This is a genomic window from Paenarthrobacter sp. RAF54_2 (assembly GCF_052113945.1).
Classification (GTDB): Bacteria; Actinomycetota; Actinomycetes; order Actinomycetales; family Micrococcaceae; genus Arthrobacter.
In genome coordinates this window covers 114,673-171,265 of sequence record NZ_JBFRDV010000005.1, presented here as the reverse complement: position 1 = coordinate 171,265, position 56,593 = coordinate 114,673, and the positions used below count along the sequence as shown (strand labels likewise).

Annotated in this window: 55 protein-coding genes (2 of these 55 running past the window's edge); 27 read left to right on the top strand and 28 right to left on the bottom strand. The window is 62.2% G+C overall.

Features of this window, described 5'->3' with window-relative positions; all coding sequences use genetic code 11:
• Positions 1–910 carry the 5' portion of a 1,2-phenylacetyl-CoA epoxidase subunit PaaA gene (gene paaA / locus AB4Y87_RS06215; protein WP_442003541.1) on the bottom strand. The gene continues 86 nt to the left of window position 1, outside the view, so 910 of the gene's 996 nt are visible here — the first part of the coding sequence; its start codon is at positions 908–910; its stop codon lies off the left edge, out of view.
• Positions 911–1,156: 246 nt separating this feature from the next.
• Between paaA and AB4Y87_RS06210 the strand changes: the two genes are divergently transcribed.
• From AB4Y87_RS06210 to AB4Y87_RS06195, 4 genes are all read left to right on the top strand, one after another.
• Complete coding sequence (locus tag AB4Y87_RS06210) at positions 1,157–2,821, top strand: alkaline phosphatase D family protein (protein WP_442003540.1); 1,665 nt, start codon at positions 1,157–1,159, stop codon at positions 2,819–2,821.
• Positions 2,822–3,033: 212 nt separating this feature from the next.
• A complete protein-coding gene (locus AB4Y87_RS06205; RefSeq protein WP_442003539.1) occupies positions 3,034–6,480 on the top strand; it encodes a response regulator in 3,447 nt (1,148 codons plus the stop codon).
• Positions 6,477–7,406 carry a GGDEF domain-containing protein gene (locus AB4Y87_RS06200; RefSeq protein ID WP_442003538.1) on the top strand — a complete coding sequence of 310 codons (930 nt, stop codon included), beginning with the start codon at positions 6,477–6,479 and terminating at the stop codon, positions 7,404–7,406. Before AB4Y87_RS06205 ends, AB4Y87_RS06200 begins: the two co-directional genes overlap by 4 nt.
• A gap of 63 nt (positions 7,407–7,469) precedes the next feature.
• Entirely contained in the window at positions 7,470–9,695 is a 2,226-nt protein-coding gene (locus tag AB4Y87_RS06195; RefSeq protein WP_442003537.1) for a S9 family peptidase, read from the top strand.
• A gap of 188 nt (positions 9,696–9,883) precedes the next feature.
• Here the strand turns inward: AB4Y87_RS06195 and AB4Y87_RS06190 are convergent, their stop codons facing one another.
• The 3 genes from AB4Y87_RS06190 to AB4Y87_RS06180 all read right to left on the bottom strand — a co-directional run bounded on the left by AB4Y87_RS06190 (position 9,884) and on the right by AB4Y87_RS06180 (position 11,661).
• On the bottom strand, positions 9,884–10,438 hold the full coding sequence (locus AB4Y87_RS06190; RefSeq protein WP_442003536.1) for a nucleotidyl transferase AbiEii/AbiGii toxin family protein: 555 nt from the start codon (positions 10,436–10,438) through the stop codon (positions 9,884–9,886).
• A complete protein-coding gene (locus tag AB4Y87_RS06185; protein WP_442003535.1) occupies positions 10,417–10,911 on the bottom strand; it encodes a hypothetical protein in 495 nt (164 codons plus the stop codon). The genes AB4Y87_RS06190 and AB4Y87_RS06185 overlap by 22 nt, the downstream gene beginning before the upstream one ends.
• 111 nt (positions 10,912–11,022) lie before the next feature.
• Positions 11,023–11,661 carry a TetR/AcrR family transcriptional regulator gene (locus tag AB4Y87_RS06180; protein ID WP_442003534.1) on the bottom strand — a complete coding sequence of 213 codons (639 nt, stop codon included), beginning with the start codon at positions 11,659–11,661 and terminating at the stop codon, positions 11,023–11,025.
• Positions 11,662–11,712: 51 nt separating this feature from the next.
• Here AB4Y87_RS06180 and AB4Y87_RS06175 point away from each other — a divergent pair, with 51 nt between their 5' ends.
• Positions 11,713–12,585, top strand: coding sequence for a nuclear transport factor 2 family protein (locus tag AB4Y87_RS06175; RefSeq protein ID WP_442003533.1), 873 nt, complete (start codon positions 11,713–11,715; stop codon positions 12,583–12,585).
• Positions 12,586–12,621: 36 nt separating this feature from the next.
• Here the strand turns inward: AB4Y87_RS06175 and AB4Y87_RS06170 are convergent, their stop codons facing one another.
• Complete coding sequence (locus AB4Y87_RS06170) at positions 12,622–13,431, bottom strand: class I SAM-dependent methyltransferase (RefSeq protein ID WP_442003532.1); 810 nt, start codon at positions 13,429–13,431, stop codon at positions 12,622–12,624.
• A 19-nt stretch (positions 13,432–13,450) separates the two neighbouring features.
• Positions 13,451–13,834 carry a DUF7793 family protein gene (locus AB4Y87_RS06165; protein ID WP_442003531.1) on the bottom strand — a complete coding sequence of 128 codons (384 nt, stop codon included), beginning with the start codon at positions 13,832–13,834 and terminating at the stop codon, positions 13,451–13,453.
• A gap of 240 nt (positions 13,835–14,074) precedes the next feature.
• Between AB4Y87_RS06165 and AB4Y87_RS06160 the strand changes: the two genes are divergently transcribed.
• The gene (locus AB4Y87_RS06160) at positions 14,075–15,718 is read left to right on the top strand and encodes an ATP-binding protein (protein WP_442003530.1); all 1,644 of its coding nucleotides are present in this window, start codon (positions 14,075–14,077) and stop codon (positions 15,716–15,718) included.
• A 269-nt stretch (positions 15,719–15,987) separates the two neighbouring features.
• Here the strand turns inward: AB4Y87_RS06160 and AB4Y87_RS06155 are convergent, their stop codons facing one another.
• Positions 15,988–16,161, bottom strand: a complete 174-nt coding sequence (locus AB4Y87_RS06155; RefSeq protein ID WP_224088709.1) for a hypothetical protein — start codon at positions 16,159–16,161, stop codon at positions 15,988–15,990.
• A 105-nt stretch (positions 16,162–16,266) separates the two neighbouring features.
• Here AB4Y87_RS06155 and AB4Y87_RS06150 point away from each other — a divergent pair, with 105 nt between their 5' ends.
• Together AB4Y87_RS06150 and AB4Y87_RS06145 are read left to right on the top strand one after the other, a co-directional pair.
• Positions 16,267–17,319 (top strand): hypothetical protein, encoded by a 1,053-nt coding sequence (locus AB4Y87_RS06150; RefSeq protein WP_442003529.1) that lies wholly within the window; start codon positions 16,267–16,269, stop codon positions 17,317–17,319.
• A gap of 2 nt (positions 17,320–17,321) precedes the next feature.
• Complete coding sequence (locus AB4Y87_RS06145; RefSeq protein WP_442003528.1) at positions 17,322–18,878, top strand: putative bifunctional diguanylate cyclase/phosphodiesterase; 1,557 nt, start codon at positions 17,322–17,324, stop codon at positions 18,876–18,878.
• Positions 18,879–18,931: 53 nt separating this feature from the next.
• Here AB4Y87_RS06145 and AB4Y87_RS06140 read toward each other — a convergent pair whose 3' ends face one another.
• Complete coding sequence (locus tag AB4Y87_RS06140; RefSeq protein WP_442003527.1) at positions 18,932–19,495, bottom strand: GNAT family N-acetyltransferase; 564 nt, start codon at positions 19,493–19,495, stop codon at positions 18,932–18,934.
• A gap of 119 nt (positions 19,496–19,614) precedes the next feature.
• Here AB4Y87_RS06140 and AB4Y87_RS06135 point away from each other — a divergent pair, with 119 nt between their 5' ends.
• The 3 genes from AB4Y87_RS06135 to AB4Y87_RS06125 are packed head-to-tail and all read left to right on the top strand — an operon-like array spanning position 19,615 to position 22,097.
• Entirely contained in the window at positions 19,615–20,082 is a 468-nt protein-coding gene (locus AB4Y87_RS06135; protein ID WP_224088717.1) for a hotdog fold thioesterase, read from the top strand.
• Positions 20,083–20,091: 9 nt separating this feature from the next.
• Entirely contained in the window at positions 20,092–21,441 is a 1,350-nt protein-coding gene (gene paaK / locus AB4Y87_RS06130; RefSeq protein ID WP_442003526.1) for a phenylacetate--CoA ligase PaaK, read from the top strand.
• A 53-nt stretch (positions 21,442–21,494) separates the two neighbouring features.
• Positions 21,495–22,097: a TetR/AcrR family transcriptional regulator gene (locus AB4Y87_RS06125; RefSeq protein WP_442003525.1), complete on the top strand. Its 603-nt coding sequence runs from the start codon at positions 21,495–21,497 to the stop codon at positions 22,095–22,097.
• A gap of 39 nt (positions 22,098–22,136) precedes the next feature.
• Here the strand turns inward: AB4Y87_RS06125 and AB4Y87_RS06120 are convergent, their stop codons facing one another.
• On the bottom strand, positions 22,137–23,147 hold the full coding sequence (locus AB4Y87_RS06120; RefSeq protein WP_442003524.1) for a transporter: 1,011 nt from the start codon (positions 23,145–23,147) through the stop codon (positions 22,137–22,139).
• 113 nt (positions 23,148–23,260) lie between these two features.
• On the opposite strand from AB4Y87_RS06120, the gene AB4Y87_RS06115 reads away from it, so the two are divergent.
• Positions 23,261–23,830 carry a TetR/AcrR family transcriptional regulator gene (locus AB4Y87_RS06115; RefSeq protein ID WP_442003523.1) on the top strand — a complete coding sequence of 190 codons (570 nt, stop codon included), beginning with the start codon at positions 23,261–23,263 and terminating at the stop codon, positions 23,828–23,830.
• Between the two features lie 31 nt (positions 23,831–23,861).
• Here AB4Y87_RS06115 and AB4Y87_RS06110 read toward each other — a convergent pair whose 3' ends face one another.
• Entirely contained in the window at positions 23,862–24,389 is a 528-nt protein-coding gene (locus tag AB4Y87_RS06110; RefSeq protein ID WP_442003522.1) for a mismatch-specific DNA-glycosylase, read from the bottom strand.
• A gap of 132 nt (positions 24,390–24,521) precedes the next feature.
• Here AB4Y87_RS06110 and AB4Y87_RS06105 point away from each other — a divergent pair, with 132 nt between their 5' ends.
• Positions 24,522–24,929: a VOC family protein gene (locus tag AB4Y87_RS06105; protein WP_442003521.1), complete on the top strand. Its 408-nt coding sequence runs from the start codon at positions 24,522–24,524 to the stop codon at positions 24,927–24,929.
• Positions 24,930–25,058: 129 nt separating this feature from the next.
• On the opposite strand, the gene paaZ is transcribed toward AB4Y87_RS06105, so the two are convergent.
• Together paaZ and AB4Y87_RS06095 are read right to left on the bottom strand one after the other, a co-directional pair.
• The gene (gene paaZ, locus AB4Y87_RS06100) at positions 25,059–27,158 is read right to left on the bottom strand and encodes a phenylacetic acid degradation bifunctional protein PaaZ (RefSeq protein ID WP_442003520.1); all 2,100 of its coding nucleotides are present in this window, start codon (positions 27,156–27,158) and stop codon (positions 25,059–25,061) included.
• A 211-nt stretch (positions 27,159–27,369) separates the two neighbouring features.
• Positions 27,370–28,074 (bottom strand): tyrosine-protein phosphatase, encoded by a 705-nt coding sequence (locus AB4Y87_RS06095; RefSeq protein WP_442003519.1) that lies wholly within the window; start codon positions 28,072–28,074, stop codon positions 27,370–27,372.
• 248 nt (positions 28,075–28,322) lie between these two features.
• Between AB4Y87_RS06095 and AB4Y87_RS06090 the strand changes: the two genes are divergently transcribed.
• The 7 genes from AB4Y87_RS06090 (at position 28,323) to AB4Y87_RS06060 (ending at position 35,779) form a co-directional block, all read left to right on the top strand.
• The gene (locus tag AB4Y87_RS06090) at positions 28,323–29,345 is read left to right on the top strand and encodes a LacI family DNA-binding transcriptional regulator (protein ID WP_442003518.1); all 1,023 of its coding nucleotides are present in this window, start codon (positions 28,323–28,325) and stop codon (positions 29,343–29,345) included.
• A gap of 117 nt (positions 29,346–29,462) precedes the next feature.
• Complete coding sequence (locus AB4Y87_RS06085; protein ID WP_442003517.1) at positions 29,463–30,701, top strand: sugar ABC transporter substrate-binding protein; 1,239 nt, start codon at positions 29,463–29,465, stop codon at positions 30,699–30,701.
• Positions 30,702–30,711: 10 nt separating this feature from the next.
• Positions 30,712–31,725, top strand: a complete 1,014-nt coding sequence (locus tag AB4Y87_RS06080) for a carbohydrate ABC transporter permease (RefSeq protein WP_442003516.1) — start codon at positions 30,712–30,714, stop codon at positions 31,723–31,725.
• A 7-nt stretch (positions 31,726–31,732) separates the two neighbouring features.
• Entirely contained in the window at positions 31,733–32,596 is an 864-nt protein-coding gene (locus tag AB4Y87_RS06075; protein ID WP_442003515.1) for a carbohydrate ABC transporter permease, read from the top strand.
• Positions 32,597–32,622: 26 nt separating this feature from the next.
• The gene (locus tag AB4Y87_RS06070; protein WP_442003514.1) at positions 32,623–33,399 is read left to right on the top strand and encodes a ThuA domain-containing protein; all 777 of its coding nucleotides are present in this window, start codon (positions 32,623–32,625) and stop codon (positions 33,397–33,399) included.
• Positions 33,396–34,547, top strand: coding sequence for a Gfo/Idh/MocA family protein (locus AB4Y87_RS06065; RefSeq protein ID WP_442003513.1), 1,152 nt, complete (start codon positions 33,396–33,398; stop codon positions 34,545–34,547). The genes AB4Y87_RS06070 and AB4Y87_RS06065 overlap by 4 nt, the downstream gene beginning before the upstream one ends.
• Before the next feature lie 20 nt (positions 34,548–34,567).
• Positions 34,568–35,779, top strand: a complete 1,212-nt coding sequence (locus tag AB4Y87_RS06060) for a Gfo/Idh/MocA family protein (protein ID WP_442003608.1) — start codon at positions 34,568–34,570, stop codon at positions 35,777–35,779.
• A 77-nt stretch (positions 35,780–35,856) separates the two neighbouring features.
• Here the strand turns inward: AB4Y87_RS06060 and AB4Y87_RS06055 are convergent, their stop codons facing one another.
• The 8 genes from AB4Y87_RS06055 to AB4Y87_RS06020 all read right to left on the bottom strand — a co-directional run bounded on the left by AB4Y87_RS06055 (position 35,857) and on the right by AB4Y87_RS06020 (position 41,691).
• Entirely contained in the window at positions 35,857–36,381 is a 525-nt protein-coding gene (locus AB4Y87_RS06055) for a GDSL-type esterase/lipase family protein (protein WP_442003512.1), read from the bottom strand.
• Entirely contained in the window at positions 36,378–36,752 is a 375-nt protein-coding gene (locus AB4Y87_RS06050) for a hypothetical protein (protein WP_442003511.1), read from the bottom strand. Before AB4Y87_RS06050 ends, AB4Y87_RS06055 begins: the two co-directional genes overlap by 4 nt.
• 180 nt (positions 36,753–36,932) lie before the next feature.
• Entirely contained in the window at positions 36,933–37,529 is a 597-nt protein-coding gene (locus AB4Y87_RS06045) for a GNAT family N-acetyltransferase (protein WP_442003510.1), read from the bottom strand.
• 27 nt (positions 37,530–37,556) lie between these two features.
• A complete protein-coding gene (locus tag AB4Y87_RS06040; RefSeq protein WP_442003509.1) occupies positions 37,557–38,420 on the bottom strand; it encodes a 3-hydroxyacyl-CoA dehydrogenase family protein in 864 nt (287 codons plus the stop codon).
• Entirely contained in the window at positions 38,417–39,220 is an 804-nt protein-coding gene (locus tag AB4Y87_RS06035) for an enoyl-CoA hydratase/isomerase family protein (RefSeq protein WP_442003508.1), read from the bottom strand. Before AB4Y87_RS06035 ends, AB4Y87_RS06040 begins: the two co-directional genes overlap by 4 nt.
• On the bottom strand, positions 39,221–40,447 hold the full coding sequence (locus AB4Y87_RS06030) for a thiolase family protein (protein ID WP_442003507.1): 1,227 nt from the start codon (positions 40,445–40,447) through the stop codon (positions 39,221–39,223).
• 129 nt (positions 40,448–40,576) lie between these two features.
• Positions 40,577–41,233, bottom strand: a complete 657-nt coding sequence (locus tag AB4Y87_RS06025; RefSeq protein ID WP_442003506.1) for a pentapeptide repeat-containing protein — start codon at positions 41,231–41,233, stop codon at positions 40,577–40,579.
• Positions 41,233–41,691: an SRPBCC family protein gene (locus AB4Y87_RS06020; RefSeq protein ID WP_442003505.1), complete on the bottom strand. Its 459-nt coding sequence runs from the start codon at positions 41,689–41,691 to the stop codon at positions 41,233–41,235. Before AB4Y87_RS06020 ends, AB4Y87_RS06025 begins: the two co-directional genes overlap by 1 nt.
• A 159-nt stretch (positions 41,692–41,850) precedes the next feature.
• On the opposite strand from AB4Y87_RS06020, the gene AB4Y87_RS06015 reads away from it, so the two are divergent.
• A complete protein-coding gene (locus AB4Y87_RS06015; protein ID WP_442003504.1) occupies positions 41,851–42,786 on the top strand; it encodes a hypothetical protein in 936 nt (311 codons plus the stop codon).
• A 67-nt stretch (positions 42,787–42,853) separates the two neighbouring features.
• Here AB4Y87_RS06015 and AB4Y87_RS06010 read toward each other — a convergent pair whose 3' ends face one another.
• The 5 genes from AB4Y87_RS06010 to AB4Y87_RS05990 all read right to left on the bottom strand — a co-directional run bounded on the left by AB4Y87_RS06010 (position 42,854) and on the right by AB4Y87_RS05990 (position 49,498).
• On the bottom strand, positions 42,854–44,317 hold the full coding sequence (locus AB4Y87_RS06010; protein ID WP_442003503.1) for an amino acid permease: 1,464 nt from the start codon (positions 44,315–44,317) through the stop codon (positions 42,854–42,856).
• A gap of 279 nt (positions 44,318–44,596) precedes the next feature.
• Positions 44,597–44,905 carry a Rieske (2Fe-2S) protein gene (locus tag AB4Y87_RS06005; RefSeq protein ID WP_442003502.1) on the bottom strand — a complete coding sequence of 103 codons (309 nt, stop codon included), beginning with the start codon at positions 44,903–44,905 and terminating at the stop codon, positions 44,597–44,599.
• Entirely contained in the window at positions 44,902–47,370 is a 2,469-nt protein-coding gene (gene nirB / locus AB4Y87_RS06000) for a nitrite reductase large subunit NirB (protein WP_442003501.1), read from the bottom strand. The genes AB4Y87_RS06005 and nirB overlap by 4 nt, the downstream gene beginning before the upstream one ends.
• A complete protein-coding gene (locus AB4Y87_RS05995; RefSeq protein WP_431116373.1) occupies positions 47,370–47,717 on the bottom strand; it encodes a molybdopterin oxidoreductase in 348 nt (115 codons plus the stop codon). Before AB4Y87_RS05995 ends, nirB begins: the two co-directional genes overlap by 1 nt.
• Before the next feature lie 131 nt (positions 47,718–47,848).
• A complete protein-coding gene (locus AB4Y87_RS05990) occupies positions 47,849–49,498 on the bottom strand; it encodes an ABC-F family ATP-binding cassette domain-containing protein (protein WP_442003500.1) in 1,650 nt (549 codons plus the stop codon).
• A 225-nt stretch (positions 49,499–49,723) separates the two neighbouring features.
• Here AB4Y87_RS05990 and AB4Y87_RS05985 point away from each other — a divergent pair, with 225 nt between their 5' ends.
• From AB4Y87_RS05985 to AB4Y87_RS05970, 4 genes are all read left to right on the top strand, one after another.
• Entirely contained in the window at positions 49,724–50,452 is a 729-nt protein-coding gene (locus AB4Y87_RS05985) for a CPBP family intramembrane glutamic endopeptidase (protein WP_442003499.1), read from the top strand.
• Positions 50,453–50,513: 61 nt separating this feature from the next.
• The gene (locus AB4Y87_RS05980) at positions 50,514–51,464 is read left to right on the top strand and encodes a 1,4-dihydroxy-2-naphthoyl-CoA synthase (RefSeq protein WP_442003498.1); all 951 of its coding nucleotides are present in this window, start codon (positions 50,514–50,516) and stop codon (positions 51,462–51,464) included.
• Positions 51,465–51,473: 9 nt separating this feature from the next.
• Complete coding sequence (locus tag AB4Y87_RS05975) at positions 51,474–52,613, top strand: AMP-binding protein (protein WP_442003497.1); 1,140 nt, start codon at positions 51,474–51,476, stop codon at positions 52,611–52,613.
• A 60-nt stretch (positions 52,614–52,673) separates the two neighbouring features.
• Positions 52,674–53,555, top strand: coding sequence for a 1,4-dihydroxy-2-naphthoate polyprenyltransferase (locus AB4Y87_RS05970; RefSeq protein ID WP_431120303.1), 882 nt, complete (start codon positions 52,674–52,676; stop codon positions 53,553–53,555).
• Positions 53,556–53,578: 23 nt separating this feature from the next.
• On the opposite strand, the gene AB4Y87_RS05965 is transcribed toward AB4Y87_RS05970, so the two are convergent.
• Complete coding sequence (locus AB4Y87_RS05965) at positions 53,579–53,890, bottom strand: DUF4229 domain-containing protein (RefSeq protein WP_442003607.1); 312 nt, start codon at positions 53,888–53,890, stop codon at positions 53,579–53,581.
• Positions 53,891–53,977: 87 nt separating this feature from the next.
• On the opposite strand from AB4Y87_RS05965, the gene AB4Y87_RS05960 reads away from it, so the two are divergent.
• Both AB4Y87_RS05960 and AB4Y87_RS05955 read left to right on the top strand, forming a co-directional pair.
• A complete protein-coding gene (locus tag AB4Y87_RS05960) occupies positions 53,978–54,421 on the top strand; it encodes a PLD nuclease N-terminal domain-containing protein (RefSeq protein ID WP_442003496.1) in 444 nt (147 codons plus the stop codon).
• A gap of 5 nt (positions 54,422–54,426) precedes the next feature.
• Positions 54,427–55,005 carry a hypothetical protein gene (locus tag AB4Y87_RS05955; protein ID WP_442003495.1) on the top strand — a complete coding sequence of 193 codons (579 nt, stop codon included), beginning with the start codon at positions 54,427–54,429 and terminating at the stop codon, positions 55,003–55,005.
• A gap of 55 nt (positions 55,006–55,060) precedes the next feature.
• Here the strand turns inward: AB4Y87_RS05955 and ccsB are convergent, their stop codons facing one another.
• Together ccsB and resB are read right to left on the bottom strand one after the other, a co-directional pair.
• A complete protein-coding gene (gene ccsB / locus AB4Y87_RS05950) occupies positions 55,061–56,128 on the bottom strand; it encodes a c-type cytochrome biogenesis protein CcsB (protein WP_442003494.1) in 1,068 nt (355 codons plus the stop codon).
• Positions 56,128–56,593: the final stretch of a cytochrome c biogenesis protein ResB gene (gene resB, locus AB4Y87_RS05945; RefSeq protein ID WP_442003493.1), read on the bottom strand. The gene runs 1,244 nt beyond the window's last position; the window shows 466 of its 1,710 coding nt (coding positions 1,245–1,710); its start codon lies off the right edge, out of view — the gene reads right to left on this strand; the stop codon is at positions 56,128–56,130. Before resB ends, ccsB begins: the two co-directional genes overlap by 1 nt.

Below are 56,593 nucleotides of genomic sequence, written 5' to 3'. Positions count from 1 at the left end.
GGCGGCGCTCGACGCGCTGCGAGTTGCAGGGGCCGCGGCCGGCCAGGACTTCCTTGAACTCGTTCCAGTCCAGGGGTCCGTGCTCCCACTTCTTGGTTTCTTCGTTGAAACGGATGTCCTTGTCAGGCAGGGTCAGGCCGAGGACCTTGACCTGCTCCACCATCATGCCGACGAACCGGCTGCGCAGTTCATCGTTGCTGAACCGCTTGATGTTCCAGGCCATGGACTGCTTGGAGTTGGGTGAGTCATCATCCGGCGGGCCAAACATCATCAGCGACGGCGCGTACCACCGGTTCACTGCTTCCTGGGCCATCTGCTTCTGCGCAGGCGTGCCGTTGGAAAGTTCCAGCAGGATCTCGAAACCCTGGCGCTGGTGGAAGGACTCTTCCTTGCAGATGCGCACCATTGCGCGGCCGTAAGGACCGTAGGAGGCGCGGCACAGGGGCACCTGGTTGCAAATGGCGGCGCCATCCACAAGCCAACCGATGGCTCCCATGTCCGCCCAGGAAATCGCCGGGTAGTTGAAGATCGACGAGTACCGGGCTTTGCCGGCAATGAGGTCTTCCATCATCTTGTCCCGGGTCTGCCCCAGGGTCTCAGCTGCCGAGTAGAGATACAGGCCGTGGCCTGCCTCGTCCTGGACCTTGGCCATGAGGATGGACTTGCGCTTCAGGCTCGGAGCGCGGGTGATCCAGTTGGCTTCCGGCTGCATGCCGATGATTTCCGAGTGCGCGTGCTGCGAGATCTGACGCAGCAAAGTCTTGCGGTAAGCCTCCGGCATCCAGTCGCGCGGTTCGATGCGCGAGTCTTCCGAGATGATGCGATCAAAGTACGCTTTCCCGGCTGCCTCCCGCTCCTGCTCTTCCGGGGACAGCTCAGCGGGCACTGATTGCAGATTCTGCGATGCCATGGTTGCTCCTAATAAATTACCGACCGTTCGTTCAGAATATGCGGAGCGGGCGTTTTCAGTCAAGCGTTCGGCTGTGGTTGGAGGTGACCTGGGGCGGCCGCTCACATCCTGCTGGATCATTCGAGCGATGAGCAGTGACAGTCCGGGCAGGGACCCGGCTCGGGTTGCGTGCCACTCGGAATGATCCAGCAGAATCCTTCACCCCAGGCTTACCCGCTGTTCACGGCGGCCCGAAACAGTGGAACCATGACTGATCTCTCACGCCGCGCCCTCGTCAAAACATCCTTAACCGGCTTGGCTTTGGCTGGCCTCGCAACCGGTACCGCCGCACCTGCTCCCGCAGCCATCCCCCTGATCCGCAAACGCCTCACGCTCCCCACGGGAATCGCCACTGGGGATGTCACCACCGATTCCGCTGTCCTCTGGTCACGCGCCTCGGGCCAGGGCCGATTGAGCGCCAGGCTGCAAGCAGTGGATAGCGCAGGCGAAGTTCTTCGCGGACGCTACGGATTCAGCCGCACCATCCAAGGCCCCCTCGCTACCGAAGCCAGCGACTTCACCGCCAAGATCCACGCCAAAGGACTTCCTGCGGGAACCCGCTTCGCCCTTGAACTTAACTTCGAGGACGAGAACGGACTCGGCGAGGCAGTCATGGGGACGTTCACCACAGCCCCCGGCTCATCGGTAAACAACGGTGCCGGGAACGGCGGCCCTGAAGACGAGCGCGAAGGCCGCAAGCCGTCGTCGTCCTCGCAGTCCTTTGTGTGGACCGGCGACACCGCCGGGCAGGGCTGGGGCATCAATGAGGAAATCGGCGGCATGCGGGGCTACAAAGCAATGCACGCAACGCGCCCGGACTTCTTTATCCACTCGGGGGACACCATCTACGCCGACGGCCCCATCGCCACCACGGTCACCGAGAAGGACGGTCAGGTATGGCGGAATATCGTAACTGAGGAAGTCTCCAAGGTTGCCGAAACCCTTAAGGAATACCGGGGACGGCACCGCTACAACTCGCTGGACGCCAACATGCGGGCCATGTTCGCCGAGGTCCCTGTGATAGCCCAATGGGATGACCACGAGACACACAACAACTGGTACCCCGGCCAGATCCTGGACGATGACCGCTACACGGAACGCAACGTGAATGTCCTGGCCGCCCGCGGCCGGCAGGCCTGGCAGGAGAACATGCCGATCGCAGACTCCGCGGCGTTATGGCGCCCGGGAACGTTCGACGCCGGCCAGTACCAACCTGCGCGCATCTACCGGAAGATTTCGCGCGGCCCGCAGCTGGACATCTTCTGCCTGGACATGAGGACCTACAAGTCCCCCAACACCGACGGCAAAGAACCGTACGCCACCAACATCCTCGGCCAGGAGCAGGTGGATTGGCTGATCAAGGAAGTACGCCAGTCAAAGGCAACGTGGAAGGTGATCGCAGCTGACCTGCCGCTGGGCATCATCGTGCCCGATGGTCCGGTGAACCAAGAGAGCCTCTCCAACCGGGATAACGGTGCTCCGCTGGGACGCGAACTGGAAATCGCCGGCGTGCTGAGCGCTTTCAAGCGGGACGGCGTCAAGAACACTGTGTGGCTGACGGCGGACGTGCACTACTGCGCAGCCCATCACTACTCCCCCGAACGAGCGTCTTTCACCGATTTCGATCCCTTCTGGGAGTTCGTGGCTGGCCCCATCAACGCTGGCTCGTTCGGACCCAACGACATGGATGGAACTTTTGGGCCGGAAGTGGTGTTCGCCAAGGCTGGTCGCTTCCCGGGCGAATCTCCACGCGATGGCGAGAACCAATATTTCGGGCACGTGGATCTTGCCGCCGACAGCACCTTCACCGTAAGCCTCCGCAACGCCAATGGGGCTGTGCTGTTCTCGAAGACCCTCATCCCGCAGCGCTAGCCCAACTGAGCCGCAGCAGAGCGCGTTCTGAGCTCTCAAAACGCGCTCAGCTGCGACTTAGATGGGGTCTCACAGGACGATAGAGTCTCACGGGACGTTACCTTTGTGTGTTGCCGGTCACTTAAGCACACTTTCGGCGTATGCTCTCCTCAGCGCAAAGGCAAGATGCGTTGTTCGCTTTTGGTGGGGCCACTTTCGAAGGCAGGGGTTCAGTGGCAGGAGTGAAGCACGAGGTTCTTCCGGTGCGCTCGTGGTCGCGGCAGGGTATACCGCTTTTCCTTGTAGCAGTGGGAGTGTGCGCAGTCTTTTTGGCCGTAGGGCTCGGAAGCGGTATCGGCACACCCACAGCTCAGCTGGCAGGCGACTTTGCGATCCTTATCGCCGCCCTGACTGCGCTGATGACACACACACGCGCGGCTCTACATGGACACGGCAATACAAAAGCCCGTTGGTTCGTGGTTGCCGGTTTGGCTCTCTGGTCCTGCGGCCAAGCACTCTGGACATTCAACGGCATAGTGCTGGACCACGCCTACCCCTTCCCTTCGGCTTCGGACATCGGATTCGTCGGCTATGCGCTGCCGGTCGCCGTCGGACTTGTCCTGCTTTCCAAGGGCGGCAGCGTCCGCATGTCGGTTCTCCGCACTGTCCTGGACGTCGGAACGGTAGCCAGCGCGGTTCTCTTCATCGCGTGGGGCGCAGTGCTGGGCCCGCTGATCGCGGCAGGAAACGTTGACATCCTGGCCTTTCTGACCACGCTGGCCTACCCCTTYGTTGACGTGGTTATGGTTTCGCTGGTGATCGTGCTGACCATGCGCGCCGCCCGTGGCCGGCGCCTTCCGTGGCTGTGCCTGGGCCTGGGCTTCCTGGTGCTCGCGTTGACTGACCTGACCTACGTCCGGCTTACCGCCGAAGGCGTCACAGGTGTGACCGGATCCCCCTTGGCGCTTGGCTGGGTAGCAGCTTTCCTGCTCATCGGGTTCAGCCCCCTGGCTCCAGAGGCCAGCAGCAGCAAGAAAGACGGGCGCACGTATGCTGCGGCCTTGGAACTCCTTCCGTACATTCCCGTTTTTGGTGCAGTCCTTTTCAACCGCAGCCGGGCCATCAACCTGGGAGACCCGATCCTGCTGATCACGGGCCTCCTGGTCTTGGTGTTCGTCATCGTGCGGCAGGTGCTGATCGTCGTCGAGAATGTGAGCCTTACGCGGGACCTGGAGTCAAAGGTGGCTGCCCGTACAGCCGAGCTTGAGGGCTTGGGAGCGATCGTGAACTCCTCCGGTGACGCCATCATTGGCAAGACGCCTGAGGGCGAGATCCTCAGTTGGAACCCGGGGGCTGAGCGGATTTTCGGCTACACGGCAGAGCAGGCCATAGGCAAGAACAGCGACTTCTTTATCCCCGGGGAATTGCGGGAAGCAGAACACGAGGCCCTTCGGACAACTGCCGAAAGCGGTGCCGTTCAAAACTTTGAGACCCTTCGCCAACGCGGAGATGGCGTCATCATTCCAGTTTCCGTAACTCTTTCCCCTGTCCGCGGCGAATCAGGCTTCAGGGGTGTCGCCACAATTTCCCGGGACATCACGGACCGCAAAGCTTCCGAAGCCGAACTCCTGGCTGCCCGGGAAGCCGCCTTGGAATCGAGCAGGCTCAAGTCGGAGTTCCTGGCCACCATGAGCCACGAGATCAGGACTCCCCTGAACGCCGTGATCGGCCTGACATCGCTCATGATGGACACCCGCCTGAACGAGGTCCAACGGCAGTACGCCCAGGGAGTTAAAGGCGCCGGAGAGGTTCTCCTGACTCTGATCAACGACATCCTGGACTTCTCCAAGCTGGAAGCCGGGAAGGTGGACCTGGACATCACGGCGTTCGATCCCCGCGCGCTGGTGGAGGAGGTTGCAGGGCTGGTTGCCGAACAAGCCCAAAGCAAGGATCTTGAGCTGATCTCCTACTGCCACCCCAACGTGCCGGAACGGCTCATGGGCGACTCCGGGCGGATCCGCCAGATCCTGCTGAATCTGTCATCCAATGCAGTCAAGTTCACCCCATCCGGCGAGGTGGAGATCCAGGTCTCCGTGGTCAACCAGGATTCAAACAAAGCCTCCCTGCGGTTTGAGGTCCGCGACACGGGAATCGGCATCAGCGCCGAAGACCACCACCGGTTGTTCGAATCCTTCGCCCAGGCAGATGCCTCCACCACCCGCCGTTACGGCGGCACGGGCCTCGGCCTGGCCATCTCGCGGCGACTGACCGAAGTCATGGGCGGCGAAATCGGCCTCGACAGCGAAATGGGAGTAGGCAGCAAATTCTGGTTTGTCCTGGAACTGCCTGTGGGCCCACCCGCCACGGACACCGGGCTCCTGCCTGCCTCGCTCGCGGGCCAAAAGGTCCTGGTGGTGGACGACAACGCCACCAACCGCTTGGTACTGGAGACACAGCTTGCAAGCTGGGGCATGCAGCCGGTGGCAGTCGCAGATGCGCGCACCGCTATGGACGAATACCGGCTGGCCGTTTCGAACCACCACCCTTACGACATCGCCGTGGTGGACATGTGCATGCCCGACGTCGACGGCCTGGAGCTGGCCCGCCAAATCAAGGAAGAAAGCAACGGCTCGGGCGGCCCGGGGATCATTCTCCTGACCTCCACCATGCAAGTGAACAAGGCCGATCTTACGTCCGCGGGAATCCGCGAGTACCTCACCAAGCCCGTACGGAGCTCCGAGTTCTACAACCGGCTCCTGCGGCTCCTGGCCACGAAAACAATGGGCAAGCCAGCGCCCCTTGGAACGCAGCCCGAGCTGCCGCCCCGGGACCCGGAACTCCGCCTCGGCAAACTTCTGGTGGCTGAAGACAATGAGGTCAATCAGCTGGTGGCCCGCGGGATGGCGAACAGGCTCGGCTACGAAGTAGACATCGTCGACGACGGCGCGCAAGCCGTTGCTGCGACACTCACCGGAAACTATGCTGCCGTTCTTATGGACTGTCACATGCCGGTGATGGATGGCTTTGAGGCGACAAAGACGATTCGTTCCCGGGATGCCAAGACCGTGAGGATTCCCATCATTGCCATGACGGCCGGGGCCCTGAATGAGGACCGCGAGCGCTGTTTCGCCGCCGGCATGGACGATTACATCAGTAAACCTGTGGATCTGGACAAGCTCCGCGACATCCTGGCCCGGTGGGTGCCGCAGGAGCGGTTGGAGCCCCAGCTGCAGCTGGCGGAAGCACCGCCGTCGAGCGCTGTTGTTTTGGACGCTTCCGAGTCCGGCCACGCTGCCGAGCCTGACGACGCCGGCAGTACCGTCCTGGACGAGGACAGGCTGCAGATTCTGCGTGAACTTGGGCCGGCGGACGGTATGGGCCTGCTGCCCGAAGCCATCAGGGCCTTCCGTGAGGAAGCCCAGCGTGCACAGGAGAAATTGCGTTCGGCCCTTGAAAGCGGGCAGGCCAACGCGGTGGAGGCCGCCGCCCACAAACTCGCGGGGGCCGCGGCCAACATCGGCGCTACAGGCGCCGCCACCTTGGCCAAGGACTTGGAACGGCTCGGCCGTGAGGCGGGCCCGGATGTTGCAGCAGATGGAACGCCTGTACTTGATCAACTGAATTCGGAACTCGCACGGGTGGATGGGGCACTCGCGCGCACATTATTGGGAGCCCCATGAAAGTATTAATCGCCGACGACGACCAGATTTCCCGGATGATCACCAAGGCCGCCGTCGAGCAATCCGGTCATGACTGCATCGTGGCAGTGGATGGCGACTCGGCCTGGGACCTTTACCAGGCACATGCTCCGGCGGCCGTGGTGACGGACCTGATGATGCCGGGTTTGAACGGCTTGGATCTTTGCCGGGCGATCCGCGAGCGCGAGCAGGACACCTACACCTACGTGATCCTGGTGACCTCCCACGGTTCGCGAAAGGACGTCCTGGCAGGCATGGAGGCCGGCGCGGACGATTACGTCACCAAACCGTTGGACCCCTTCAACCTGCACATTCGCCTGCTTGCCGCACAACGCATCACCTCGCTGCACGCAGACCTCGCAAAGTATCGAACGGCGCTGACAAAACAGGCCCGGACCGACCCCCTGACCAAGCTGAACAACAGGCTCAAGCTGACCGAAGACCTGGGACAACTGCACGGCAGAAGTGACCGCTACTCGCGGGACTATTGTCTGGCGATGGTGGATGTGGACAACTTCAAGAGCTACAACGATATTTACGGCCACCAGGCGGGAGACGCCGCATTGGTGGCCATCGCTTCGACACTTGCCGGCGAGGTCCGCCAGTCCGACGGCGTGTACAGGTTCGGCGGCGAGGAGTTCCTCTTGGTCCTTCGGGAGCAGACGGCCACTGGCGCCGAAGTGGTCATGGAGCGGATTCGGGCAGCTGTTCATGCGCTGCAGATCGAGCACTCCGGGGACCCCGACGGCATACTCACCATCAGCGCCGGTGTCTCGGCATTCGCTGATGGGCACCGCGCCGGGACGGAGCAGTTGCTGCGCGAAGCGGACCTTGCTCTGTACGCGGCAAAGGCATCGGGCCGGAACCGCGTCACGTTGGCCAGCACGCTTTCGCAGGGCGTGGACTAAGCATCTGGGCGCTCTGAGCGAAATCGCTGGTTCCTTGTCAGAGGCCGTCTATAGAGTTGCCGTATGAGCCACACTTCCTCCGCGCCTGCCGCTGTCCCTGCCAACGGTTCAGCGCCGCAGCCGCCTGTTGCCAAACGTGTCCCCAGCCGCCGCGAACACCACGGTGACGTCTTTGTGGACAACTACGAATGGCTCCGGGACAAGGAATCCGCAGAGGTAGTGGAGCACCTCAAGGCAGAGAACGCCTATCAGGAGGCTGTCACCGCGCATCAGGCACCGCTCCGGGAAGCAATATTCCAGGAGATCAAGGGCCGCACCCAGGAAACTGATCTGTCCGTACCCAGCCGTAAGGATGGCTGGTGGTATTACAGCCGTTCAGTGGAGGGCAAGGAATACAGCATCCATTGCCGGGTGGTGGCGCGGAACACTGGTGACCCCGTAACTGACTGGACTCCGCCATCCGTTGAGCCGGGCGTGGAGATCCCGGGCGAGCAGGTGCTTTTGGACGGAAACGTGGAAGCCGAGGGCCAGCCTTTCTTCAGCATCGGTGGCGCTGCCGTGACCATCGACGGCAACCTTTACGCGTACGCGGTGGATAACTCCGGCGACGAACGATTCACACTGCGGATCAAGGACCTCCGGACGCGCGAACTCCTGCCGGACGTCATCGAGAACATCTTCTATGGCGTGGCGTTCTCCCCCGACGGCACCCGTATCTTCTACACCGTGGTGGACGATTCCTGGCGCCCCTACCAGGTCAAGTCACACGTCTTGGGCACGCCGGTTGCCGAAGATGAGGTTCTTTACCAGGAGGACGACGCCGCCATGTGGTTGGGCTTCGATCTCGCCTCTGACCGCCGCCACCTTGTGCTCAGCATCGGCTGCTCCGAGTTCAGCGAGACCCGGCTGCTCCGTTTTGATGATTACGACGCCGGGCTCAGCACGGTCATTCCCCGCGAGGAACACATTCTTTATGAGGCCGAGCCCTTCCTCCTGGCTGGCAAGGAGACCCTGCTCCTGACCCACAACAAGGACGCCATCAACTCGATGGTGAGCCTGGTTGACCCGTTCGAGCTCACCAAGCCGCTGGCAGAGCAGCACTGGCGGACAGTCGTCGAGCATTCCGACGACGTCCGCGTCAACGGCGCGGGCGTCACGTCCACGCACCTCGTGCTGTCCATCCGGAAGGACACCATTGAGCGTGTTCAGGTGCTGCCACTCGCAGGCCTGGGCACCCCGGAGCAGGCCGCGCCCGTGGAGCCGGCCTTCGACGAAGAGCTCTATACGGCCGGCGTTTCCAGCTCCGACTATGAGGCCCCCGTGATTCGCATGGGCTACACGTCCTACTTCACACCGTCGCGCGTCTACGACTTCGTTCTGCCCACTCCTGAGCTGCCATCAGGCCAGCTGCTGCTGCGCAAGGAAAGTCCGGTCCTGGGCGGTTACTCCGGCGAGGATTATGTGGCAACCCGTGAGTGGGCAACCGCCGACGACGGCACCCGGATTCCGCTGTCAGTGCTGCGCCACATTTCGGTACAGCAGGACGGCACGGCAGCTGGCTTGGTGTACGGCTATGGCTCGTACGAGATGAGCATGGACCCGGGCTTCGGCGTTGCCCGCTTGTCGCTGTTGGACCGCGGGATCGTCATGGTCATTGCGCACATCCGCGGCGGTGGTGAGCTGGGCCGTCACTGGTACGACGACGGGAAGAAGTTCAGCAAGAAGAACACTTTCACGGACTTCATCGCGGCCACCGACTGGCTGGCTGGTTCCGGCTGGGTGGACCCCTCCCGGGTTGCTGCCATGGGTGGTTCCGCTGGTGGCCTGCTCATGGGTGCCATCGCCAACATGGCTCCTGAAAAGTACGCGGCAGTGGTGGCTCAGGTGCCGTTCGTGGATCCATTGACCAGCATCCTGGATCCCGAGCTTCCCTTGTCGGCCTTGGAATGGGAAGAGTGGGGCAACCCCATCACCGATCCCGCGGCCTATGCCTACATGAAGTCCTACACTCCATACGAGAACGTACGGAGCGTGCCCTACCCCAAGATCGCAGCCGTGACTTCCTTCAACGACACCCGGGTTCTGTACGTGGAACCGGCCAAGTGGGTGCAGGCACTGCGTTCGGCAACCACGGGCTCCGAACCGATCGTCATGAAGATCGAGATGGACGGCGGCCACGGCGGAGCGTCCGGTCGGTACGTGCAGTGGCGCGAGCGGGCTTGGGACTACGCGTTTGTTGCCGACTCGCTGCGTGCCACGGAACTGCTTCCTGGAGCGGGGCTCAAGTAGCGGTGGAACGGGAACATGAGGCGCTGCGCTTGGCCGCGAGCCTCGTTGCCGCCTCGCTTGCTCCTGGCGCTTTGAGTTTCGCTGAAAAGCTCCTCGTTCCGTTCCCTTGGCTGGGTTTCCTTCCGCATAGCCAGCGGGAGCAATTTGCAGCTGAGTCCCTCGCCCACTGCGCCGCTCCGAACAAGAAATCATCTTTGGAACGACAAACGCCCGAAGGGCTGGATTGACGTTCTCGCTGTGCAACGAAACATCGTCGCACAGGCTTGGGAACGGCTTACTTCCGACCGCGTGAATCGTTTGCTGCTGAGGATGGAGTAGGCGTCGAGGTAGTCACGGGCGTAGCCGCGGGAGTAGACGGCGAGCAGTTTCGATGCGACTGAATCTTTCAGTGACAGCACGGGTCCGACGTCCACGATTGCGGGTTTGTTCTCCCACCAGTCCAAACCGAGATCAATCACGACCGTCGCATCGTCCTTGGCCACCGTCAGGCTGGCGAACTCCTCGTATTGGCGGGTGATCTCCACTGAGTATCCAGCACCGACAAGTGCGTAGGTGATTTTGTCCACGGCGGCCGCGAAGGTCTCGGGAGTATGCCAGCGGTGCTGGGCGAACAGGTCAATGTCCTCAGACATTCTGTCGATCACGCCGTGTTCGGCAAGTGCCTGTCCACCGGCGAGGATGAACCCGTCCGTGGCAAGAACAGAGAGGGCTATTTCCGTTGCTACGCGTTGAGCGTCGTCCATCCAGGATGTTCCTTGCTTTCGCGGTGTATGGGCAGCTGGGGAAAGGCGTCATTCCATAGCTGCCGGCACCGAGCGGGCAATCGCATGGAAGGCCACAAAGCAACCAGCCTGTCGGGGTTGATGATCCGGGCCATCTCTTCAGCGGATCCTGAGTTCTGCAGTGTCAGCTGGTAGAGCGTCCTGCAGCTGGCGTCATCGCCGACGTCATAGCGACGCTCTGGGCCCCAGTCCAAGTGGATGGGCAGTACCACATCACCGGATGCTGGCCCTTTCAGGTCTTCCAGTGAATCAGGGACGAGGTAGACCAGGGAGTCGGCGATGGTGTGTCTGACCTCCGGCCCATATACGTACTCTCGCAGTCCGGCACGGACACGTTCAGCGACTGTGGTCCCTTCCCGGGCCGCTTTGGCGTGTGCCTGGTTCCATAGCTCGTCCTCAACACGGACCGAACGCCTGGGCGTGCCTGCCGACATTGTTGACCTTCTTCCAAGGGGCTTCCGTCCCATCTTACAAGGTGTCATGACACCTTGTAAGCCCATGAGCCCTGCAGATAGCTGGGATAGTTGGCCGGGCTCAAGTAGCGGTTAGTGCCGGACGAGCATGCTGATCCACATCGCGGCAAGCCAGTCCGAGAACCGTTCGTCGCTCCATCCGCGCTGGCCCACGAACCGGGTCCAGAGTGTGCCGTCCATGGTCGCGAACAGCACGTCGCGACATTCCTCCTCCGTGACGCCAAGCTGCCCGGTGGCCGCCGCAGCGTGTGCGTAGCGCGTTGCCACATCCAGGCGGCGGTCCGCCCATTCGGTGAGCATGGCGACGGCGTCGGGCTCGCTCGCTGCTGCTCCCGTGAGGGCCTCAAGGAGAGGGGCAATCCGCCGATTGCTCGCGCTCACGAATGCGGCGTGGCGTCGGATCCTGGCTGGCAGGTCCGGTTCGGTCAGGATGGCCTGCATTTCGGCCCTGTCATAGAGGGTCACGTCCGCCTCGTCGCCGCGGAAATCGACATACCAAACGTGCCGGAGCAGCGCGGCTTTCGTGCGGTACGTCGCGTAGACAGTTTCGACGGCGACGCCGGCCCGTTCAGCGACCTGCTTGACCGTGGTCTGCCCGTATCCCTGCGAGATAAACAGCTCGTTCGCCGCCGTGATGATGCTTCGTCGTGTTTCCGCAGCCTGCTGTTGGCGGCGGGTGGAATCGTACGACCTCTTGATTTTTGCGCCCATTGGGTACAGTATAACAGTATTCAAAACAGTCTCACTGTAATGGAGTTGGTCATGTCTACTGAGACCGATGCTTTCCTCACTGAAATAGTTCCCCAACAACAGGCCGCGGACAGTGCAATCCACGACGGCGACGCCGGCCCCCGCCTCGCGCTGTGGTCCAAGAACGACCCGCTGACGCTCTTCGGTGCGAGCCTAAGTGGCAGCGGCCGGGCGGAGCTTGAGCCCATGTTCCACAACGTCGCCTCGTGGTTTTCGCACTCGGATTCGTTCGATCTTGAGATCATCGCGGCCGGTGTAAGCGGGGACCTCGCCTACACGGTCGGCTACGAGCACAGCACCACCACCGTTGAGGGCACTCCCAGGAAATACAGCTTGCGGGTGACCCACGCCTACCGTCGTGAAGACGGCGCCTGGCGGATAGTGCATCGTCACGCGGATTTTCCAACGGCAGAGGCCAGCGTTCCGTTGCCCCCTGGTCGGGCTGATCCAATGACGGGCGAGCAACCGGTCATGGGTAAGGAGACCGAGGCCTTCCTCGCCGAGATCCTGCCGAAGCAGCGGGACATGACTGTGGCCCTGCACAAGGGCGACGTCACAGCACGCATCGCCTTGTGGTCGCACGCTGACCCCACCACCCTGTTCGGTGCGCACATCTCCGGAGCGGGCTGGAACGATCTGGAGCCCAAGTTCCGCCAGGAAGCCCGACGATTCGAAGGCGCCACCGGGTTCGAGTTCGAGGTTGTCGCGGCCGCTGCCAGCGGAAGCCTCGCATACATCGTTGGGTTGGAGCACAGCCACGCCGTTGTTGATGGGGTCCCGGCCGACTACACGATGCGAACAACGCACGTCTACCGCCGCGAGGACGGCGCCTGGCGGATCGTTCACCGGCACTCGGACCTTATTCCAGTTCAACGGTCCCGGTGACCACAGTGCCACCCTTTGTGGTGGCGGGCGTGGACCTTAGTCCTGGCGGGCCCGGAGCAAGGCGAAGTACCCCGGAATGAGATCCGGATCTGACGGGTTGCTCAGCGGCCGGGTCTCGATACTCGTCGCACCCTCCTCCAAAAGATTCCACTCCGCCGTCGGGAACGCCTTGGCGCGCTGGGCGGCGCCGAAGCGGCCCGGCATCGGCAAGCCCTTGATGGCCCACTCCAAGGGGGCAGGAATGGAGTCGCGGGTGGCTCCCAGGTGGCTGACGTAATCCACGGGGGTGCCTGGAAAGTTGGTTTCGGCCAGGAAAACGCTGCCGCGGGTCCCAACGACGGGCAGCAGGTTTGCGGCCAGAGCTGCCCTTCCTTTGGAATCGAGGACGTGCAGTACGCCCCGGATGAACACGTTGGCATCGCCTGCCCAGCCCGCAGCTTCAAGGGCCGTCACGACAGTCCGCGCAGCGTCAGGTGCCGTCATATCGCACACGGCGAATGACGCCGTCGTGACGTCCGCTGACTCTTGCCGGGCGCGATCTACGGCGTTCGCGGAGTAATCGAGCCCAAGGGCGTGCGGGAAATGATCGGCCAGCAGACGCGTGAAGCTGCCGTTGCCACACCCCACATCCACCACGGGAAGGGACTGATCCATCCGGGCGAATTTGGGCAGGTAGCCCTCAAGTTCATGAGAGCTGCCCGAATCCCACAACACATCCCCGGCGGCCCCGGTGGTCCGGACGCTGCCCCAGTAGCGATCCCACGCAGTGAGCGGGTCCTTGGGCGCCGCCGAGGAAAGCCTGATCAGGCGGGGAATCAGCAGGTATTTCCGGAGCGCGGAGAGCATGCTCCAAATATATGTGGCGCTATTGCTCTTTCAGCCAAAGCAGGGCTTCTGTTTCTGAAGTAAAGAACCTCGTGGGGCACGGGGGTTTCATGATGCCAATGAAGAAGTTGGCGATGACCCGGTCCACGGGGGACGAACCCCAGAGGGCGATACTTGAGGCCTGGCAGGGTTTGGCGAACACTGAACGGGCGCCCCGGGTGACGTCAGCCGTGGTAGCCATATCCACGATCATCGGGTGGCGCGCTTCGCCGCAGATCTCGTTGACCCGATCCATCGCCCTTTGCGCGTCCGCCTCCTGGATCCTGGATCCGCGCGGCCACGTTAGCCGCAGGATTCCCGTGTCTTCGAGTTCCAGCTCGAACGTCACCTCTTGGTGGTCCTGCGGTGTGGCTGGCTGGTTCACAGATCTCCTTGGAATTTCCTTACGGACGGCAGGAGGACCAAGCCTCCCCCTGGGCTTTCACCCTCTAGGCTGTCGAATCGGGCGCCGAATGTAAAGGCTATCTTCCCCGACGCAATGCCTTCCCCGGCGACGCAAATGAGCATCAAATGCCTCTGCAGGGCCGAAGCCCGCGGTGGCGCTGATAGTGTGTTGCCAAATCTGGAATTACGGTGGAACGAACGTTGTAACGGAGGGGGCTCAGTGGGTAAGAACGGGGCCGATGTGCAGCACGTTTCCCGCTCCGCCTTCGTGGCGGATTCAGACGCTGATCGTTTGGCCTTAACAAAGGCTGCGCTCAAGGCCGCAGGGTTCGAAGTTTTCGCCGCTGCAGACACCGCTTCCATGGCCGCGCGGCTGGAAGCCGGTATTCCCGCTGTAGTGGTGTTGGAAAACTCCCTGGCACATGGTCTTCGCAGTCCCGGTGTTCCTGTGCTGCTGCTCCTCAACGCCGGCGAATCGGTGGACCTCGAAGAAGCCCAAGCGTGGGGCGTCGTGGACTATGTGATCAACCCGGTGCGTGCCGATGAACTTGTTTACCGCGTTGAAACCTTGATCGGCAGGTCCCGGGAGCGTGCACGGTCCCGGGGAGAGGTAGAAGCCCTCAGGGAGAGCCTTCGGAACGTCTCATCCGCCATCCGGCAAACCAACGATCCCCAACTGATTGCCGACCACGTGGTGAGAGGTTTCGGCGAAGCCCTCGGCATGGACCACGTTTGGTTTGCTACCTTCCGGGACGAACGCGTTCCCTCAATCCGTGCCCAATGGAACCGCCCGGGCACGCCGATGCTTCCCGCCAGGTTGGGCGAGAGCGAGAACCTGATCGTAGAGGCAGCCAACAGGCTATGGGCCGAAGCTGACGTTCTTGCTGTGACCGATCACCGAACGCAACCGGAATCCAGGATTACCCAAGCGCTGAAGGACTGGTCCTGCGAGCTCAACCCGGTCTCGTCAGTTTTGCTGCCTGTCGGCGAAGGTGGTGCGGCCTTAGGCATCATCCTCCTCAGCACGGTGGAGGAACGGCACGATTGGACCCGGCCTGAGATCGCATTGATGCAGCACGTGGCCGGCAATGTGGCGCACGGACTCATTCAGGGCCACCTCATCAGCGCCCAGCAACGGGTACTGCACCAGCTCAGGCAGTTGGACAAGGCCAAGACTGACTTCCTGGCAACCGTCAACCATGAACTCCGGACCCCCCTGACCTCGATCACGGCCTACCTGGACATGATCAGGGATGGTTCGGGCGGCCCGGTTCCTGAGGGCATCAGCAAGATGCTGGACGTGATCGCAAGGAACTCCGACAGGCTCCGCCGGCTCATCGAGGACATGTTGACGGTGTCCATGCAGGACGGAAGCAACCTGGACCTCAAACCTGTGGACATCGCCAAGCTTCTCCAAGTAGTGGTGGCCACGCTGCGGCCTTTGGCCGAGTCACGGCACGTCGCTGTGTCCTTCACAGAGGGAACCGAGGACGTGGAGGTCACCGCCGATGAAGCCAAGCTGGAACAGGTCTTCACCAACATCGTGGCCAATGCCATCAAGTTCACCCCGGCAGGTGGACGGGTGGGCATCACGAGTTCGATGTTCGCATCGGCAGACGGTGGCCGTGCAGCATTGGTCAAAGTGGCGGACACAGGCTTGGGCATCCCCGAACACGATCTTCCCCACATCTTCACGCGGTTCTACCGTGCCTCCAACGCCACGGCAGCTGCTGTTCCCGGAAGCGGCCTGGGGCTGGCGATCGCCCAGGACATCATCAGCCGCCATATGGGACGGATGATCTTCGACTCCAAGCTGGGCTCCGGGACTACGGTGTCCGTTGAATTGCCGGTTGGTGGTCCATAAGGGCGGCTTTGGTGACCCCGAAGGGCCCCGTTTAGTGCCCCGTACCAGCCAGTTGACCGCCCGCAATTATCAGTTGACTGCCCCCTCCTTGGCACTTGACGCCCTCATGGCGTCCTGTCCCCCTCCATGACACACTGGTCAACGGCTGCCCTGAAAGCTGACCCGCAAAGTCACTAATCTGCGACACAATCCGCAACAAAACTGATGCCCCGAGCAAAAGCCCAGGGCATCAGTTTGAGTCATCTGGCCTTGAGAGGCGCTCCCCCAATTTAGTTCGGCCACCAACCTATGGTGGTGGTATTCGTTTTGGTGGTTGTGCTGTTCGGCCACCAGCCGATTGCCGTACTGTTGCTATCCTGCGAAGGCTCGGCGTTAGCCGGAGCAGCCAGCCCCGTTACTGCCAGAACTGCTGCCATGAGCAGTGTTGCCGCAAATTTCTTCATCCGCTGTGCCCTTTCATACTGATGCGAATTACCGGTGTGACTTGAAAAAGGTCACGAGGCAAACTATACGAGCTTTTCTTCGCTATGGACATGGATAATGGGCACATGCAGAGTCCACAATTAACGCCTCATCTTGTAGCCGGACTCAATGCGCGCGCCAAATGGAAAGAACGTCACTTTGAAGAGGCCTTTCGCTTAGCCGGTGAAGCTGCACATCTTGCCATTGATGCCGGCGATGAACTGTCTTGGTGGAACATGCGTTACTTGCAGGCGGAATGCCTCCGGGACCAAGGCCGGATCGAGGAATATCTGGCATTGGCACTGGAACTGAATGATCACGAACTCACGGCCTCCTCGCCTGAGCTTGGCGCCAAAGCCGGGACCATGGTTGCCGTTGCCCTCCAAGGTCTGGGGCGTCTGGCCGAGGCCGCCGCCATGGCTGCGGATGCCGCCAAACTGGCTGCCCGCGACGCGGACTTGGTGTATGTGCAGATCCTGGCGCAGCGTGCGCTCATTGCCTCCCTTGCCGAAAGCCGGCTGCTGGACGATGCCTGGCGTGAATGCTTGGAGCTGGAATCCCTGCTGACCGAAGACATCGACGAAGACACAGCGGGCAAGGGCTATTGGGTGATCGGGAACGTTGCCTTCCTGGCAAACCGGGTTGAAGATGGCAGCCGGTACCACGATCTTGCTTCCGAACGGCTGTCCCCATCCAAGGACGTGGACTTGTGGGCACGCTTCAATCGCGCCTCGGCGGAAATGCGGCTTCAGGCCCGGCTGAGTGATGCCGCTACCCTGCGATGCATCGAGAGGGCCGAGCTCGCCACAGACATCGTGGGCGGTTCCGAGAGGGACCATTTGGAAATGTCCTTGGTCCGCGCCCACTGGAACTATCTCAACGGCGATATGCAGGAAGCCCTCACCATCCTTGAGCCCTTGTGTGCCCGGTCTTCCATCCTGGCCACCCAAACCTCTGCAGAGTCGCACTTCCTCTTGGCCAGGACTTTGCTCGCACTGGGCCGGCGGGAAGAAGCCGTCGCGACTTTCAGCGAAACCGCAAACCTTTTCGACCAGGCCGCCCTCCCTGATCGCAGCTCGGCCGTTCGTGCGTACCTCCGGGATATGGTTGATCAGCGAGGCGAACCGCACGGGGAGTGACCATGTCCGAGGAAAACTCGAATGCCGCACCAGATCCACGTCTGGGATTGCTGCTGGATGGCATCGTCAGGCTTGCCGCGGGAGACCTGAACACCAGGATTGAAATCTCAGATGCCCGCGACGAGATCGACGCCGTGATCATGGGCACCAACCTCCTTGCCGAGGACCTCCAGATTATCTATGAAGAGCTGGAGCAGCGGGTGGCAGACCGCACCCGGCAGCTGCACGAGGCCCACCGCGAAATGCAGCACATGGCCATGACGGATCCCCTCACAGGCCTTCACAACCGCTCTGCCTTCTCCACCGCGCTCGCGGAATCCCAGGCCAGAGGCCCCAATGGCAATCAACGGCCGGCCATCCTGCTGATGGACATGAACGGCTTCAAGGGCGTCAATGATTCCCTGGGCCACACCATTGGAGACAAAGTGCTGGAAACGGTGGCAGCCCGCATCAGTGCTGCCGTCCGCGAGGAGGACATGGTTGCCCGCATGGGCGGCGACGAATTCGCAATCCTGCTGCAGGACGTTACCCCGGCGAAGGCGGCGTCCATCGGTAATCGGATCCTGGCTGCATTGGACGGGACCATGGAGATCGACGGCCAACACGTACGGTGCGGCGCCAGCATGGGCCTTCGGATGGCAGATCCCGGCAAGAGTGCCGAGGAACTGATGATGGAAGCGGACATCGCCATGTACGAATCCAAGGCTGATGGTCGCGGCAAATTGAAGGTCTTTGATACCGACATGCTCCTTGCCCGGCAACTGCGCAACCAACTCGTGGGTGAGCTCAAAGAAGCGATCGCCGGTTCGCAGCTGGTGCTCTACTACCAGCCCATCATCCGCTTGGACACCCGCGGAATTGAAGGCGTCGAGGCCCTGGTCCGTTGGAAACACCCCACCCGCGGCATGATCATGCCGGATGAGTTCATTCCCATTGCCGAGGAAACGGGAATGATCTCCGATCTGGGCGGGTGGGTGCTGCGCACCGCCGTCGAGCAGTTGCAGCGGTGGCGCAGCGACCCCTTGACGGGGCGCCACGACTTCAACATGCRCATCAACGTGTCCGCCGCTGACCTCCAGCGTTTGGAGTTCGTGGAGGACGTACGCGAAGCCCTGACTTCGGCCGGGCTGGACCCGTCGCTGCTGGTTCTGGAGCTGACCGAGAGCGCCGTCATTCAAGGGAACGACCTTGACCGGTACACGCTGAACAGTCTTCGGCGGCTGGGTGTCGAGATGGAGATCGACGATTTCGGCACCGGATACTCCTCCATCGATTACCTCCGCCGTTTGCCCGTGCACGCCGTCAAGGTGGACAGAACGCTCCTCACGGCCCTCGGCAGCGATCCCGCGCAGCCCGCCCTCCTCGCGGCAGTCCTGCAGCTCATACGTGCGTGCGGCCTCGGTGCTGTGTGGGAGGGAATCGAAACAGCGGAGCAGGCAGACTTCCTGCTCAGCATTGGGTGCACCAGCGGGCAGGGCTACTACTTCAGCCGGCCACTGCCGGAGGCACAACTGACCGAACAGCTGAAGCACCACAAGACCTGGCCGATCCAGGATTAAACGCGCGACGGCGGTGGGCTGGCTTTAGGCTGCACCACGAGTTGGCCGGGACGTCAGGATCCCTTTTGGCGCGCGCGCCATTCGGAGTCGAGGATGGCATAGATATTTTCAGTGGCCCACTGGCCTTTGTAGTGCCAGTTGTCCACCAGGGTAGCCTCCAAGCGCATGCCTAAGCGTTTGCATATACCGGCGGAGCCAGTGTTGAGCGCATCGAGTTTCGCGTCTATGCGGTGGAAGTTCAAGTGGCCGAATGCCAATTTCATGACAGCTTCAGCCGCCTCCGTCGCTATTCCCTGACCCCTGCCCTCGGGGTGGAGGATCCAGCCAAGCTCAGCCTGGCCTGTTCCCTCCAGCCATTTCAGGACGATCTCACCCATAAGTCCCGGACGGTCCTGGCGTTCAATGGCGAGGCAGGCCCAGTCGCCTTCATGCTTGAACTGTGCATTGGCGTAGCGGCCCAGAACCTCCATGGACTGCGTCTTGGTCAGTTCATTGCGGAACAGGTATCGGGCGGTCTCCGGCAGCGACTGATAGGCGTGGAACCGTTCAAGATCCTCAGCCTGGAAGCGCCGCAGTATGAGTCGTTCGGTCATGATCGGAAGCTCAATTTCGGGCATGTCTTCGAGGCTACTAGGCGCCTCCAAATCCTCGCCCAAGCTTTGTCCAGTCTTGACAGTTGGCCGGATCTGGGATTACCTAATGAACATTCGGTAAATAAAGCTGGAGGCAATGACGCATGGTTGAAACAACCCTCTCCGGTGCAACGCACCACATCCTGACGAACGACTACGCGTCTGAATGGATGGGCATTGAGGTCCTTAAGATCGACGACGGCCATGCCACCATCCGCATGCACCTCCGCCAGGAAATGCTCAACGGATTTGGAATGGCCCATGGCGGAATGATCTTCGCCTTCGCGGACACCGCCTTCGCACTGGCCTGCAACCCGGCAAACCCCACGCCAAAGCAAGCTGCCAACATCACGGTGGCGTCCGGCGTCGACATCAACTTCATCAAGCCGGCGTTCGAAGGCCAGGTGATTACCGCCGTCGCAAACCGTCGCGCGAGTACCGGCCGCAGCGGCCTCTACGACATCCAGATCTACGCGGCTTCACCAGGCGCCGCGGGCGCCACACCCGATCCAGATCCCGGAGAACTCATTGCAGAGTTCCGGGGCCGCAGCCGCACCATCTCCAAGAAGTAGGAACTCCAGATGACCCAGAACACCGTCGCCGCGCCCGCGTCGTCCACCTCCGAGGCAACCGCGCCCGTCCTGGACCGTGAAGAAACGATGTCCCGCGACGAGCTCGAAGCACTCCAGCTCAACCGCCTGCAGCACACCGTGGCTTATGCCTACGATCGCGTGCCGCTGTACAAGCGCAAGTTCGATGAAGCAGGCGTGCACCCGACCGACCTCCGCGAGTTGAGCGACCTCGGCAAGTTCCCGTACACCACCAAGGAAGACCTCCGACTGGAGTATCCGTTTGGCATGTTCGCGGTCCCGCAGCACGAGGTTGCCCGCATCCACGCGAGCTCCGGCACCACCGGCCGCCCCACCGTGGTGGGCTACACCAAGAACGACCTCGCCAACTGGGCAACGCTGGTGGCCCGTTGCCTGCGCGCCTCCGGCGTCCGCCCTGGAATGAAGGTCCACAACGCCTATGGTTACGGCCTCTTCACCGGCGGCCTCGGTGCACACGCCGGCGCCGAAGCGCTGGGCTGCACGGTCATCCCGATGTCCGGCGGCCAGACCGAACGCCAGATCCAGCTCATCCAGGACTTCAAGCCGGACGCCATCCTGGCCACCCCCACATACCTGCTGACGATCGCCGACGCCATGGCGCATCAAGGCATCGACCCCACCTCCACGTCACTGAAGTACGCCGTGCTGGGCGCCGAGCCGTGGACCGAAGAGATGCGCCACGAACTCGAAACCACCATGAACATCAAGGCCTGCGACATCTACGGGCTCTCCGAAGTCATGGGCCCGGGCGTCGCTGGCGAGTCTGTTGAAACGCAAGATGGCTGCCACATCTGGGAGGATCATTTCCGGCCCGAAATCATCGATCCGTTTGATCACTCGACAGTCCTCGGCGACGGCGAACCCGGCGAACTGGTCTTCACGTCGCTGACCAAGGAAGCACTGCCGATCATCCGCTACCGCACCAAGGACCTCACCCGCCTGCTCCCCGGCACCGCCCGCCCCGCGCACCGCCGCATGGGCCGCATCACCGGCCGCAGCGACGACATGATCATCCTGCGCGGCGTGAACCTTTTCCCCTCCCAGATCGAGGAAATCGCCCTGCGCATCCCCGAGCTCAGCCCGCACTTCCAGCTCGAAATCACCCGCCCCGAGGGCAAGCGCATGGATTCTCTGACCGTGAAGATCGAACGGCGCGAAAACGTCCCCGCAGAGTCAAGCACGACGGCGGCCCGTACCTTGCGCGAGCAGATCAAGATTCACGTGGGGTCTTCTTGCGTAGTTGACGTTGTAGAGCCCGGCTCCCTTGAGCGTTCCAATGGGAAGCTCCGCCGGATCTACGACCTTCGGCCGAAGGGCTGACATGCGGCGTCGCTGAACGGCAGCCCGTCTAGAGATCGTGAGAAAATGCCACCATGCCTACTGAGACAACCACCAAGCGCGGACGGCCCGGTTACGACCAGCAGTCGGTGCTCCGCATCGCCGTCGACGTCTTCAATCGCCACGGGTACGATGCTACGTCCATGGGCATCCTGGCCGAGAACCTCGGGATCTCCAAGTCAGCCATCTACCACCACGTGCCGTCCAAGGGCGATCTTCTGAAGCTCGCCCTGGACCATGCCCTCGGCGGCTTGGAGGCCATCCTGGACGAGCCTGCCGCCACCTCCGGGGCGGCAGATGCTCGGCTGGAGTTCGTGCTTCGGCAGACCATTGCGGTGCTGGTGGACAGGCTGCCATTCGTCACGTTGCTGCTGCGCCTGCGCGGAAATACCGAGATCGAACGCGACGCGCTGGAACGTCGCCGCGCCTTCGACCACAAGGTTGCCGCGCTCATCGCCGCTGCCCGGCAGGACGGCTCCCTGCGACAGGACATCGATCCCCGCACGGTCACCCGGCTCCTGTTCGGCACTATCAATTCGATCGTGGAGTGGTACAAGCCAGGCGGCTCCCTCTCCCCCGAGAAACTTGCCGACGACGTCATCACCATGGCCTTCGACGGCCTCCACACCGCCGCCTGATCCTCTCTCACATCCGGACGCGTTTCCCCGGATGCTCTCTCACATCCGGACCGGTTTCCCCGTTTCCTCTCTCACCCTTTGTCGCCGGGCCGTGGCGGCGAGGCGGAAAAACATTGCGATCGATTTTGCCCCAACCAGCACAACGGCAGTCGTCACGATCGCGAGCACTCCAATCGTCATGGCCTCCCAGGCAGCCGGTTTGCCCAGGTGCAACCACGTGATGGCAAGTGCGGCGACGCTCGCCAAGGGGAACGTAAACGACCAGAAGCCCAGGGAGAACGGCAAGGCCCGATAGCGCCGCAACAGGGTTAGCTGGATCAAAACCATCAACACCGTTATCGCCGTCAATCCCTCGAACATATAGTCTGGTCGACCCCCCGAAATGGCAAGCCATGCGGCCGCCGCAACCGCCGGCGGAGCGATCATGATTGCCAAGGTCGGAGTAAGCGAGTCCGGCATCGTAGGCCGAAGCGCGAGTCGCAGGAAGAAAAACACAGAGATCACGAGCCAGAAGAAGAGGCCGACGGCGAAACTTCCGACGGCGAGCCAGTCAAGTCCCGTCTGTCTTGCGGTGAGCGCACCCACAAAACCTGCCGCGCTGGTAGGGAGGAAGTAGCCGCCATGTACGGATTCAAGTGGCAACTCGCCGCGCATCCAGAAGTTCAAAATCCATGCGGCGAACGCGGCTGCAACGGCAATGAAAACACCGGTCACAACGGTTCCGGCTAAAGGAATGGTGCGGTGCAGCCCCGCCCCAATCAACATGGCTGCAATCGGAAGCAAGGCGGCGAGCGGGCCCTGCGCGAAGTGCTTGAGCTGATCAGAGAGCGACTGTTCCGTGCGCCTCCCGCGATGGACGTGCACCGCGATGGTCCAAAGCCAGGCAATGGCCGCGATCAGCCAGAATGCTTGCGCAAGTTCGATCGGGGCTTGGAAGGACGAGGTCGCCGCCGACCAAACTTGTGCAAGGCCCGCCAAACCAAGCGGTATAGCGAGCGTATTCAGAGGGACACGGGTACGAGGGGAAGGCGCTGAGGCGGTCTTCTCCAAGGGCGGATGTATAGACAATGGGTTCCCGTTTCTAACAACGTAGAGGGTCGGACAAGTGCTCAACAGCGATTTTTGACCTAGAAGTACAATATCATGGGCGCTACGCTGTTCCCATGGGTAGACCGATGCAATTTGAGGCTGGTGAGGCTGTCAACAGAGCGATGGACTTGTTCTGGCGCCAAGGGTATGCCGGCACAACGCCGCAGGAGTTGGCCACCGAGCTGGGAATCGGCAAGGGCAGCCTGTACAACACGTTTGAGAGCAAACATGCCTTGTTTCTGCGTGCCCTTCGGCGCTACAGCGAGGCCAGAGTCGAGTACCTAACGGGCATGTTTGTAGCTCCCGGACTAATCCGACCGCGTCTCAAACAGGCACTCATGGCACTGGCGGGCGTGGGCGAGCATCAACGCGGTTGTGTCATGGTCAATGCTGCGGCGGAGCTCGGCGCAGCCGACGCCGGGGTGAATCAGATTGCGAACGAGATGTTCTCTCAGATCGAAGCCGTGTTCCGGCAAGCAATTGTGCAAGGACAAGAGTCTGGAGAATTCCGCGCCGATCAGGTCCCCGAAACTGTTGCCAGCCAACTCGTTGCTTCCGTCATCGGGCTAAGCGTCTTGGTCAAAACAGGCGGGCCCGCCGAGAGGTTCAGCAACATTATCGACGGACTCATTGACGGACTGTGACGACTACCGGAAGGTTTCCGGCTGGCGTTTGCTATGCCGGATCTGCAAGGGGTTCGATGCCAGCCGCAACAGCGACTTCACGGTAGGCGTCGGCGAGATCAGCAAGGCTCGCATGCCTGTTCAAGCCACTTGGATTCGGGAGCACCCAAACCGGGGCACCTCCAAGCGAATCGGGCTGTCGTCCCCAGGCCGCCCGCGGCCGGGCGAAAGCAGTCCGGTAGGCGCTGATTCCCAAAACTGCCACTATTGCTGGGGCGATAAGTTCAACTCGCGCAGATAGTGCCTTGGCTCCGGCAAGGAGTTGCTCGGGCGTGAGTTCATCCGCGCGCGCCGAAGCTCCCGCAACTATGGACGTGATTCCAACGCCCCGGTCCAGCAGATGGTTGAGATCTTCGCGACGGAAACCTGCCGAGGCATCTATCCGGCGATCGACAATGCCGGCACGGAATAGCGCTGGATAGAAGCGATTGCTGCCGCCACCGAAATGCGCCTGTACTGCAACAGCACGCAGGCCAGGATTGATGCCGACGAACAGGAGCCTCGTCTGGTCCGAAACCAAATCGGGCAGGGTTCGGCCCCGAAACGCATCTAGCGCAGACCTGCTAAATCCCATCGTTCAACCTTAGGACATGATTCGTAGGATCCTTCCGGAGCCGCCGAGCGTAAAATTTTCAGCGTAGGAGGTGGCCAAATGCATCTAGCCCTTAACACAGCCACAACCGTCCTGCCTGTCGATGACCTGAGCCGCGCACGAGAGTTCTACGCTGAAAAGCTCGGCCTTCCGCATCGCGGCAGGACCTGGGATGGAAATGATCTATTTGGCAACGACGGCGGCCCCATGCTGCAGTTGTTGCCGGTCACGGACGGTAAGCACTCTGGTCATACCGCCCTGAGCTTTGAGGTCGAGAACATCGAGCGAACTGTTGCGGAGATGGAGGCCCAAGGCGTCAAGTTCCAGGATTACGACGAGCCTGATCTCAAGACCGATAACCACATTTGCACCACGGACGCCGAGAAGTGCGCTTGGTTCATGGATACCGAAAACAATGTTCTGTGCATCCACGAGACCCTTGGCCAACAGGCCGAATACCAGCTGTAACCGGCCCCTTAAGGCAAAGCGCGTCCCCTACGTGGGGACGCGCTTCGTCGTTATGTGAGAGAACAACCGGCCCAGGGCACGATTATCTGAGAGAAGATCCGGTAAAAAGCGTCGGGATGTGAGAGAAGGTTACTTCTCCACGAGGGTCAGGACATCGTAGGTGGCTACGATTTCGTCGTTCTGGTTGGTGAGCACGGCGTCCCACGCAACCTCGCCGTATTCGTCAGTCTCACGCGGGGTGATCTTCTTGGCGGTCAACGTGACGCGGATGGAGTCCCCGGCTGCCACAGGCGTGATGAAGCGCAGGTTCTCCAAGCCATAGTTTGCCAGGACGGGACCTGGCGCGGGCTCCACGAACAACCCGGCAGCCCAGCTCAGGAGCAGGTAGCCGTGGGCAACGATGCCGGGGAAGAACGGGTTGGCCTCGGCTGCTTCCTGGTTGGTGTGTGCATAGAACGTATCGCCCGTGGAGTTGGCGAAGGCCGTGATGTCCTCGAGGGACACCTGGCGCAGATCGGAGCGAACGGCGTCGCCGATCCTCAGCGTCGAGAGGTGCTTCCGGAAGGGGTGCTCGCCTTCGGTTTCCACGGTGAAGTTGCGGTCGGCGCCCGTGTGCCACTGACCGGTAACGGCGGTGAGCATGTTCGGCGAGCCCTGGATGGCGGTGCGCTGCATGTGGTGCAGGACCGAGCGGATACCGCCCAGCTCCTCGCCGCCACCTGCGCGGCCAGGACCACCGTGGACCAGGTGAGGTACGGGTGAGCCGTGTCCGGTGGAGGACCGCGCGTCCTCGCGGTTGAGTATGTGGACGCGGCCGTGATGCGCTGCGATTCCGAGCACCAGCTCCTGCGCCACCGAAGGATCGTTGGTGCACACGGACGCCACCAATGAACCCGAGCCGCGGGCTGCGAGGCGGATGGCATCGGCAAGATCCGAGTATCCGATCACCGAGGAGACGGGGCCGAAAGCTTCAAGGGAGTGGACTTCTTCGGCTTCCGCGTCGGCCCAGTTGAGGAGTACTGGAGACATGAAAGCCCCGTCTTCCACGACACCCACGGTGCCCCCGACTGAGGTGACCGACGGCGAATCGAGGGATCCGTACGCAAGCTCACCACCGGCGTCGAGCATTGACTGGACTGCCGCGCGGACGTCGGCGAGCTGCTCCAGCGAAGCCAGGGCGCCCATGGTGACGCCTTCGGCGCGAGGATCGCCTACGACCACACGCTCGTTAATGCGCGCACCAATGGCCGCGGAGACGTCGGAAATCAGCTCCTGCGGGACGATCACACGGCGGATGGCGGTGCACTTCTGGCCGGCTTTGACAGTCATTTCGGTGACGACGGCCCGGATAAACGCGTCGAATTCCGGAGTGCCGGGAACGGAGTCGGGACCAAGGATCGCGGCGTTCAGGGAGTCGGTCTCACAGGTGAAGCGAACGCCACCCTGGACCACATTACGGTGGGCCTTCAGCGAATTCGCGGTAGACGCCGAACCCGTGAAGGAGACGAGGTCGCGGAAATCCAGTTCGTCCAGGATGGTCCGGGCGGAGCCGGATATCAGCTGAAGGGATCCCGCGGGCAGGATGCCGGACTCGACGATCGCCTTGACCGCGGCCGCCGCAACGTAGCCCGTGGGCGTGGCCGGCTTGACGATGGTGGGAACGCCGGCGAGGAATGCGGGCGCGAACTTCTCCAGCATGCCCCAGACCGGGAAATTGAAGGCGTTGATCTGCACCGCGACGCCGGGGATGCGTGTGTAGATGTGCTCACCGGCGAACGAACCATCCTTGGACAGCACCTCCATCGGCCCATCCACCACAACCTGCGAGTTGGGCAGTTCACGGCGACCCTTGGACCCAAACGTGAAGAGAACGCCGATGCCGCCATCGATGTCGATCATGTTGTCGATCTTGGTAGCGCCGGACTGCGACGAGGACTCGTACAGCTCTTCACGCCGGCCATTGAGGTACATGGCAAGCTCTTTGAGCTTGAGCGCACGCTGGTGGAAGGTCAGCTTTCCAAGTTCCGTTTGGCCGGTGGTGCGGCCGTAATTTACGACGGCGGCAAGGTCCAGCCCGTCGGTGCTGACGTTGGCCAGGACTTCTCCGGTGCTGGCATCACGGACCGGGACGGTTTTGGCGTCAGGAGCCGGCGTCCACCAGGCATCCTGGACGTAGCTGGGGACGGTTGCAACGGCTGTGGTTTCCGGGGCGACTGCGGTAGTGGTCATCGTCGACGGGTCCTTCCAAGGCACGTGAAATCGGCTCGGTCATTGGGTCTGCGGGACCGCAAACATTACTGACCGGCCGTTCGGTAATATATACAGGGTACATGAATGCCCGGAGGAGTGCAGCAGCAATTTCGTCGTTCTCTCACATCCCACCCGATTCCAGCCGATCCTCTCTCACATCCCGCCCGATTCCAGGCATCGTTCTCTCACATCACCGCAGCTTGGCGCGGATCGCCTCCACTTCCTGGCCCGTGACGCCATTCCGCGCCAGGAAGGACTCGACGTCCAGGGAACCAAGGAACACCTTCACGCCTGCCCACTTCTGCTCCAGCCAGGCCTCAAACTCCGCGTCGGAAAGGTAGGGATCATGCGCATGCGGTGCCCCGTGGGTGCGGTGCCGCTCATTGATCCCCCGCGCCGCAAGTTCGTAGCCGTGCAGGATTTCGTCGTCGCCAAGATCGGCCAAGCGTTGCAACATGAGTGCGATCACCCCGCTCCGATCGCGGCCCGCCGAGCAGTGAATCACAACCTTGCCTGGCGAGGCGGCAATAGCCTTGAAGACGGCCGCAATCTTCTCCCCAAATAGACTCACATAGTCGCCGTACCGCGACGGGTCCTTCAGGTACGGGCCGAACAGCTCGCCGAAATCGCTATGGTCGGGGTCCTCCGTGGGGCAATGTACGACGTCGATCCTGGCCTTCACTTCGTCCGGCACCTTGGGATCGGTGTCGCGTTGCCGCCGCTCGCCCGAGGCGCGCAAATCAATGATAGTGCGGATGCCGTCGTCGTACATTTGGTGCCAACCGACTTCGGTAACCCACTCGTGGCGACCCATCCTGTACACGTCCCCCGCGATTCGCCAGGCGTTCACAGCGCCATCCCAGTGGACGCCTAACTGCGGTGCTGTCCCGTCCATAGGAGCCAGCTAAGCACATTCGCCGGCAGTCATGTGAGAGAACATCTGCCAAAAAGCGAGAGGAAAGGAGAGAGCATCGGTCTAAAGGGCGGTGGATGTGAGAGAGGATCGGAAGGGGTATTGCGCGGGGCGAGTGACTCATGTCATACTCGTTCTCGATACGCATCAACGATACGTATCGATGAACACGAAACGCAAACAACAACCACAAGCAAACCGTTCAGCAGAGAGCGCGAGGAGGCCAGGGCATGCCAACCAGCAAGGACGTTGCCCAGGCCGCCGGCGTTGCACAGAGCACGGTTTCCTATGTTCTTAGTGGCAAGCGACCCATCTCCGAGAAAACGCGGAAAAAGGTGGAGGACGCCATCCAGCAGCTGACCTACCAGCCAAATGCCGGAGCCCGAGCGCTTGCCAGCCGCAGGACCCGCGTGATCGGCCTGGTCATCCCTTTCATCCCTGAGTTGCACATGGCTTCGATCATGGAGTTTGTGTCCGTGATCGCCAACACCGCCCGCCTCTATGACCACGACATCCTGCTGGTCACCGAGGACGAGGGGGCAGCCGGACTGCAGCGTGTGGTGGGCCAGCAGATCTGCGACGGCCTGATCCTGATGCAGGTGGAAGGCGACGACGAACGGCTCCCGGTAGTCCGCAGCCTCCACGTCCCCGTGGTGCTGATCGGCATCCCGCATGATCCTTCCGGATTGGTTTGCATTGATGCCGACTTTGAAATGGCCGGCGAACAATGCGTCCAGGATCTTGCGGCAGCAGGCCACACCGCAATCTCCGTCATCGGTTGGCAGCCCGAGGTAGTTGACCGCCACGTGAACTACGTGGAACGCTTCATGTCCGGCACCAACAAGGCCGCGGGAAGCCTTGGGGTCAAGGTGCTGCACCTGCCCGGCGGAACGGATCGCGACGTGATCGCGGACTCCGTGGACAAAGCCCTGGCGGAGACCACAGGAGTACCTGCGTTTATCGCTCCTGACGGAACCGTTCAGGACGTTCTCCGACGAGTATTGACCAGCCGGGGCCTGACTCCTGGCATGGATGTCTCCGTCATCGGCAGCGCCTCCCCCACCCTTGCTGAACTTCAGCCCATTCCACTTTCCACGATTGACCTCCGTCCGGCCGAAGTATCCCGCCGTGCGGTGAAGATTATTTGCGATCTCCTCGAAGCCGAAAACCAGGGACCAACCGAATCCCTGGAATTGGTACCCACGGTCATTACGCACCGTGCCAGCACGCTCCGTCCACCCCACGGCAGCTAAACCCTCTCCACAGCACCCTGCATCTCATCCGTTTCCAAATTCATCGATACGCATCGTCGATACGTATCGACAACCTCGTCCCCGATAAAAGCCATCCCCAGAAAAAAGGAACAGACAATGAAGTCAGCACAAAGGACAACCCGTCGTCCTCTTGCCCTCGCCGTCGCTGCGTTGGTCGGCCTGCCCCTGGCCCTCTCAGCCTGCGGGACCTCCCCCGCAGCTTCGTCGTCGGAGGCCGTCAAAGAAATCTCCGTGATGGACTACTACAACAACGAGCCGGACAAGTCCTTCATCGGCGACGCCCTGACCAAGTGCGGCACCCAGGCAGGTGTGACCATCAAGCGGGAGACCGTCCCGGGCAAGTCCCTGATCTCCAAGGTCCTCCAACAGTCCTCCTCCAAAACGCTGCCGGACGTGCTCATGCTGGATAATCCGGACCTGCAGCAGATTGCCGCCACGGGCGCTTTGGCTCCCTTGTCAGACTTCAAGATCAGCACGGATAACTTCGCAGAGGGTGTCCTGAGCGCAGGCACCTACAAGGACAAGGTCTATGGCCTGGCTCCCACCGTGAACACCATTGCCCTGTTCTACAACAAGGACATCCTGGACAAGGCTGGAGTAACCCCGCCCACCACCTGGGATGAGCTGAAGGCAGCCTCCGCCAAGCTCACCGCCGGCGACCAGTACGGGCTCGCCTTCAACGCCAACCCCACTTACGAAGGCACCTGGCAGTTCCTCCCGGTCATGTGGTCCAACGGCGGTGACGAGAAGAAGATCGACACCAAGGAGACCGAGCAGGCACTCCAGCTCTGGACGGACCTGGTCAAGAGCGGCTCCGTCTCTTCCTCCGCCCTGAACTGGACCCAGGCCGATGTAAAGGACCAGTTCATGGCCGGCAAAGCAGCCATGATGGTCAACGGCCCCTGGCAGATCCCGGCCCTGGATAAGCAGCCCACTCTGCAGTACGGCGTGGTAAAGATCCCCGTCCGTGAAGCCGGCCAGACGTCCGTTGCGCCGCTGGGTGGCGAAGTTTGGACGGTCCCCCAGACCGGCAACAAGGCACGCCAGGCCAAGGCCGCTGAAGTGGTTGCCTGCCTGAACAGTGACGAGAACCAGATGGCGATGGCCAAGGTCCGCAACACCATTCCTTCCAAAACCACGTTGGCGGAGAAGTTCGCCACCGAAAACCCCAAGCTCGCTACGTTCACTGAGCTGATCAAGACCGCCCGCGCCCGCACCGGCGAGCTCGGTGCAGACTGGCCGGCACAGGCAACCAAGATCTACACCGCCATCCAGACAGCCCTGACCGGTAACGCCTCTCCGGCCGATGCCCTCAAGCAAGCGCAAGGCCAGTAAGCAGCCAGCCATGTCATTGACAACAGATTTGTCGCAAACAGCGGCGGGTTCCACCGGCAAGGCCGCGGGAAAGGCCACGCGCAAGCATGGCCGCCCGGCAGGCTCGCCTACAGAAGCGCAGACACCACGACGGCGCACCCGCCAACGCCGCGAGCGCATCTTCCAGTGGCTCTTCCTGGTACCTGCCGTGGTCTACATGGCACTGTTCTTCGGCTACCCCGTGGTCAAGAACGTCGTCATGAGTTTCCAGGACTACACCACGGCTACCTTCTTCACCGGAGAAGCCCCGTGGGTAGGGCTGGCCAACTACGTAACTGTATTGTCGTCGTCGTTGTTTTCCACCTCACTGCTGAACACCGCGCTGTTCACGGTGGGTTCCATCCTGGGCCAGTTCGTGATCGGGCTGGCGTTCGCGATCTTCTTCCAACGCAAGTTCCCGCTCAACGGAATCCTGCGCTCGCTGCTCCTGCTTCCTTGGCTACTGCCGCTGATCGTCTCGAGTGCCGTGTGGCGGTGGATCCTGGACAAGGACAGCGGAGCCCTCAACCGTTTCCTGGGCGATCTGGGCGTCATCAACACTGGCGTTCCGTGGCTGACCAGTACCTCGTTGGCTTTGATCGCTGTGGTGGGAGTGAACATCTGGATTGGCATCCCGTTCAATCTGACCATCCTCTACGGGGGCCTGCAGGAGATCCCGGACGAGCTTTACGAGGCCGGGTCCCTGGATGGCGCCACGGGTTGGAAGGCGTTCCGGCATATCACCTGGCCAATGCTCCGTCCCGTGGTGAGCGTGGTGCTGGTGCTCGGCGTCGTTTACACGCTGAAGGTGCTGGACATCATCCTGGGCCTGACCAACGGTGGCCCGGCGAACTCGACCCAGACCATCGCCACCCAGTCCTACGACCTCTCCTTCCACGAATTCAAATTCGGCGAAGGCGCGGCCCTGGGCAACGTGTTGGTGATCATTTCCCTGGTGTTCGCGGTCCTCTACCTGCGGGCAAGCCGACGCGCTGTGGATGAGTGAGGAAACCATGACAACCGTACTGAAAGCACCCACGCTCCGACCCAGCAGGGCAAAAGCACCGGCAGGAAACCGCAAGAACTGGGGCTACACGGCACTGGCCATCTTTTTCCTGGCCATCATGCTGTTCCCGGTCTACTGGATGATCAACGCCTCCCTGCAGCCCAACGGCACTACCTTGGAAACCTCTTGGCTGCCCTTGAAGCCCGATTTCACCGGCTATGCCACAGCCATCAGTGAGCAAGCCGGGAACCTCGGCACGAGCCTGATCATCTCCCTGGGCAGCGTGGCGTTGAGCCTGGCAATCGCAGCCCCGGCGGCCTACGCCCTGGCTTACTTCAAGGTCCGCGGCGCAGGAGTTGTCCTCTTCGCTATCTTGATCAGCCAGATGATCCCGGGCATCGTGGTGGCCAACGCCCTGTACACGGCCTACAACGATCTTGGGCTGCTCAACTCCATTCCAGGCCTGATCCTCGCGGACTCGGCCCACGGAATTCCGTTCGCCATCCTCATCATCCGTGCTTTCATGAACGGCATGCCGTCGTCCGTGATCGAGGCAGCGCGGGTGGACGGTGCGGGGCACGTCCGGGCGTTCTGGTCGATCGTGATTCCGCTGAGTCGGAACTCGCTGATCACCGCGGGCCTCTTTACGTTCCTGTTCGCCTGGAGCGACTTCCTGTTCGCCCTGACCCTGACCACCACGGAAGCGGTCCGCCCTGTCACCCTGGGCATCTTCCAGTACATCGGGGCCTACGTGAACGACTGGAGTTCAGTGATGGCGACGGCGGTACTCGCCTCCATCCCGGCCATCGTCTTGTTGGTCGCGGCCCAAAAATACATCGCCGCGGGCACCACCGGCGGCGCGGTCAAGTAGACCCTCACTCATCAGAAGGAAGAATCATGCCTGAAACAAGCAAGCCCATCCGCGTCACCGTTTGGAGCGAAAACCGTCACGAGAAGCGGGACGAACTCGTGGCACGCCTGTACCCGGAAGGAATGCACGGCGCCGTCAAGGCGGGCATCGAGGAGAACCTGGGTTCCGACGTCGAGGTCCGCACCGCAACGCTGGACGAGCCCGAGCATGGACTCACTGAGGAAGTCCTCGCCAACACCGACGTCCTCACCTGGTGGGGACACATGTCCCACGCCGACGTTGAGGACGAAATCGTGGAGCGCGTCCACCGCCACGTGCTCGCGGGCATGGGCCTGATTGTGCTGCACTCCGGGCACTGGTCCAAGATCTTCACCAAGCTCATGGGCACTAGCTGCACCCTGCGCTGGCGCTCCGAACACGACCGCGAACTCGTCTGGACTGTGGACCCGACCCACCCCATCGCCAAGGGCGTGCCGCACCCCATCGTGATCCCTGAGCAGGAGATGTACGGCGAATTCTTCGATATCCCCACGCCGGAGGAACTCGTATTCATCAGCTCGTTCAGCGGTGGCGAAGTCTTCCGTTCCGGCTGCACGTTCCGTCGCGGACACGGCAAGATCTTCTTCTTCAGCCCGGGCGACCAGGACTACCCCGTCTATCACCACAAAGACATCCGCCGGGTCATCGCCAACGCCGTCGAATGGGCCGTCACGGACCGTCCCGAGCGCGCCGTCCCTGAGCTGCTTCGCTACGAAACCAACGACTTCTTCAACGGCAAGAGCTACCAAGGAGCAAACGCGTGAGCACGCCTTTCGCCATAATCCCCGACGACGGCACTCCCCTTCGCGTCGTAGTGGTCGGCGCCGGGGGCATGGGCCGCGCCTGGCTTCGAACCGTTGAGTCGTCACCGTTGGTGGAACTTGTGGGCATCGTGGATCTGGATCTCGCCACCGCCGCCGAGGCTGCGGCTTCCCTGGGCCGTCCGGACCTTCCGGTAGGTGCCGGCACAGCGGCGCTGGCGTCCGACGTCGGAGCCCAAGCGATCATCAACGTCACCGTTCCTGCCGCGCATCATCCGGTCACTACCGAGGCACTCGCTGCGGGCCTGCCGGTCCTTGGCGAAAAGCCTGTGGCCTCCACGGTGTCGCAAGGGCTTTCCCTGGCAGCCGCGGCTGAGCTTCACGGCCAGCTGTTCATGGTCAGCCAGTCCAGGCGCTACAACCGGCAGCTCTTCGAAGCCAAGCGGCTATCTTCAGCGGTGGGTGCTGTTGGCATCGTCTCTGCCGAGTTCTTCAAGGCGCCGCACTTTGGCGGATTCCGCGATGCCATGGACCATCCCCTGCTGCTGGACATGGCGATCCATCAATTCGACATGGCCCGATTCCTGCTCGACGCCGATCCCGTCTCTGTTTTCTGCGAGGAGTACAACCCCTCGTGGAGTTGGTACCGCGGTGATGCCGGGGCCACGGCCGTTTTCGAAATGACCGGCGGCGAGCGCTTCGTGTTCAACGGAAGCTGGTGCAGCCCGGGCCAGGAAACCTCGTGGAACGCCTCGTGGCGGATCAGCGGCGAGCACGGCACCGTCTTGTGGGATGGCGACAATGAGCCTGTTTCCTCTGTTCCTGTTTCCGGCGATGCTGGCAGTTCTGAGGATCCTGGCCAGGAAATTGCTGGTTCCCTGCGCGACTTTGTATCTGCAGTCCGCACGGGAAGCACCCCGATGGGGCAGGTGCACCAAAACATCATGAGCCTGGCCATGGTGGAGGCGGCCATCCTGAGTGCGGCCAACGGCACCCGGGTTTCCGTGGACACGCTGCTTGAGGACTCGTACCAACAGGCACTCCTTGCCGAGCGGGACCCGGCCGTGTTGGAAGTTTTGAAGTCCTGGACCTCGGTTCGCAGTGCGCTTGCGGGAGGCAGTGCGCTTACGGGGGAAGGCATTCGGCTGTGACTCGGAAGCTGCGGGTGGGCATGGTGGGCTACTCCTTCATGGGTGCCGTCCACTCGCATGCCTGGCGGACGGCGCCACGCTTCTTCGATCTCCCACTTGCGCCCGAGCTGACGGCGCTGGCCGGCAGAAATGCTGCTGCTGCTCAGGCGGCCGTGGCCAAGCTCGGTTGGGATTCCGTGGAGAGCGATTGGCGTCGCCTGATCGAGCGCGATGACATTGACCTGATCGATATCTGTTCCCCGGGCAACACGCACGCCGAGATTGCGATTGCTGCCCTGGAAGCCGGCAAACACGTGCTGTGCGAGAAACCCTTGGCCAATAGTGTGGCTGAGGCTGAGAAGATGACTGCTGTCGCATCCTCGGCCGCTGAGCGGGGCGTGTACTCGATGTGCGGGTTCACGTATCGGCGAACTCCCGCATTGGCCCTTGCTAAGCGGATGGTGGACGAAGGCCGGTTGGGAGATCTCCGGCACGTCAGGGCCCAGTATCTCCAGGATTGGTTGTCGGATGCGGACGCGCCCCTGACATGGCGGCTGGACAAGTCAAAGTCCGGCTCTGGCTCACTGGGTGATATCGGCGCCCACAGTATCGACGCCGCTCAGTGGATCACCGGGTCCAACATCACAGGGGTTTCAGCCCTTATGGAGACGTTCGTGAAGGAACGGCCAATCGGCGGTGACTTCGTTGGGCTCGGCGGGCACGGTGGTGCGGACGGTCCGCGCGGTCCGGTAACTGTGGACGACGCCGCGATCTTTACGGCCCGTTTCGGCGGAAAGACGCGCGACGGCGGTGACCCAGCCATAGCGGGTGGCGGCACGACCGCCGTCGGGCGTTCCACCCTCGGCGGCCCGATCGGCGTCTTTGAGGCGACTCGGTTTGCCCTGGGCAGGAAGAACGCCATGCGGCTGGAACTCAATGGCACGCTCGGCTCGTTGGCCTTCGACTTCGAGGACATGAACGTCTTGTCCTTCTACGATGCTTCGGCCGAGGACGCGGGCTTCCGGCGGATCATCGTGACGGAACCATCGCACCCCTACGTCGGGAACTGGTGGCCCACCGGGCATGGACTGGGCTATGAGCACGGATTCACGCATCAGGTGGTGGACCTCGTGAACGCCATCGCTGAAGATCGCCAGCCGGAGCCATCATTCGCAGATGCTTTGCAGGTCCAGAAGGTGCTGGCCGCAGTGGAGGCCAGCGCGGAGGCCGAGAGCCGCTGGCGGAAGGTTTGAGATTGCGTGAACGTTGCGAACCCGCTGTTTCGTTGTTGGGCAACAACGAAACAGCGGGTTCGCAACGTCCTAGCGGTCTAACGCTTGGCGAGCTGAGCGGGTTTGACGGCGGACAGCAGGGCTGCAGCGTATGCCCGATGCCCTGCTACGTTCGGATGGAAGTTGGCGTCGGGCAGCCGATCAAACGGGGGCACGGGAGCCAGGACCATCACAAGCCACGGATCTGCAGAATTCGCTGCATGCCCGAGGAACTTCTTGGTGACATCGATGAACACGGCGTTGGTTTGGCTCTCGGCGGCCGCCTTGGCAATAGTCGCGTTGAGCGCATCAATGGCCCTGTTCACTTGGACTTGGTTCGCCGGTGGGATCACTGGGAGGCCGTTGACGGGATCAAAGAGCCGTGGATAGCCCAAGACAGCGATGGTCGCCCCCGGAGCCGAGCCTCGGATGCTTTGGTAGATGGTCTCAAGTCCGAACTCGATCACAGGAAGATCGGCGATGATCGCGTTGACCGTGGCTTCACAAAGCTGTGTATCCGGCGTAGAGCAGTTCTGCAAAGCGCGCAAACTGCCGGCATCGACGGCACCAGCGGTAATGCTCACCAAGCCTGCATTACCCAACGCAGATCGCCCTGCAGTGACCGTTCAATCACCGACGGCGTGACGCCGTCATAGAAGGGCCCGGCCGGGAACAACAGTGCTCCGTGACACGCCAAGTTCGCCAACAAGGTGACCCGCCCTGTCGCGGCGACATCGTCGACGTAACCCGGATGACTCTGCCAACAAGCTACCGGTGGACGGTACAAGCCCCCCGCACCCGTCCCCGCGGTGTACGAATCACCGAGCGCCACATACGTGACAGGTGGCGGCGGTGCGGCGGTGGCCGGACTGGCCGTGAATCCCAGAGTGAGTGCCAGGGCGGCGAGTCCGCCTGCAAAAGCCAAGCGCCGGCGTCGTGCTCGATGAGTTGCCATGATGATTCCCCTTCATACTGCCCTTTTGGGGCTCCGGTGGTCCGACAAACAGGATCACCTCGCGGCACGCCCACCCGTCGGCCGCGTACGGGGCAATGTGTTGGCCAGATTACGCCCGGCAGGCAACGCGGTACAGACCTTGTGCCTAGCCTATTTTTCGGCTTCCACGTTCTTGAGCAGCTATGCGCCGTACCTTGCCAGCCTGAACTCCAAGCCGTTCCGCACCGCCGGCCATTCGTGTTCCAGTATGGAGAACACCACGGTGTCGCGGAGGGTGCCGTCCTTGCTGCGCGAGTGGTTCCGGAGCACACCGTCCTGCTTGGCGCCGAGTCGGGCGATCGCGTCGCGGGACTGGTGGTTGAGCCAGTGCGTACGGAATTCGACGGCGGGGCAGCCAAGGGTCTCAAAGGCATGCCGAAGGAGCAGCAGTTTGGAGTCGGGGTTGGTGCCCGTGCCGTGGACGGACGCCGCGTTCCAAGTCGAGCCGATCTCAACGCGCGGGGTGGCGGCGTCAATGTTCATGTACGTCGTCATCCCGATGACCTTGCCCGTGCTGTTGAGCCTGGTAGCGAAGGGCACCATGGAACCTTCGGTTTGCAGGCCCAGCCGCCGCTCAATCTCGGCAGCCATACCTTCCGGCGTGGGCACGGAGGTGTACCAGAGCTTCCAGAGTTCACCGTCCTTGGCCGCCTCCACAAGGTCGTCGTGGTGATCTGGCCGCAAAGGTTCAAGGGTCACGAATTTGCCGGTCAGGGTAACGGGTTCAATCGAGGTCACCCGGTTAGCCTAACCCGCCCCCGGGCTTCAGTCGTTCCAGTCGAAGAAGCCCTTGCCCGTTTTGCGGCCAAGCTCCCCGCGGGCCACCTTGTCCCTCAGGATCTGCGGCGGAGCGAAGCGGTCACCCAGCATGGAATGCAAGTACTCGGCGATACCCAGACGAACATCGAGACCGACGATGTCCGTGGTCTTGAGCGGCCCGGTAGGGTGCTTGTACCCGAGGACCATCGCGGCGTCGATGTCCTCCGCTGATGCCACACCCTCCTCAACCATGCGCATCGCTTCCAAGGCAATAGCGACGCCCAGCCTTGAGGACGCAAAGCCCGGCGCGTCATTAACGACGACGGCGGTCTTGCCGAGTGCCTCCGTCCAGTTCTTCGCCGCTTGGGCCAGTTCGGGCGAGGTCTCCTTGGCCAGCACCACTTCGATGAGGGCGGAGGCGGGCACCGGGTTAAAGAAGTGCAGGCCGATGAAGTTGGCTGGCCTGCGGAGTGCATTCGCCAAGTCCGTCACGGACAACGACGACGTGTTTGAGGCCAGGAACGCATCAGCGGAAAGGTGGTCTTCCACCGCTTTCAAAGCGGTGACCTTGAGATCGTAATCCTCGGGCACAGCTTCTACCACCAGGGCGCAGTGGATGAAGGATTCGTAGTCCGTCGACGTGCTGAACCGGGCCATGGCTTCGTCAGGGGTTTCGCTCAGGGTGCCGCGGGCAGCGGACTTGGCAACCGCATCTGCTACCCGGCCCTGCGCTCCGGCGGCTGCCTCATGATCCCGTTCCACCACGATCACGGTGGCGCCCTTGGTCAGGAACGCGTGTGCGATTCCCGCGCCCATCCGGCCACCACCAAGAACTCCAACAACGTGGGGAATTGCGGAAACTGCTGTCATTTCTGGATCCTGTCATCGTTGGCAGTCGTGGATGAGCTGGCGGCCTTCGCCGATTTCTTATCCAGGAAAGCCTGCATTCTGTCGAATTTGGCCTGGGATTCGAAGAGAATCCCCTGGGCAAGCGTGTCGATCAGCGGGTGTGCTTCCGCTGGAGCATGGAACACCGATTTGGTGATGCGGACTGCAAGGGGGTCCTGGCGGCCGATCCTGTCAGCAAGATTGTGCGCTGCATCCATCAGTTCAGGGGCCTCGTGAATCTCGGTGATCAAGCTGATTCGCAGCGCTTCCTCGGCCCGCAACACGGCGCCGGCGAGGAGGATTTCCTTGGCTTTCGGTTCGCCCACAAGCTCCTTGAGCCGCCAACTGGCACCGGCTGCAGCAAGGATTCCCAGCCCTGTTTCGGGATTGCCAATCCGCACACTGGGGGTCCCGATGCGGAAGTCTGCCGCATAGGCAAGCTCCGCACCGCCACCCAGGCAATAGCCGTCCAGCGCTGCGATGACGGGCATGGGCAGCTTGGCGATGCGCATGAAGATGGTTGAATTGATCCCCCGCAGTGCATCATCCCGTCGGCGTTCACGGAGCTGTCCAATGTCCGCGCCCGAGGCGAAGACGCCGTCCGTGCCCGCGATGATCAGGACCTTGGGGTTGCGCTCCAGTTCGGCACAGACAAGGTGAAGCTCGTCCACCATGGTCTGGTCGATCGCGTTGCGTACTTCGGGACGGTTGAGAAGAACAGTGAGCCTGTCGTCGCGTTCCTCGAGGAGAAGTGTGCTGAGGTCTTCCTGGTTCAGTGCCATTTACACGCCTTCCAGCAGCATTGCCGTGCCTTGGCCCACGCCGATGCACATCGTGGCAAGGCCAAGCTTCGGTCCATTGTTGCTGGCAAGCTCGCGTTCCATGCGGCCCAGAAGGGTAATGGCCAGACGTGACCCGCTGGAACCCAGCGGGTGCCCCAAACTGATGGCACCGCCGTCGTTGTTGACGGTTCCCGGGTCCAGCCCCAGGCGCCGCATGCTGGCAAGGGACTGCGTGGCAAAGGCTTCGTTGAGTTCCACGGCGCCGAGCTGGTCCACGGTAAGGCCAGTGCGGGCAAGGACCTTCTGCGTTGCCGGGACGGGACCGATGCCCATGATTTCCGGCTCACAGCCCGCCGAAGCGCCGTCGACAATGCGGGCGCGAGGCGTCAAACCGAACTTCTTGATGGCGGCCTCGGAGGCGACGATGATCGCGGAGGCGCCGTCGTTGAGGCTGGAGGAGTTGCCTGCGGTGACCACGGAGCCACCGGGGACTACTGGCCGAAGCCCAGCCAGGACATCCATGGTGGTGCCTTCGCGGGGACCTTCGTCCGTGTCCACAACGGTCTCGGACTTGCGGGTCTTGACGGTGACCGGAACGATCTCGTCCTTGAACCGGCCGCCTGCAATGGCCGCCAACGCGAGCTCGTGCGAGCGGACAGCGAAAGCGTCTGCATCCTCGCGAGAGATGTTGTCCACGCGGCCCACTTCCTCGGCCGTTTCAGGCATGGAGTATGTCATCTTGCCGTCACGGGAGAGCTCACCCTTGGTGAAGAGCGGGTTGACGAAGCGCCAGCCGATGGACGTGTCGAAGATCTGGCCCGGCTTGGCGAAAGCGGTAGTGGGCTTCTCCTGGACCCAGGGTGCCCGGCTCATGGATTCGACGCCACCGGCAACCACGATGTCCGCCGCGCCGGACTTGATCATCTGGCTGGCCATGATGATGGCGCTCAGTCCCGAGGCGCAAAGCCTGTTGACTGTGATGCCCGGGATGTGGAGGGGAAGACCCGCGAGGATGGTCGCCATGCGGGCTACGTTGCGGTTCTCCTCTCCAGCGCCGTTGGCGTTGCCGAGGATTACCTCATCAATGGAGTCAGGATCGACGCCGGCACGCGCCACTGCTTCACGGACCACCAGCGCGGCGAGGTCGTCAGGACGGACGGAGGACAGTGCCCCGCCGTAACGACCAACCGGCGTCCGTGCGCCGCCAACAAGAAAAGCCTCGACCATGAGAACATCCTTCGCGAAGTGAAAGGGACCGGTGCGGAATAATATACCGACCGTTCGTTCTATAAAGATTACACGGCCTGCCCTCCGGGTCAACAGATGAAGTCATCTCCGCGCAGTTCAGTCAGTGCTTCAGATCACCCGGATTCCCAAATGACCAGCCAATAACGGGGCCATGAGACTCAACTGGTAATCGTCGATAACAACTCCGGCGAGTCCCGCCAATCCGTTGATACTCCGGAACTCAGAGCTCCGCAGGTCCACGTCCTTGAGCTTGGCGCCGGTGACATCCAAGGTGCCGATACTGCAGTTCTTCAACGACACCCGTGTCCCGGTGCAGCCGCCAAGATCGAGCTCGTTAATGATGCAGTCTGAAATCTGGACGTCCATCAGCTTGGAGCCGCGGAGGTTCACGTAATCCAGCTTGCCGCCCTCGATCCGCACCGAGCGCCACGTGCCCTCGTACAGCTCGGCTGATCCCCACCTGGGATTGCTGATCTCCACGTCCTGCCAGGAAGTCCGGGCGGCTGTGAAGACTGGGGCATACGGCTCGGCCAGGATGCACTCCCGGAACGTGGCGCCGCGCAGCTGAGCCTCGTTGAAGGAGACTCCCGTGAACTCACACTCGATAAAGTCAGCACCGCTCAGCTCCTCCCCATCGGYGGAAACGCGGGTAAACCTGATGCCGTCATAGCGTTCGCCACGCTGGAAGTCCGGGGCGTCGTCGTCGCGCAGTTCTTCCAGGCGCACCGGCGAGATCTTGGGGGCCGCTACCTTTGCAGCCGCCATCAGAGGGATTCCGCCTTTGCAGCGATCTCGGCGAGGTCCTTGCTGAGGGCTTTCCGGGTGATGCTCATGCCGATCTTCCCGAACAAGGCCATCGCGACCTTGCTCACGAGCGTGGGCTTGAGGACCTCGGCGCCGAATGTCAGCGTAAGGTCAGTGCCGGCGTCGCGCCCTGCCAGGTTAAAGCGCGTGGTGTAATCGGCGCCGCCCTGAAGTGCTTTGACCGTGGTACTGCGGGGTGGATCCACCTCCGACACCCACATCTCCACGGTTTCCTGCCTGCCCATCATGGTCCGTGTTTCCTTCCAGCGTGTGCCTTCCCCATAGGGACCCTCGCTGAGCATCTGGATTGCGTTGATGCCCGAAAGGGTGCCGGCCGAGCCTGGAATGTCCGAGAGGACCGCCCAAACTTTCTCCGGGCTGGCGTTGATGTGTTGCGTCAGGGTGGTGGTGTGATCCATACATCGAGCCTAGTCCGGGGCACTGACACTCCCAACTGACTGGCATTTGTGGTTGTTATAGAGCCCCATAACAACCACTAATGCCAGCCAGATGCAGGGAAGCTACTAGAGCCTGTGGATAACCGCTCACGTCCACCAAGGTTTTGCAAACATGGGGAAATGCGTATCCCGAAGCAGTTGCCCGGTCGCCTTGAGTCGGCGCCTTTCACTTGGCAGGAAGCGCTCGACGCCGGCATCACCCGTCAGCGGTGGAGGCACCGAGGTCTTGACTCACCCAGCCGGGGCATCCGCAGCCCTGCGCCCGAACAAGCAACGGAGTTATCCATTACAGTCCGGCCCTACACGGTCATTACGCCATTTTCCGCAGCCTCCCATGCCACGGCGTTCAGGCTCTGGGAGTTTCCGGGTTTCCTGCCGGGCAGCCACGAATCTGCCATCCACATTTCCCGCCCGGACACCATGGCAATCCCGCGAAGGAAAGGAGTGGTGGGGCATGTAGGGCAGTTCTTCGAGGACGAAATCACTAACCACCAAGGCTTGCTCGTCACCACCAGGGCGCGGACGTGGCTCGATTGCGCCCGGAAGATGAGCATCAATGAGATTACCGTAGTAGCCGATCACCTGCTCCGGTTGCCGAGGCCCGAATTCGAAGGGCGCAGCGATCCTTACTGCACACGCGAGGATCTGGAAACCATGCTTGACCGCCACAAAGGAACGCCAGGAATCCGGAAGGCTCGCCTGGCACTCGAGCAGGCCCGCGTCGGAGCTGATTCTGCGCCCGAAACCCGGCTTCGGCTGGCACTCGAGTGGGCTGGGCTGCCAGAAGCGGAAGTCAACATGCCCACTGAGTTGGGTCCCGGCGTCGTGCGTCAACCGGACCTTTCGTATCCCGGACAGCGCGTGGCCGTGGAATACGAAGGTGAGGGGCACTCCGATCCGGACCAAATTGTCAGGGACATTGCGCGGGAAGAGGATTTCAGTCGCGCCGGGTGGATACTGGTCCGCATCTCAAAGCGCCACATGGGAAACGATGCGAGCTCAGCGGTAGCCAAAGTCAGGAGCGCGCTCATCAATGGTGGATGGACACCCAAGTGACTGGCATTAGTGGTTGTTCCGGGCCTTCAGAACAACCACTAATGCGAGCCAGTTGGTGAAGAGAGCGTTAGCTGAAGAGTTCGCTCTTGGGCTCGTTGTTCTTGACCTTCTGCCAGCCAAGCCACAGGACCAGGGCGAAGAACGGGATGGTCGCCAGGGTCCAGAGACCCAGGAGGAAGACCTCGCCGGTTGCCTTATCCGTCATGGTGTCGAAGCCAATCAGAATGGTGATGGCCAGCAGCGCAATGAGGCCCAGCCAGCTGGTCCACGGTGAACCGGGCATCGGGAGGCTGGAGACGTTGCCGCGCTTCTTTCGCAGGGCAATCTGGCTCGCGAAAATGGAACCCCAGGTGAAGATCACACCGATGGAGGCCGTGTTCAGTGCGAGGTCGAAAGCGTGGGAGCCACCCAGCCAGATGTTGAGCAGGATGCCCACCAAGTACACGCCGCCGATCGCCAGGATGGCCGCGTAGGGCACGTGGCGGGAGGACATTTTGGTGAGCCACTGCGGGGCGTGGCCGTTGTTGGCCATGGTCCGGAAGATGCGGCCGATCGAGTACAGGCCCGAGTTGCAGGAGGACAGGGCTGCGGTGATGACGATCATGTTCATGACGTCGCCCATCCAGCCGAGGCCCATCTGGCCGAACACGGTGACGAACGGCGAGGTTCCCGCCTTGTACTGGTCGGACGGCAACAGCATCGCAAGGAGCATCACAGAACCGACGTAGAAGACAATAATGCGGATCACGACGGCGCGGATCGCCTTGGGAACTTCGCGTTCCGGGTTCTGCATCTCACCAGCGGTAATACCGACGAGTTCGATGGCGTTGTAGGCGAAGATCACGGCGTTGAGGACCAGGATCATGACCAGGCCGCCCTTGGGGAACATGCCGCCGTCGTCGTGGAACAGGTTGCCTACCGAAGCGTGGCCGGTGCCCACCTGGGCGTTGGTGACAACCATGAAGGTGCCAACGGCCAGGAAGATCAGGATGGCTGCGACCTTGAGGCAGGAGGCCCAGAATTCGAACTCGCCGAAGGCCTTGACGCTGAACAGGTTCACGGCCACCAGCAGCACCAGCGCTGCAATGGCGGAGAGTTCAACGGGAACGTTCGGGAAGAAGAACTGGAAATACAGGCCGATCGCGATGAGCTCCGCGATGCCTGTCATGGCCCAGTTGATGAAGTACATCCAGCCTGAAAGGAAGGCGCCCTTCTTGCCGAACATTTCGCCGGCGTAGCTCACGAACGAGCCCGAGGTCTGGCGGTACATGATGAGTTCGCCGAGGGCGCGCATCAGCAGGTAAGCGATGACGCCGGCGATTGCGTAGGAGAAAATCAGGGCCGGGCCGGTGGAGGCCAAGCGGCCTCCGGCGCCCATGAACAGGCCGACGCCGATTGCGCCACCCATGGCGATCATGGTGACGTGGCGCCGGCTCAGGGTCTTCTGGTATCCCTCAGCGCTGAGGGTTGAATCGACGGCGGTGGGTGTGGCCGTCGGGTTCTGGAGATCTGTGGGGGTACTTTGCGGCACAGCTGTTCCTTGTGGGTTGGGGTATTGCTGTAGGTGTTTTGCGCCCATGCCGGAACATGGGCACCTTTGCCACACAAAATTCGAGCTTTCCTCGTTGGAGGACCCCGAAGCGTGACAAAGAACGCAGAACGCCGAAGGTTCGCGCAACCCGTCTATCTTACGGGATTAACGGGAATGCCCGTGACGCAGGCAACAGCACCCTCCCTGAACAAAGCAACGCGGGGTCACTTATGGCCCATGTTGGCCGCCCAAAGGGGCCATAAGTGACCCCGCGTTGCTTTAAGGAATGACGACGATGTTCTGGCCCTCATCTGCGAAAACTTCGTACGTCCGCAGGGGCTTCGCTCCAGTGGTGGAACACCCGGTTTCCAGCTCAAACGAATGCTGGTGGAGTGGGCACATCACCACACGCTTATCGATGGTTCCGTCCGCGAGGGGGCCTCCTTTGTGGGGGCACACCGCGGAGACAGCCCGCAGGCTCCCATCACGCAGCCGGAACACCGCTATCTGCTCGCCGTCGATCCCGAACGCCCTGCCTTCACCGAACGGAATTTGGTCAACCGGCCCAACGATGTGTGGAATCTTCATCGGACCGGCACTTGCGGGAGCACCGTCAAGGGCAGCGAGGTCCGAAATTGGCCAGGGGTGAGCGGATCATCCCGTTCACGCCACGGATCCACGTAGTTGTCCACGGACTCCTGCATCGCTTCATCCAAGCGGGCGGCAATGCCTTCGGAGTCATCCAGGATGACGCTGCGAAGATGCTCAATCCCTACCCGGGGAACAAACGCGTACGTCCGTTCAAGCCAGTTCGCGTTTTCCCGGTAGTACTGCATGAAACGACCCGCCAGGAGCGTGACTTCCTCGGGCGTATCCACCGTGACCAGTAGATCGCCCTTCCGGATGTGGGCGCCGGCCGCTCCCCCAATGTAGATCTCCCAGCGGCCGCCCTCCACCGCCACGACCCCAACGTCCTTCACCAAGGATTCTGCACAGTTCCGTGGACATCCGGAGACCGCGAGTTTCAGTTTTGCCGGCGACTCAATTCCCTGGAAGCGGGATTCAAGCGAAATGCCCAAACCAGTGGAATCACCCGTCCCAAAGCGGCAGTAGTCCTTCCCCACGCAGGTCTTCACAGTGCGGAAACTCTTGCCGTAGGCGTAGCCGGACGGCATGTCCAGATCGGCCCAGACTGTGGGGAGGTCTTCCTTGGCAACGCCCAGGAGATCGATGCGTTGACCACCGGTCAGCTTGATCATGGGAATGTTGTGCTTCTCCGCGACGTCGGCGATCCTCCGGAGCTGCTGCACGGACGTCACGCCGCCCTTCATCTGGGGCACCACGGAGAATGTGCCATCGCGCTGGATGTTCGCATGCACGCGATCGTTGATGAAGCGGGCATCGCGCTCGTCGATGTACTTGTCCGCCAGCATCATCTTCATGAGCGAGGCGAGGCCCATCTTGGACTTGGCGTCCTCCGCACTGTCAGGAGCCAAGGCCGCGAAAACCTGTGAAACCGAGCGCAGCCCAAGCTCCCGGATCCGGGACATCAACGCAGCCTTGTCCAAGGGAATGCCAGGCACGTAGTAGCTGGCTGAGGGGTCATCTTCTACGGCACCGTCGGCCGCCCACTCCACCACCTGCGTGACCAGCAACTTGCAGGAGCCACACCCCTTGCCTGCCCGGGTGGCATCCATGGCAGCGGGTACAGAGCGACACCCACCCTGTACAGCCGAGACGAGTGCCCCTTTGGAGACTCCATTGCAGTTGCAGACCTGGGCAGAGTCAGCCAGTTCCGCAACACCTTCCTCCTCCGAAGGCGAACCGAGATCGAACATCAGCGAGAGCCGCTCCTCGGGCAAGGGTAGTCCCTGGTCAAAAGCCTGGGTCAAGTAAGCAACCTTGCGGCTGTCACCAAGGAGGGTAGCGCCCACCATCTTGTTGTCCCGGATCACGATCGACTTGAACACGCCCCGGCTCGGTTCCGAGAAAACAATGTGCTCATCCGTGTCGAGTTCCGGGCCCGGCAGGCCCATGGAAGCGACGTCGACGCCGGCCACCTTCAGCTTGGTGGCGGTCCGGGACCCCAGATAGACCGATGAACGATCCACGCCGGTGAGCTGGTCTGCCAGAACGGCGGCCTGCTCCCACAAGGGAGCCACCAGCCCATAAACCTCGCCCCGGTGCTGAACGCACTCTCCCACGGCATAAATGTCCTCTTCGTCCATAACCCGCAGGTGGTCGTCCACCACGATGGCCCGTTCCACGGCCAAGCCACTCACCACGGCGACATCCACGTTGGGCCGGATGCCGGCTGTAACAACCACCATGTCGCAGCTCAGCTCAGTGTCATCACGCAATCGCACACCGGTGATCCGGTCCTTGCCCAGCACCGCGGTGGTCCGGCTTCCTGTGTGGACCTCGATGCCCAGCGCCTGGACGCTTCGCCGCAGTATTGCGCCGCCGTCGGGCCCTAATTGCGCATTCATGAGGTGGCCGCCTGAATGGACCACCGCGACGTCAAGGCCGTAGGCCTGCAACCCGCGGGCCGCCTCCAACCCGAGCAATCCACCGCCAATCACCACAGCCCGCCGATGATGCTCATGCTGGGCGAACTGGACCATCTTGCGCGTATCGTCCATGGTCCGGAACGTGAAGACCCCGTGGCGCACTGATCCGCTGGGTGTGTACAGGCCATCCATCGGCGGAAGGAACGAGTGGCTTCCGGTGGCGATGATCAGGACATCGTACGGAACCACCCTGCCATCGGCCGCGAAGACGTGTCTGCTGTACTTGTCTATGCGCTCCACCCGCACGCCGGCATGGAGGGTGATGTTGTTTTCCTGGTACCACGGCAGGGCGTTGAGGAAGATGTCCGCATCGCTTTCCTCGCCGGACAGCACGTGGCTGAGCATGATGCGGTTGTAGTTTCCGTACGGTTCATCCCCGAACATGGTGATCTCGAAAGCGTCTCCACCGGCGCGGGCGAGGATTTCCTCAACAGTGCGGGCACCGGCCATGCCGTTGCCGATGACCACCAGTCGCCTGGCCATCAGTGCTCCACCATGCCCAGGTCCACCACCACGGAACCGCGGACACCAGCTGGCGCGGCGATGAACAGCTCGATCATCGAGCCGCCCTCGATATCTTCCACAACCCTCAACGGGACGTGTACATCGCCTTTTGCTCCGATGGGGAAGTACCGCATCGGAACGCCGTCGCGCATGAGGACAACCGCGATGAGTTCGGAGCTGGAGTTGCCGCCGCGGAAGTAAAGAGTCTGATTTACGACGCCGTCCGGGACAAAGTGCGCCAGCTCGCTGTGGAGGGGAACCGGCTTTTCCATGCCGATGCCGTCAAACGGGAAAATGCCCTGGAGGAAGAGGTTCTTGGAGATCACGGAAAGATCCTTTCGGCCGGCTTCCTTCCATGGTGCTCCAGTGTTGTTTCGGGACGCTTGATGCCGTGTTTCCATATGCAGGACACAGCGTAACGATCCCTTTGCGAACAACTCACCCCGACGGCAGCGGCCTAGAGCAACTCCCCATCCTGCATTCCGTACCGGACCCAGCTACCCACCGAGCCCGCCGCGGCGCACCGGTCGAACCACTCCCCCAACGCACGGTMGTGGCTCACGATGACCAGCGTCCCCGCGAAGTCCGCGAGCGCAGCTTCCAACTGTTCCACGAGCACCGGCGCCAGGTGGTTGGTGGGTTCGTCCACGATCATGGTCTCGTAACTGCCCAGAAGCAGCCGGGCAAGGGCTAGCCGGCGTTGCTGTCCGGCGGAGAGGCTACCCACGGGAACGTGAAATTCAGCAGGCCGGAACAAGCCAAGGCGCAGCAGGGCCTCGGCGTGTTCGTCGATGTTTCCGCCCAGTCCCGCGGCAAACGCCGGAAGCAGACGGAGCCCCGGACGGGGCGGAACGTCGAGTTCCTGCTGCAGATACCCCACCGCGCCCTGGACGGCCAAGGTTCCGCTGACGGGCTCAAGCGTCCCGGCGAGCACAGACACCAGTGTTGATTTTCCTGCTCCGTTGGGTCCGGTGATGAGGATCTTTTCCCCGGTTTCGACGCGCAGGTCAGTTGGCTTCAAGCGCCCCGGAACGGTGATGCTGCGTGCTTCGATGGCCGGCCCAGCGGTCTCCTCCACCTGCAGGTCAAGTTGCGCGGCGAGCTTGAGCGGCACAGGTGGCCGGTCAATGGGATTCTCTTCGAGCCGGCGCAGGCGTTCCTGGGCGTTCCGCACTTTGCTGGTGGCGGCGCGCTGCCAGGTGCCCTTTTTGAAGCCGGTTGCAAACTTGTCGTTGTCGCGCACCCGGCCGTAGCCCATGCCGCCCGAACCCGTGGCGGCCTGGAACCGCTCGGCGGCCATGGCGTCGAGCCATTCCTCGTATTGCTGCACCCAACGGGCACGCTGTGCGGCTTTCTCACGCAAGTAGCCTTCATAGCCGTTGCCGTAGCGATTGACGGACCGGCGTTCGGCGTCGACTTCGATGACTGTGCTGGCTACCTTCCGCAGCAGGACACGGTCGTGCGAAACCACCACCACGGTGCCTGGGTGCGCAGCCAATCTCGATTCCAGCCAGGCCGTGCCGTTCGCGTCGAGGTGGTTGGTGGGCTCGTCCAGGAGCAGGGCTTCGGCAGGATCGGCCAGCAGGCACGCGAGGGCAACGCGCTCCTGCTCGCCGCCGGACAAAGATCCAAGCGTTCGACGCCGGTCCAGGCCTCCCAGCCCCAGCCGGTCAAGCGCTGCTTCCACCCGGGACTCGGCAGCGTATCCCTCCCGGAGTTGGTACTGGGTCTGCAGGCTTCCGTAGAGTTCCAGGGTTTCGGGGTCGGCATCCGCCAGGTCCCGCTCCAGTTCGCTGATGCTGGCCTCGAGCGCACGCAAGGCAGTAAGCGATGCGTCGATGGCATCCCCCACAGTGAGCGATGCCGGAAGTCCGTGTGTTTGGGCCAGATAACCCACGCGGTAGCCGGAAGTCCCTGCCAAACCTGCCGTGCCGTCGTCGGGCGTTTCCACGCCGGCCAGCAGGCGGAGAAGGGTGGATTTTCCCGCCCCGTTTTCTCCGACAATGGCTACGTGTTCGCCGTGATCGATGGTGAGGTCAACGCCGTGGAAAAGTTCTCGGTCCCCATAACCGTGGGAAACGCCGGAAAGGTGAAGGTGGTCAGTCAAGAGGTGTCCTCGCAAAGTCCGCAGTGAATGGCAGGGAACCGCTGAGGGCACTGCCGTAGTGGGTACTGGGGATGCAGCCGGATGGAAGGGCTGCGCTCAAGACTTCATCGGTCCAGACTGCCCGGGGAACGAGGGCGCGTCAAGTTTCAGGCTGGAGCGATTGCCCGTTTCCTCGGGCCCCCTGGCACGCGCGCACCATTCCACCCGCAAAGATAGTCTGGTCATATGGGCACCATTTCGACGCGGACGAGGCTTTACCGGTTCAATGCCCTGGACGCCGTGGCCGTCGCTGCCTATCTGGGATTCACGATCTACTTCACGTTTGCGGGCGAATCCGTGGAGCGAATGATGCTCCAGCTTTTTTCAGACCCTGCCACAGCCTCGTATGCCGTTAACGCACTCTTCTATGCCGTCGTCGGGGTTTTCGCCCTGGCATCCGCCTGGCGCATAGTCGGCCGTGACGTCAAGATCCTGGGCACCCGCCCTTGGTTCACTCTTGGCATGGTCCCCCTTGCGGTGGTGGTCATGCTGATCGTCACGGCACTCCTGGTTGCGGCGACCGGTACTGCGCAGACTTCCGAAAACCAGTTGGGCATCCAAGGCCTCCTTCAGCGTGTGCCGGCTTGGCTCATGGTGCCGCTGCTGGTGGTCCTGGGTCCGTTCGTAGAGGAGTACTTGTTCCGGCACCTGCTGATCGGCAAGCTGTCGCAGTACGTGAACATCTGGATCTGCTGTGCCCTTTCGGTGGGAGTTTTCGCATCGATCCACGTGGTGGGCAGGGAGGGTCTGGTGTTGCCGGCCCTTGCGCCTTATCTCGGCATGGCCCTGGTGCTGGTGGCGGTCTATGTGTGGACGGGAAAGAACCTGATGTTCTCCTACTTCGTCCATGCCGCCAAGAACCTCCTGGCCGTGGTTCTCATCTATGCGATCCCGCCGGACTTCCTCCCCCACTAGCAACAGGGGCATGCCGAGACACGAGTTCTGCATCAGCGGAGGCCGTTACTAGACTCGGACTGTGAACAACCAACTCCCTGCCAAGGTTTCCGACATCTTTGACCCCTCGCGCTGGCGCACCGTTTCCGGCTTCGAGGACTTCAAGGACATGACGTACCACCGGCAGGTTGAGCGTTCCACGGACGGGACGGTCAAGGATCTCCCCACTGTCCGCATCGCCTTTAACCGCCCCGAAGTGCGCAACGCGTTTCGTCCGGGCACTGTGGACGAGCTTTACCGGGCCATGGACCACGCCCGCATGACTCCCGACGTCGCCACCGTTCTACTCACGGGCAACGGACCGTCGGAAAAGGACGGTGGGCACTCGTTCTGTTCGGGCGGCGACCAGCGGATCCGTGGCAGGGACGGCTACCGCTACGCCGAGGGTGATACCCAGGAGACCATCGACCCCGCCCGCGCCGGCCGCCTTCACATCCTGGAAGTCCAGCGCCTGATGCGGACCATGCCCAAGGTGGTCATCGCCGTCGTCAATGGTTGGGCAGCGGGCGGCGGACATTCCCTGCACGTGGTCAGCGACCTCACCATCGCCTCGCGCGAACACGGCAAGTTCAAGCAGACCGATGCCACGGTGGGAAGTTTCGACGCCGGATATGGCTCTGCGCTGCTGGCCCGCCAGATCGGGCAGAAAGCTGCGCGGGAGATCTTCTTCCTGGCCCGCGAATACTCGGCTGAGGACATGGTCCGGATGGGAGCCGTGAACGAGGCTGTGGACCACGCGCGGTTGGAGGAAGTCGCGCTGGAGTACGCGGCTGATATCGCCCGCCAGTCCCCCCAGGCAATCCGCATGCTGAAGTTCGCCTTCAACCTGGCCGACGACGGCCTGGCCGGGCAGCAGGTCTTTGCTGGTGAAGCCACGCGGCTGGCCTACATGACGGACGAAGCCGTGGAGGGCAAGGAAGCCTTCCTCCAGAAACGCGACCCCGACTGGTCCAACTTCCCCTACTACTTCTAGGACATCCCTGTGGACATCGATCCCGTACTTAAAGCACTGGCCGCTGCCCTGCATGGCGAGGGTCCCGCCGTCGAAATTGTGGTTCACGAGGACGGCCAGCCGGAAGCCGTTCCGGTAGAGACCGGCGTGGAAGATGCCGCGGTGGTGGTCCGGACATCCGGCTCCACCGGCACGCCCAAGGCGACTGTCCTCAGTGTGGATGCCCTGGCTGCGTCCTCTGTGGCCACGGCGATGGCCTTACGCGGCGAAGGCCAGTGGCTGCTGGCGCTCCCCCTGCAGTATGTGGCCGGGGTCCAGGTCCTGGTTCGCTCACTGTACGCGGGGACGCGGCCTTGGGTGATGGACCAGTCGAACGGCTTCACGCCTGAGGCATTCACTGCTGCCGCCGAGGAACTGACGGACAAGATCCGCTTCACGTCGCTGGTGCCCACGCAGCTGCAGCGGCTCCTGGATTCACCCGCGCCCGAGACCTTGGCCGTCTTGCGCCGCTTCAATGCCATCCTGCTGGGCGGCGCGCCGGCGTCCGCTGAGCTGCTGGCAAACGCCCACGCGGAAGGGCTCCACGTGGTCACCACCTACGGCTCAGCCGAGACGTGCGGTGGGTGCGTGTACGACGGCGAGCCGCTGGACGGCGTCGAGGTCCGCATTGGCGATGGTGAGCTGGAAGGCCGCATCCTGCTGGGTGGCGAGACGGTGGCGGCGGGCTACCTTGACGCCCCGCGCGCGACGAAGGCCGCGTTCTTCGAGGAGGACGGCGTGCGCTGGTACGTCACCGGCGACCTCGGCGAAGTTACCGACGACGGCAAACTCACCGTCCATGGCCGTGCCGATGACGTCATCATCACCGGCGGTGTCAAAGCCTCCGCCACGTACATCCAAAGCAAGCTGGAAGAGCTCGACGGCGTCAGCGCGGCTTTCGTCGCGGGTGTCCCATCACATGAATGGGGCCAGGCCGTGGCAGCTTACGTGGCCATGACCGATCCATCGCCGGAAGGCCTTAAGGGGTTCACGGCCCGCCGCGAAGCAGCGTTGGGGGTCTTGGCACCCAAGACCGTAATTGCCGGCAAGGAATTGCCAATGCTGCCCAACGGAAAACCGGACAGGCTGGCCATGATCGACCAGCTATCCGCCGCGCATCAGGGACAATAGAGAGGTTCTGCCCTCATGACTCCGACTAAAGATCAACGCGAAACACACGAGGTACTGCACGTGGCGACAGCTGCACAATGGATTCAAGGAGCCCGGCTCCGCACACTGCCCGCGGCCATCGCGCCCGTACTGATCGGTTCGGCAGCGGCGTTTGAGCTCCATGCTTTCCGGCTGCCGAATGCGATCCTTGCGGCGCTCGTGGCGCTCCTTCTCCAAGTCGGCGTCAATTACGCCAATGACTACTCGGACGGCATCCGTGGGACCGACGAGGACCGGGTGGGGCCGCTGCGCCTGGTTGGTTCCGGACTCGCCAAGCCGGAGCAAGTGAAGTGGGCGGCCTTCGGATTGTTCGGCGCCGCCATGGTGTGCGGGTTGATCCTGGTCATCATTACCCAGACCTGGTGGCTGATCCTGGTAGGCCTGGGTTGCGTCCTGGCAGCATGGGGCTACACGGGCGGCAAGAATCCTTACGGCTACCTTGGCCTGGGCGACGTCTTCGTCTTCGTGTTCTTCGGGCTGGTGGCAACGCTCGGCACAACGTACACCCAAGCCGGGCAGGTCAGCCTTGCTGCCGTCATTGGCGCGATCGGTACGGGACTCATCGCCTGCGCCCTGCTCATGGCCAACAACGTCCGGGACATTCCCACGGACACGGCCGCAGGAAAACGCACTTTGGCCGTGCGGCTTGGAGACAGGCACGCCCGCGAGAGCTACGTGTTGATGCTGGCCGTCGCCATCCTGCTGGTGATTGTGCTGGCGCCCACCAAGCCTTGGATGTTGATCGTTCTCCTGCTGATTCCGGCGTGCCTGATGCCTGCCTGGCTCATGGTCAACGGCAAGAAGCGCAAGAGCCTCATTCCCGTGCTCAAGCAGACCGGCCTGATCAACCTCGGCTACAGCCTGCTGTTCTCGCTCGGCCTGATCCTGAGCCGCGGCTTCTAGGTTTCCCTACTTGGAACCTTTTCCTACTTGGAACCCGGGCGTTTGTCGTTGTTGACGGCGATGTCCGGGTTCTGCTCCACGAGGCTATCCTCTGCCTCGGCGTCCTCAACCTCGCCAGCGGTGCGGATGGGCTTGGCCCGGCCGGAAAAGCGTTCCCGCATGGCCGCAGTGGCGGCGTCGCGCTGTTTCTGGAAGAAGAGGTAACTGATGGCGAACGCGATCAGTCCCGCGAAGACCACGGCCAGGATCCAGCCCACCTGCAAAAAGGCGAACAGGATGAACAGCGGCACGAACAGCGCCAATCGGATGAGGGAATACTTCAGGAAAGCCACTATCCAAGTTTAGCCGCCCGGATGGTTGCACTCTGATCACGGCCGGAACCGGGCGTCCAGTGAATGCCTTCCGGCGACTAGACTTGGTGCATGCTCCGGGTTGTTGGCGTCGTCGTCGTCCTTGTTTTCTTCGTCTACGCCCTTGTGGACGTGATACGAACCGACGGCAGGTACACGCGAGGCATCTCCAAGCCCGCATGGATCGTGGTCATGATCCTCCTGCCGCTCTTGGGTGCCGTCCTCTGGTTCATCTTCGGCCGGCCCTACGGCAAGCCCTCGGCGCAGCCCGTCCGCAGCCACCCCACCGCCCCGGATGATGATCCCGAGTTCCTCCGCAACCTGGAAACCCGCCGCCGGAACACCGACGAAGAAGAGCGCCTCAAGAAGCTCAAGGCAGAGCTCGAAGCCAAGGAACGGAAGCTCAAAGGTGCTGATGGCGCGGAGGGCAGCCAGGGCAATAAAGCCCCCGGATACAAGTCCGGCGATGCCAAACGCGGCGAGCCGGATACCCATGGCACCGACGAACTGAAGTAGGGAACATGGCCCAGCAAGCTGATGGATCACGGCAGTCATTTACTTCCGCATCCCCCAGCGGCGGGCCACCGATTCTTGCACATCCACCCATTGACGACGTCGTGCGGCCACCAGGTCCAGCACTACTGTCCAGAATTTTGTGGGTAGCCAGCTTCATCGCCGGGATCGCCGTGGTGGTTACCAGTTTCTTTGCCCGCGACTCGCACTTCGACCGCCTGAAGGGTGTTATCGCAGGCAAGCTCCCCGATGGTGACGCCCTGGCAGTCGAGGGTGCAACCGCCGTCGTGTTCCTCGGAAGCCTGGCCATGCTTGCCCTGGTGGTCGCGATGGAAGCGGTCCTGCTGGCTGTGGCCTTCAAGCGCCGCAGCTGGGCGCGGTGGCTGCTTGCACCGCTGATCCTCCTGCACGCCGTGGTCACCGTAATCACCGCAGATTACGTCGTAGCCCCGGGAGGCGCGGGCGTCCTGTCCACCGTGCTGCTTGCCGTCCAGTACGTCATGGCTGCGGCAGGCCTGATCCTTTTGTTCCTGCCCTCCACCACGGCATGGTTGCTCAGCGGACGCCGACGCGCGACGGAAATCTAACCGCGCCCACTGTGGCTGAACGCCAGCGAGGGGGTCGGCCTCGAAAGTGTCGTGCTCAGAGCCCGGAGTATGAGTGCAGGCCGTTGAAAACGGTGTTGACGAGTGTGAAGTTGATGATCACGCACGCGTAGCCAACGATCGACAACCACGCTGCGCGGGTTCCCGTCCAACCGCGTGTAGCCCGTGCGTGAAGGTAGCCTGCGTAGACCACCCAAATAACGAACGTCCACACTTCCTTGGGGTCCCAGCCCCAGAACCTGCCCCAGGCCTTCTCAGCCCAGATGGCACCGAACATGAGGGTGAACGTCCAGCCGATGAAAGCGATCGCATTGATGCGGTAGGACAGGTTTTCCAGGCTCAGCGCGTTTGGAACCACCCGCATGAAGCCAAGCTTGTCAGCGCGGCCGGCGGCCAGGTTCTTCTGCCGGTACGACTGGACCAACTGCAGCGCGGACATGGCGAACGTCAAGGTAAACAGGGCCGAGGACATGACCGCGATGGAGACGTGGATGATCAGCCAGTAACTCTGGAGGGCCGGGACCAGGTGGCCCACCGGCGTCCAGAACGATACCGAGGCAGCCACCAGCATGATGATGGCCAGCCCGACAACGAAGGTACCCAGGAACCGCAGGTCACGTCGGATGAGCACGATAAGAAAGACCGCTACGGCTACGAATGCGCCGGTGGTGAGGAACTCGTACATATTGCCCCAAGGCACCCGGCCTGCGCCCAGTGCACGCGTCACAACGCCCGCGCCATGAATGAGCACGCCCAGTACTGTGAGTGCCACAGCCACCCGGGCGGGCACGCGGCGTTCGGCGCCGTACTTCATGTCGCCGGCCGCGGTGCCACCCTCAACGGTGAAGCCCGACGTCGGACGCTCGGCACGGCCAGCCGGCCCACCGGCGTCGGGGCCTCCCAACCTTCCGCTGGCGCGACCAGCTGCCACCGCGACCTTCTGCGCTGGAGCGCTGGCAGCCGCCTTCGCGTCGATGGCACGCAGCGCCTTGCTGCTCTTGGCCAGGTCCCAGGCAAACGCGATGAACGCCACGGTGTACGTGCCGGCGGCCAGCAGCATGAACAGCTCGCTGTACTGGCCCAGGGTTTCGTTGATGACGGGCATTACTGGTCCTTCGAGGTTGGGGAAGAGACTGTGGGGGTTGGTGCCGTATCGGAGTCAGCGGGGATCTGCCATTCCCGGGCAAAGAGTTCACGGAGGGCTGCTGCTTCGCCCGCGAGTCGGTGGTCTTCGCCTCGGGCCAGCAGGCCGTATTCCACCATGGTGCGGCCGTCCTGGTGAGTTCCGGTGCGGACCCATACGCGGCGGCGGTTGACGTAAAGCGAAGTCACCAGGCCGGCTACAGCCAGGAGGCCGAAAATCAAAGCGTACAGCTGCCCTGGGTTGTGGTGGACGTCCACGCCGATGTACTTCTTCACGCCGTCGAAGCTGATGCTGCCTTTGCCGTCCGGCAGTGTCTTCGTCATCCCCGGGGCCAGTGTGATTCCGCCAGCTTCGAGCTTTCGGCCATTGAGCTGTTGGAGGTCCCTGACGTCCAGCTCGAACACGTTCTGGGGAACGCCCTTGTCC

Coding starts and splice junctions, on each gene's coding strand:
- AB4Y87_RS06090 (WP_442003518.1), top strand. CDS start 28,323: ATGCCAACCAGCAAGGACGTTGCCCAGGCCGCCGGCGTTGCACAGAGC.
- AB4Y87_RS05960 (WP_442003496.1), top strand. CDS start 53,978: ATGCTCCGGGTTGTTGGCGTCGTCGTCGTCCTTGTTTTCTTCGTCTAC.
- AB4Y87_RS06185 (WP_442003535.1), bottom strand. CDS start 10,911: ATGTCGGCAGGCACGCCCAGGCGTTCGGTCCGTGTTGAGGACGAGCTA.
- AB4Y87_RS06200 (WP_442003538.1), top strand. CDS start 6,477: ATGAAAGTATTAATCGCCGACGACGACCAGATTTCCCGGATGATCACC.
- AB4Y87_RS06135 (WP_224088717.1), top strand. CDS start 19,615: ATGGTTGAAACAACCCTCTCCGGTGCAACGCACCACATCCTGACGAAC.
- AB4Y87_RS06150 (WP_442003529.1), top strand. CDS start 16,267: ATGCAGAGTCCACAATTAACGCCTCATCTTGTAGCCGGACTCAATGCG.
- nirB (WP_442003501.1), bottom strand. CDS start 47,370: ATGGCCAGGCGACTGGTGGTCATCGGCAACGGCATGGCCGGTGCCCGC.
- AB4Y87_RS06020 (WP_442003505.1), bottom strand. CDS start 41,691: ATGGATCACACCACCACCCTGACGCAACACATCAACGCCAGCCCGGAG.
- AB4Y87_RS06085 (WP_442003517.1), top strand. CDS start 29,463: ATGAAGTCAGCACAAAGGACAACCCGTCGTCCTCTTGCCCTCGCCGTC.
- AB4Y87_RS06175 (WP_442003533.1), top strand. CDS start 11,713: ATGTCTACTGAGACCGATGCTTTCCTCACTGAAATAGTTCCCCAACAA.
- AB4Y87_RS06005 (WP_442003502.1), bottom strand. CDS start 44,905: ATGAAGATTCCACACATCGTTGGGCCGGTTGACCAAATTCCGTTCGGT.
- AB4Y87_RS06060 (WP_442003608.1), top strand. CDS start 34,568: ATGGTGGGCTACTCCTTCATGGGTGCCGTCCACTCGCATGCCTGGCGG.
- AB4Y87_RS06035 (WP_442003508.1), bottom strand. CDS start 39,220: ATGGCACTGAACCAGGAAGACCTCAGCACACTTCTCCTCGAGGAACGC.
- AB4Y87_RS06080 (WP_442003516.1), top strand. CDS start 30,712: ATGTCATTGACAACAGATTTGTCGCAAACAGCGGCGGGTTCCACCGGC.
- AB4Y87_RS06015 (WP_442003504.1), top strand. CDS start 41,851: ATGCGTATCCCGAAGCAGTTGCCCGGTCGCCTTGAGTCGGCGCCTTTC.
- AB4Y87_RS06115 (WP_442003523.1), top strand. CDS start 23,261: ATGGGTAGACCGATGCAATTTGAGGCTGGTGAGGCTGTCAACAGAGCG.
- AB4Y87_RS06030 (WP_442003507.1), bottom strand. CDS start 40,447: ATGGTCGAGGCTTTTCTTGTTGGCGGCGCACGGACGCCGGTTGGTCGT.
- AB4Y87_RS06140 (WP_442003527.1), bottom strand. CDS start 19,495: ATGCCCGAAATTGAGCTTCCGATCATGACCGAACGACTCATACTGCGG.
- AB4Y87_RS06210 (WP_442003540.1), top strand. CDS start 1,157: ATGACTGATCTCTCACGCCGCGCCCTCGTCAAAACATCCTTAACCGGC.
- AB4Y87_RS06125 (WP_442003525.1), top strand. CDS start 21,495: ATGCCTACTGAGACAACCACCAAGCGCGGACGGCCCGGTTACGACCAG.
- AB4Y87_RS06170 (WP_442003532.1), bottom strand. CDS start 13,431: ATGCTCTCCGCGCTCCGGAAATACCTGCTGATTCCCCGCCTGATCAGG.
- AB4Y87_RS06070 (WP_442003514.1), top strand. CDS start 32,623: ATGCCTGAAACAAGCAAGCCCATCCGCGTCACCGTTTGGAGCGAAAAC.
- AB4Y87_RS06095 (WP_442003519.1), bottom strand. CDS start 28,074: ATGGACGGGACAGCACCGCAGTTAGGCGTCCACTGGGATGGCGCTGTG.
- AB4Y87_RS06105 (WP_442003521.1), top strand. CDS start 24,522: ATGCATCTAGCCCTTAACACAGCCACAACCGTCCTGCCTGTCGATGAC.
- AB4Y87_RS06050 (WP_442003511.1), bottom strand. CDS start 36,752: ATGGCAACTCATCGAGCACGACGCCGGCGCTTGGCTTTTGCAGGCGGA.
- AB4Y87_RS06040 (WP_442003509.1), bottom strand. CDS start 38,420: ATGACAGCAGTTTCCGCAATTCCCCACGTTGTTGGAGTTCTTGGTGGT.
- AB4Y87_RS06155 (WP_224088709.1), bottom strand. CDS start 16,161: ATGAAGAAATTTGCGGCAACACTGCTCATGGCAGCAGTTCTGGCAGTA.
- AB4Y87_RS05955 (WP_442003495.1), top strand. CDS start 54,427: ATGGCCCAGCAAGCTGATGGATCACGGCAGTCATTTACTTCCGCATCC.
- paaK (WP_442003526.1), top strand. CDS start 20,092: ATGACCCAGAACACCGTCGCCGCGCCCGCGTCGTCCACCTCCGAGGCA.
- AB4Y87_RS05985 (WP_442003499.1), top strand. CDS start 49,724: ATGGGCACCATTTCGACGCGGACGAGGCTTTACCGGTTCAATGCCCTG.
- AB4Y87_RS06180 (WP_442003534.1), bottom strand. CDS start 11,661: ATGGGCGCAAAAATCAAGAGGTCGTACGATTCCACCCGCCGCCAACAG.
- AB4Y87_RS06195 (WP_442003537.1), top strand. CDS start 7,470: ATGAGCCACACTTCCTCCGCGCCTGCCGCTGTCCCTGCCAACGGTTCA.
- ccsB (WP_442003494.1), bottom strand. CDS start 56,128: ATGCCCGTCATCAACGAAACCCTGGGCCAGTACAGCGAGCTGTTCATG.
- AB4Y87_RS06075 (WP_442003515.1), top strand. CDS start 31,733: ATGACAACCGTACTGAAAGCACCCACGCTCCGACCCAGCAGGGCAAAA.
- paaZ (WP_442003520.1), bottom strand. CDS start 27,158: ATGACCACTACCGCAGTCGCCCCGGAAACCACAGCCGTTGCAACCGTC.
- AB4Y87_RS06190 (WP_442003536.1), bottom strand. CDS start 10,438: ATGGACGACGCTCAACGCGTAGCAACGGAAATAGCCCTCTCTGTTCTT.